The organism is Vibrio hippocampi, from assembly GCF_921292975.1.
GTDB classification, from domain to species: domain Bacteria; phylum Pseudomonadota; class Gammaproteobacteria; order Enterobacterales; family Vibrionaceae; genus Vibrio; species Vibrio hippocampi.
The window spans coordinates 230,686-288,356 of the sequence record NZ_CAKLCM010000003.1 but is presented as its reverse complement, the minus strand read 5'-3'; the positions used below and the strand labels follow the sequence as shown (position 1 = coordinate 288,356).

General features: G+C 43.0%; 48 protein-coding genes and 4 pseudogenes (2 of these 52 only partly in view). 33 read left to right on the top strand and 19 right to left on the bottom strand.

What is annotated here, in order from left to right; genetic code table 11:
• On the top strand, positions 1 to 475 hold the 3' portion of the coding sequence (locus tag L9Q39_RS14335) for a YitT family protein (RefSeq protein WP_237485789.1). Its footprint begins 131 nt before the window's first position; 475 of the gene's 606 nt are visible here — the last part of the coding sequence; the start codon falls outside the window, past its left edge; its stop codon occupies positions 473 to 475.
• A 128-nt stretch (positions 476 to 603) separates the two neighbouring features.
• On the opposite strand, the gene L9Q39_RS14330 is transcribed toward L9Q39_RS14335, so the two are convergent.
• Entirely contained in the window at positions 604 to 945 is a 342-nt protein-coding gene (locus L9Q39_RS14330) for a rhodanese-like domain-containing protein (RefSeq protein WP_237485788.1), read from the bottom strand.
• A 784-nt stretch (positions 946 to 1,729) separates the two neighbouring features.
• Here L9Q39_RS14330 and L9Q39_RS14325 point away from each other — a divergent pair.
• Positions 1,730 to 3,292, top strand: a complete 1,563-nt coding sequence (locus L9Q39_RS14325; RefSeq protein WP_237485787.1) for a polysaccharide lyase family 7 protein — start codon at positions 1,730 to 1,732, stop codon at positions 3,290 to 3,292.
• 72 nt (positions 3,293 to 3,364) lie between these two features.
• On the opposite strand, the gene L9Q39_RS14320 is transcribed toward L9Q39_RS14325, so the two are convergent.
• Positions 3,365 to 3,799: a gamma-glutamylcyclotransferase family protein gene (locus L9Q39_RS14320; RefSeq protein ID WP_237485786.1), complete on the bottom strand. Its 435-nt coding sequence runs from the start codon at positions 3,797 to 3,799 to the stop codon at positions 3,365 to 3,367.
• A gap of 358 nt (positions 3,800 to 4,157) precedes the next feature.
• Here L9Q39_RS14320 and ahpF point away from each other — a divergent pair, with 358 nt between their 5' ends.
• Together ahpF and L9Q39_RS14310 are read left to right on the top strand one after the other, a co-directional pair.
• On the top strand, positions 4,158 to 5,753 hold the full coding sequence (gene ahpF / locus L9Q39_RS14315) for an alkyl hydroperoxide reductase subunit F (RefSeq protein WP_237485785.1): 1,596 nt from the start codon (positions 4,158 to 4,160) through the stop codon (positions 5,751 to 5,753).
• A gap of 149 nt (positions 5,754 to 5,902) precedes the next feature.
• On the top strand, positions 5,903 to 6,238 hold the full coding sequence (locus tag L9Q39_RS14310; protein ID WP_237485784.1) for a zinc ribbon domain-containing protein YjdM: 336 nt from the start codon (positions 5,903 to 5,905) through the stop codon (positions 6,236 to 6,238).
• Between the two features lie 12 nt (positions 6,239 to 6,250).
• Here the strand turns inward: L9Q39_RS14310 and L9Q39_RS14305 are convergent, their stop codons facing one another.
• Positions 6,251 to 7,204: an endonuclease/exonuclease/phosphatase family protein gene (locus L9Q39_RS14305; RefSeq protein WP_237485783.1), complete on the bottom strand. Its 954-nt coding sequence runs from the start codon at positions 7,202 to 7,204 to the stop codon at positions 6,251 to 6,253.
• A gap of 219 nt (positions 7,205 to 7,423) precedes the next feature.
• On the opposite strand from L9Q39_RS14305, the gene L9Q39_RS14300 reads away from it, so the two are divergent.
• Both L9Q39_RS14300 and L9Q39_RS14295 read left to right on the top strand, forming a co-directional pair.
• Complete coding sequence (locus tag L9Q39_RS14300; RefSeq protein ID WP_237485782.1) at positions 7,424 to 7,684, top strand: DUF5062 family protein; 261 nt, start codon at positions 7,424 to 7,426, stop codon at positions 7,682 to 7,684.
• A 155-nt stretch (positions 7,685 to 7,839) separates the two neighbouring features.
• Positions 7,840 to 8,274, top strand: coding sequence for a YccF domain-containing protein (locus L9Q39_RS14295; RefSeq protein ID WP_237485781.1), 435 nt, complete (start codon positions 7,840 to 7,842; stop codon positions 8,272 to 8,274).
• Between the two features lie 90 nt (positions 8,275 to 8,364).
• Here L9Q39_RS14295 and L9Q39_RS14290 read toward each other — a convergent pair whose 3' ends face one another.
• Entirely contained in the window at positions 8,365 to 9,552 is a 1,188-nt protein-coding gene (locus L9Q39_RS14290) for an MFS transporter (RefSeq protein WP_435532842.1), read from the bottom strand.
• A gap of 528 nt (positions 9,553 to 10,080) precedes the next feature.
• On the opposite strand from L9Q39_RS14290, the gene L9Q39_RS14285 reads away from it, so the two are divergent.
• Positions 10,081 to 10,572: a GNAT family N-acetyltransferase gene (locus L9Q39_RS14285; protein ID WP_237485780.1), complete on the top strand. Its 492-nt coding sequence runs from the start codon at positions 10,081 to 10,083 to the stop codon at positions 10,570 to 10,572.
• 304 nt (positions 10,573 to 10,876) lie between these two features.
• Complete coding sequence (locus L9Q39_RS14280; RefSeq protein ID WP_237485779.1) at positions 10,877 to 11,116, top strand: hypothetical protein; 240 nt, start codon at positions 10,877 to 10,879, stop codon at positions 11,114 to 11,116.
• 68 nt (positions 11,117 to 11,184) lie between these two features.
• On the opposite strand, the gene L9Q39_RS14275 is transcribed toward L9Q39_RS14280, so the two are convergent.
• Positions 11,185 to 12,045 carry an SMP-30/gluconolactonase/LRE family protein gene (locus tag L9Q39_RS14275; RefSeq protein ID WP_237485778.1) on the bottom strand — a complete coding sequence of 287 codons (861 nt, stop codon included), beginning with the start codon at positions 12,043 to 12,045 and terminating at the stop codon, positions 11,185 to 11,187.
• Positions 12,046 to 12,418: 373 nt separating this feature from the next.
• On the opposite strand from L9Q39_RS14275, the gene L9Q39_RS14270 reads away from it, so the two are divergent.
• Positions 12,419 to 12,955: an NUDIX domain-containing protein gene (locus L9Q39_RS14270; protein WP_237485777.1), complete on the top strand. Its 537-nt coding sequence runs from the start codon at positions 12,419 to 12,421 to the stop codon at positions 12,953 to 12,955.
• A gap of 49 nt (positions 12,956 to 13,004) precedes the next feature.
• Here L9Q39_RS14270 and L9Q39_RS14265 read toward each other — a convergent pair whose 3' ends face one another.
• Complete coding sequence (locus L9Q39_RS14265; RefSeq protein ID WP_237485776.1) at positions 13,005 to 13,919, bottom strand: LysR family transcriptional regulator; 915 nt, start codon at positions 13,917 to 13,919, stop codon at positions 13,005 to 13,007.
• Between the two features lie 358 nt (positions 13,920 to 14,277).
• On the opposite strand from L9Q39_RS14265, the gene nagB reads away from it, so the two are divergent.
• From nagB to L9Q39_RS14170, 19 genes and pseudogenes are all read left to right on the top strand, one after another.
• Positions 14,278 to 15,078, top strand: a complete 801-nt coding sequence (gene nagB / locus L9Q39_RS14260) for a glucosamine-6-phosphate deaminase (RefSeq protein ID WP_237485775.1) — start codon at positions 14,278 to 14,280, stop codon at positions 15,076 to 15,078.
• Positions 15,079 to 15,650: 572 nt separating this feature from the next.
• Positions 15,651 to 16,652: a 3-dehydro-L-gulonate 2-dehydrogenase gene (gene yiaK, locus L9Q39_RS14255; protein ID WP_237485774.1), complete on the top strand. Its 1,002-nt coding sequence runs from the start codon at positions 15,651 to 15,653 to the stop codon at positions 16,650 to 16,652.
• Between the two features lie 69 nt (positions 16,653 to 16,721).
• Entirely contained in the window at positions 16,722 to 17,168 is a 447-nt protein-coding gene (locus L9Q39_RS14250) for a TRAP transporter small permease (RefSeq protein ID WP_237485773.1), read from the top strand.
• Positions 17,165 to 18,445, top strand: a complete 1,281-nt coding sequence (locus L9Q39_RS14245) for a TRAP transporter large permease subunit (protein ID WP_237485772.1) — start codon at positions 17,165 to 17,167, stop codon at positions 18,443 to 18,445. The genes L9Q39_RS14250 and L9Q39_RS14245 overlap by 4 nt, the downstream gene beginning before the upstream one ends.
• 22 nt (positions 18,446 to 18,467) lie before the next feature.
• Positions 18,468 to 19,442, top strand: coding sequence for a TRAP transporter substrate-binding protein (locus tag L9Q39_RS14240; RefSeq protein ID WP_237485771.1), 975 nt, complete (start codon positions 18,468 to 18,470; stop codon positions 19,440 to 19,442).
• A gap of 85 nt (positions 19,443 to 19,527) precedes the next feature.
• Positions 19,528 to 20,220, top strand: a complete 693-nt coding sequence (locus L9Q39_RS14235) for an L-ribulose-5-phosphate 4-epimerase (RefSeq protein WP_237485770.1) — start codon at positions 19,528 to 19,530, stop codon at positions 20,218 to 20,220.
• Between the two features lie 10 nt (positions 20,221 to 20,230).
• Complete coding sequence (locus L9Q39_RS14230; RefSeq protein WP_237485769.1) at positions 20,231 to 21,052, top strand: Cof-type HAD-IIB family hydrolase; 822 nt, start codon at positions 20,231 to 20,233, stop codon at positions 21,050 to 21,052.
• 17 nt (positions 21,053 to 21,069) lie between these two features.
• On the top strand, positions 21,070 to 21,558 hold the full coding sequence (locus tag L9Q39_RS14225; RefSeq protein WP_237485768.1) for a NanQ anomerase/TabA/YiaL family protein: 489 nt from the start codon (positions 21,070 to 21,072) through the stop codon (positions 21,556 to 21,558).
• On the top strand, positions 21,558 to 23,051 hold the full coding sequence (locus L9Q39_RS14220; RefSeq protein WP_237485767.1) for an FGGY-family carbohydrate kinase: 1,494 nt from the start codon (positions 21,558 to 21,560) through the stop codon (positions 23,049 to 23,051). The genes L9Q39_RS14225 and L9Q39_RS14220 overlap by 1 nt, the downstream gene beginning before the upstream one ends.
• The gene (locus L9Q39_RS14215) at positions 23,044 to 23,688 is read left to right on the top strand and encodes a 3-keto-L-gulonate-6-phosphate decarboxylase UlaD (protein WP_237485766.1); all 645 of its coding nucleotides are present in this window, start codon (positions 23,044 to 23,046) and stop codon (positions 23,686 to 23,688) included. The genes L9Q39_RS14220 and L9Q39_RS14215 overlap by 8 nt, the downstream gene beginning before the upstream one ends.
• Positions 23,689 to 23,695: 7 nt before the next feature.
• Positions 23,696 to 24,454 (top strand): IclR family transcriptional regulator, encoded by a 759-nt coding sequence (locus L9Q39_RS14210; protein WP_237485765.1) that lies wholly within the window; start codon positions 23,696 to 23,698, stop codon positions 24,452 to 24,454.
• A gap of 9 nt (positions 24,455 to 24,463) precedes the next feature.
• On the top strand, positions 24,464 to 25,333 hold the full coding sequence (locus tag L9Q39_RS14205; RefSeq protein ID WP_237485764.1) for an L-ribulose-5-phosphate 3-epimerase: 870 nt from the start codon (positions 24,464 to 24,466) through the stop codon (positions 25,331 to 25,333).
• A gap of 335 nt (positions 25,334 to 25,668) precedes the next feature.
• Positions 25,669 to 25,752 (top strand): annotated as a pseudogene (locus L9Q39_RS14200) (GFA family protein); the annotation flags it as partial.
• A 33-nt stretch (positions 25,753 to 25,785) separates the two neighbouring features.
• The gene (locus L9Q39_RS14195) at positions 25,786 to 26,103 is read left to right on the top strand and encodes an antibiotic biosynthesis monooxygenase family protein (RefSeq protein ID WP_237485763.1); all 318 of its coding nucleotides are present in this window, start codon (positions 25,786 to 25,788) and stop codon (positions 26,101 to 26,103) included.
• A gap of 458 nt (positions 26,104 to 26,561) precedes the next feature.
• A complete protein-coding gene (locus L9Q39_RS14190) occupies positions 26,562 to 28,370 on the top strand; it encodes an ABC-F family ATP-binding cassette domain-containing protein (protein ID WP_237485762.1) in 1,809 nt (602 codons plus the stop codon).
• 422 nt (positions 28,371 to 28,792) lie between these two features.
• Entirely contained in the window at positions 28,793 to 29,758 is a 966-nt protein-coding gene (locus tag L9Q39_RS14185) for an alpha/beta hydrolase (RefSeq protein WP_237485761.1), read from the top strand.
• Positions 29,742 to 29,960, top strand: coding sequence for a dihydroxyacetone kinase subunit DhaK (locus L9Q39_RS14180; protein WP_237485760.1), 219 nt, complete (start codon positions 29,742 to 29,744; stop codon positions 29,958 to 29,960). The genes L9Q39_RS14185 and L9Q39_RS14180 overlap by 17 nt, the downstream gene beginning before the upstream one ends.
• Before the next feature lie 118 nt (positions 29,961 to 30,078).
• The gene (locus L9Q39_RS14175) at positions 30,079 to 30,987 is read left to right on the top strand and encodes a LysR family transcriptional regulator (RefSeq protein ID WP_237485759.1); all 909 of its coding nucleotides are present in this window, start codon (positions 30,079 to 30,081) and stop codon (positions 30,985 to 30,987) included.
• Between the two features lie 128 nt (positions 30,988 to 31,115).
• Positions 31,116 to 32,285, top strand: coding sequence for an MFS transporter (locus tag L9Q39_RS14170; protein WP_237485758.1), 1,170 nt, complete (start codon positions 31,116 to 31,118; stop codon positions 32,283 to 32,285).
• Positions 32,286 to 32,518: 233 nt separating this feature from the next.
• Here L9Q39_RS14170 and L9Q39_RS14165 read toward each other — a convergent pair whose 3' ends face one another.
• Both L9Q39_RS14165 and L9Q39_RS14160 read right to left on the bottom strand, forming a co-directional pair.
• On the bottom strand, positions 32,519 to 33,214 hold the full coding sequence (locus tag L9Q39_RS14165) for a siderophore-interacting protein (RefSeq protein ID WP_237485757.1): 696 nt from the start codon (positions 33,212 to 33,214) through the stop codon (positions 32,519 to 32,521).
• A gap of 234 nt (positions 33,215 to 33,448) precedes the next feature.
• Positions 33,449 to 34,050, bottom strand: a pseudogene (locus L9Q39_RS14160) (IS5 family transposase); the annotation flags it as partial.
• 631 nt (positions 34,051 to 34,681) lie between these two features.
• On the opposite strand from L9Q39_RS14160, the gene L9Q39_RS14155 reads away from it, so the two are divergent.
• From L9Q39_RS14155 to L9Q39_RS14145, 3 genes are all read left to right on the top strand, one after another.
• Positions 34,682 to 35,353 carry an oligogalacturonate-specific porin KdgM family protein gene (locus tag L9Q39_RS14155; protein ID WP_237485756.1) on the top strand — a complete coding sequence of 224 codons (672 nt, stop codon included), beginning with the start codon at positions 34,682 to 34,684 and terminating at the stop codon, positions 35,351 to 35,353.
• 661 nt (positions 35,354 to 36,014) lie between these two features.
• Positions 36,015 to 37,133 (top strand): AraC family transcriptional regulator, encoded by a 1,119-nt coding sequence (locus tag L9Q39_RS14150; RefSeq protein ID WP_237485755.1) that lies wholly within the window; start codon positions 36,015 to 36,017, stop codon positions 37,131 to 37,133.
• A gap of 161 nt (positions 37,134 to 37,294) precedes the next feature.
• Positions 37,295 to 39,520 (top strand): glycoside hydrolase family 3 N-terminal domain-containing protein, encoded by a 2,226-nt coding sequence (locus L9Q39_RS14145; protein WP_237485754.1) that lies wholly within the window; start codon positions 37,295 to 37,297, stop codon positions 39,518 to 39,520.
• Between the two features lie 256 nt (positions 39,521 to 39,776).
• Here the strand turns inward: L9Q39_RS14145 and L9Q39_RS14140 are convergent.
• Positions 39,777 to 40,888, bottom strand: a protein-coding gene (locus L9Q39_RS14140) for an IS3 family transposase (RefSeq protein ID WP_435532841.1) whose coding sequence is annotated in 2 segments (ribosomal slippage) — positions 39,777 to 40,636 and positions 40,636 to 40,888 — 1,113 coding nt in all. Because the reading frame shifts where the segments join, the coding sequence is not laid out codon by codon here.
• A gap of 77 nt (positions 40,889 to 40,965) precedes the next feature.
• Here L9Q39_RS14140 and L9Q39_RS14135 point away from each other — a divergent pair.
• Positions 40,966 to 41,208 (top strand): annotated as a pseudogene (locus L9Q39_RS14135) (IS66 family transposase); the annotation flags it as partial.
• Between the two features lie 306 nt (positions 41,209 to 41,514).
• Here L9Q39_RS14135 and L9Q39_RS14130 read toward each other — a convergent pair.
• The 7 genes and pseudogenes from L9Q39_RS14130 to L9Q39_RS14100 all read right to left on the bottom strand — a co-directional run bounded on the left by L9Q39_RS14130 (position 41,515) and on the right by L9Q39_RS14100 (position 49,963).
• Entirely contained in the window at positions 41,515 to 42,348 is an 834-nt protein-coding gene (locus L9Q39_RS14130) for a carbohydrate ABC transporter permease (RefSeq protein WP_237485752.1), read from the bottom strand.
• On the bottom strand, positions 42,348 to 43,322 hold the full coding sequence (locus tag L9Q39_RS14125; protein ID WP_237485751.1) for a carbohydrate ABC transporter permease: 975 nt from the start codon (positions 43,320 to 43,322) through the stop codon (positions 42,348 to 42,350). Before L9Q39_RS14125 ends, L9Q39_RS14130 begins: the two co-directional genes overlap by 1 nt.
• A gap of 57 nt (positions 43,323 to 43,379) precedes the next feature.
• Positions 43,380 to 44,633 carry an ABC transporter substrate-binding protein gene (locus L9Q39_RS14120; RefSeq protein WP_237485750.1) on the bottom strand — a complete coding sequence of 418 codons (1,254 nt, stop codon included), beginning with the start codon at positions 44,631 to 44,633 and terminating at the stop codon, positions 43,380 to 43,382.
• Between the two features lie 14 nt (positions 44,634 to 44,647).
• On the bottom strand, positions 44,648 to 45,691 hold the full coding sequence (locus tag L9Q39_RS14115; protein WP_237485749.1) for an ABC transporter ATP-binding protein: 1,044 nt from the start codon (positions 45,689 to 45,691) through the stop codon (positions 44,648 to 44,650).
• A 363-nt stretch (positions 45,692 to 46,054) separates the two neighbouring features.
• Entirely contained in the window at positions 46,055 to 47,134 is a 1,080-nt protein-coding gene (locus L9Q39_RS14110) for an ABC transporter ATP-binding protein (RefSeq protein ID WP_237485748.1), read from the bottom strand.
• 301 nt (positions 47,135 to 47,435) lie between these two features.
• Positions 47,436 to 48,355, bottom strand: a pseudogene (locus tag L9Q39_RS14105) (IS5 family transposase).
• Positions 48,356 to 48,688: 333 nt separating this feature from the next.
• Positions 48,689 to 49,963, bottom strand: coding sequence for a family 8 glycosyl hydrolase (locus L9Q39_RS14100; protein WP_237485747.1), 1,275 nt, complete (start codon positions 49,961 to 49,963; stop codon positions 48,689 to 48,691).
• Between the two features lie 518 nt (positions 49,964 to 50,481).
• On the opposite strand from L9Q39_RS14100, the gene L9Q39_RS14095 reads away from it, so the two are divergent.
• Positions 50,482 to 51,504, top strand: a complete 1,023-nt coding sequence (locus tag L9Q39_RS14095) for a LacI family DNA-binding transcriptional regulator (RefSeq protein ID WP_237485746.1) — start codon at positions 50,482 to 50,484, stop codon at positions 51,502 to 51,504.
• An 85-nt stretch (positions 51,505 to 51,589) separates the two neighbouring features.
• Here L9Q39_RS14095 and L9Q39_RS14090 read toward each other — a convergent pair whose 3' ends face one another.
• The 3 genes from L9Q39_RS14090 to L9Q39_RS14080 form a co-directional block, all read right to left on the bottom strand.
• Positions 51,590 to 54,682 carry a GH116 family glycosyl hydrolase gene (locus L9Q39_RS14090; RefSeq protein WP_237485745.1) on the bottom strand — a complete coding sequence of 1,031 codons (3,093 nt, stop codon included), beginning with the start codon at positions 54,680 to 54,682 and terminating at the stop codon, positions 51,590 to 51,592.
• 43 nt (positions 54,683 to 54,725) lie between these two features.
• Positions 54,726 to 57,137, bottom strand: coding sequence for a glycoside hydrolase family 94 protein (locus L9Q39_RS14085; protein WP_237485744.1), 2,412 nt, complete (start codon positions 57,135 to 57,137; stop codon positions 54,726 to 54,728).
• Between the two features lie 69 nt (positions 57,138 to 57,206).
• A protein-coding gene (locus L9Q39_RS14080) for a GH1 family beta-glucosidase (protein WP_237485743.1) crosses the window boundary here: on the bottom strand, positions 57,207 to 57,671 show its end. It continues 891 nt past the right edge of the window; only the last 465 of its 1,356 coding nucleotides appear in the window; the start codon falls outside the window, past its right edge; the stop codon is at positions 57,207 to 57,209.

The following is a 57,671-nucleotide window of genomic DNA, read 5'->3' as shown; positions in this document are numbered from 1 at the left end:
TATCACCAAAGTCACCAGTTTTAGTTTTGGACAGGTCTTCTTTGCCCTCAACCTGCCGTTTTATTTTCTTTCTATCACTCGTATGGGATGGCAATTTACCCTCAACACCTTGATTGCGGTTTCTATTGTTTCTTTCGCCGTCGACCATCTCTACCATGCGATTCAATTTGCTCATTTAGATATTGTTTATGCGGCATTGATTGGCGGGGCTTTGATAGGTATGGGCGTGTTGGTCATCTTCCGCCACAAAATGAGCTTGGGTGGCTTCAATATTTTGGCGCTGTTTATTCAAGAACGCTACGGGATATCCGCAGGAAAAATCCAATTGGCACTGGATTCAAGCATTGTGGTCCTTTCGCTGTTTATTGTTGATATTTCCATTGTCGCCCTGTCGATCTTAGGGGCTATCGCAACCAATATCATCCTAGCCATGAACCACAAGCCAGGACGCTATCAACCGATTCCAAGATCCTAAGATAAGCCATCATAGCCTGTTGACCCGTCTACAAGTGACGGGTTGACAATAGCGCTGCCTCTATTGATTCCATTGATTAAATTAACACGTGACTTAACAACAGCATGGCACAGCAATACGACGTTCCATTACTCTTTGGACACAACAGCACGCATCTTATCAATCCCACCCCCATCATAAACGTTGTTGTATCCCTTGTTCTGCAAAAAATGTAGGGCGGATGAAGAACGTCGGCCACTTCGGCAATACAAAACGACTGGGCGATCACTCGGAATTTGATCCAATGATATTGACAGGCTATTAACAGGAATATTAATAGCCCCTGTAATAAAACCGGCTTGGTATTCTTGTGGCGTGCGCACATCAATAATTAGTGCCTTTTCATCATCAAGCCACTCGCTTATGGAAGACGCCAACACAGGAGTGCTCACTAAAACCGCCATAACCATCAATAATATACGTCGCAACATAAAGTCCTCAATTTAGATTCATTTACAATAAATCGTTCATATTATACCCAAGTTAACTTCTATACCCAAGTTACCTCAAGATGCAGAGTTCAGAGGTCCTAGATGACTTTATATCAAGGAAAAGATGTGAAGGAATGGTGAATCCTTTCAAGCATATTTGACGCCGAGATAAAGTCATCTAGGACCTCCCTTCGGGCGAGTTTGCTTGGCTCGTGGCCGGCGTTAACGACTCTTTATTTAGAACCACCAAATCTTCGAGTCGTTGCCTTGTCCACAAACCAAGCAAATCTCGCTGAACCTCGCATCTTGAGGTAACTTGGGTATATAACAGCGACTTATTCAAGACACCATTTCACCGCATAACCACTCTTGGCTTTGCGTTTCTAACTCCGCGATGGGCGATGTATTGCCCGCAGATTCAACGTGTAAAACGGCTGAACGGTCTCTGCTGGCAATAAATATGTGACCAAGTCGACAAAATCAACCTGTAACAATTAGTGTCAATTTGGATCTAGCCATTAATAGCCTTTTCAATATTAACATCCACCCTGTTGTTGCACAGTCTAAGTTAGAACTAGGTCGCATTTACATAAAAATCGATTCTATTTGTATTACTTTAGTATGTATTCTAATTACCACTATGAGCTGAACAATTTTATTTTAATAAAAAGAGTTAAGGCGCTTTATCACCCTCCTCTTTTTATTCTTAACCTTTAACAAATACATTATTTTTTGTACGGCAACTTAGTCTTGCTAATTTGTCACTCGCAATAGGTAAATAAAAATGAAACATAAGTATCTAAAAAGTGTCATTGCTTCTTCTGTCCTATTGGCTGTTGGTTGTGCTTCAACCACGGAATCCCAATTCAGCAATAACAAAGAGACAGGTGAACCGATTTTGGTTCCTGTGGCGATTACCGCTAGCACTCACGATGGTAATGGTCCAGAGCGTCTGTTTGATCAAGACCTATCCACTCGCTGGTCAGCCAGTGGGTCAGGTGAATGGGCAATGCTGGACTATGGCTCTGTTTACGATTTTGATGCCGTACAAGTTGCGTTTAGTAAGGGTAACGAGCGTCAAACGCGTTTTGATATTCAAGTCAGTGAAGACGGTCAAAACTGGACGACGGTATTAAAAGATCAAATCAGCTCAGGCGAAGTCATTGGCTTGGAGCGCTTCCAGTTTGAGCCAGCGGTTAAGGCGCGTTATGTGCGCTATGTCGGCGATGGCAACACCAAAAACGGTTGGAACAGTGTGACTGAAATGGCAGCGATCAACTGTGATGTAAATGCATGCCCATCAGCACATATTATCACCTCTGACGTGGTTGCCGCTGAGCAAACTCTCATTGCAGAGATGGCAGCAGCAGAGAAAGCACGCAAAGAAGCGCGTAAAGATCTGCGTTCAGGCAACTGGGGCGCACCAGCGGTCTACCCTTGTGATACGACGGTGAAGTGTAACACTCGCACAGCAATGCCAGTCCCAACCGGATTACCGGACACACCACAAGCAGGTAATGCACCAAGCGATAACTTTGACCTGACTCAGTGGTATTTATCGCAGCCATTTGACCACGATAAAAATGGCAAGCCAGACGATGTGTCTGAGTGGAACCTAGCCAACGGTTATCAGCACCCTGACGTTTTCTACACGGCAGACGATGGCGGTATGGTATTTAAGTCATTCGTTAAAGGTGTGCGTACCTCAGCAAACACTAAATATGCGCGAACTGAACTGCGCGAAATGCTGCGTCGTGGTGACCAGTCTATCCGTACTCAGGGTGTTAACAAAAATAACTGGGTATTCAGCTCCGCACCTGTCGCTGATCTGAAAGCCGCGGCGGCGGTTGACGGCGTACTAGAAGCAACGCTAAAAATTGACCACACCACCACCACAGGCGATGCGCATGAAGTGGGTCGTTTCATCATCGGTCAGATCCACGACAAAGATGATGAGCCAATCCGTCTTTACTACCGCAAACTCCCTAACCAACCAACCGGTTCGGTCTATTTTGCGCATGAAAACACCATCACTGGCGGTGAGCAGTACTTCGGTCTAGTGGGTGATATGCAAGCGGAAGTGGGCGATCAAGGTATTGCGCTTGGTGAGAAGTTTAGCTACCGCATCGAGGTTGTCGGTAACACCATGACGGTGACTCTAAGCCGTGAAGGTAAAGACGACGTGACTCAAGTGGTTGATATGAGTGAAAGTGGTTATGACCAAGGCGGTCGCTACATGTACTTCAAAGCGGGTGTCTACAACCAAAACATCAATGGCGAAATGGACGACTACGTTCAAGCGACTTTCTATAAGCTAAAAGCGACACACAGCAAATATGAAGGTTAATTAACCCTCTCGACAGCCGTGTTCTAGTCTAGTATCTATACGCTCTGCTATTTTTTAGTGGAGCGTATTTTTTTATCGCGCATTTGACTTCCGCTTCCTCTCTTCGTGCCTCAGCGGTTTTTGTGCCACTTGCAACGCTTCACTCCAAAAAAGGGGCTGTTGCGATGCAAAGCTAGGGATTTCACCGTCAAAGTCAGCCACCAAGATATACAGCCACGCCGCCACTTTTTCGCCATTGCTGTCTTCGATAGCGACCCATTCTCGACAATAAAAATCCGGATGCTCTTCTAATAAATCCAAGTGGTGAAACGTATTATCATCCACTTGGTACAACTCGCCCACAATAGGATGGCGACCATGCTTGAGTGCCGCGGGGTAAGATCCTAATGAAACCAAATGGTAGTCACTGCTTTGGGTTGTGCCATCGCCTAAATACTTAGCCTCAGCCATCAAGTGGTCGTTAGAAAACCCCTGTTTCAGGGAGCCATAAACAAACACAGTATTCATCGTTACTTCTTCCTTCTGATGTCGCTACTCACAACAAGCTTAGTGACTCTCATATCCTTGTAATCGCAATAGCCCCGTAATCGCAATAACCTTGTAGTAGCAATAACCTTGTAATGACAATATCCCTGATGACAACGGGATAAGTGGCATCAAGCCAAATCAATACAAATTGTAAGTGTATAGGGTCAGCCTATCAAAAGAATAGATATGTTCGATTTTATTTATCAAAGCTGTCGTTGCATTATAGCAACATCAGCTCGGGGGAGCCGGTTAACAACAGAGAGTGGGAAGCCCTTTTTTATTTCCAGTTTTTATTTCCCACGAATTTATTTGACCAGAATTTTATGCAGGTATCGCTATGTTAGACCAAGCAATGAAACAACAGCTAAAAGCTTATTTAGAAAACCTAAAAACCGACATTCAACTTTCACTCAGCCTTGATAATAGTGAAACCGCAGGCAAGCTTGAGGCTCTCGCGAACGATATTGCCGCGTTAAGTAGCAAGATCGCCGTAGTACGCGATGATAACGCCAGCGACCGTAAGCCAATTATGCAGGTTGTGAACCCACAAAAAGGCACAGCGATCGGTTTTGCGGGCTTACCGATGGGTCACGAATTTACCTCACTGGTTTTGGCTTTGTTGCACAGTGGTAACCACCCAATTAAATTAGAAGCCGATACGATTGAACAAATCGCCGCGCTAGACGGTGAGCTGAATGTAGAGATTTTCATCTCACTCTCGTGCCAAAACTGTCCTGAAGTGGTGCAATCATTCAACATGATGTCTGCGATTAACCCGAATATCAAAACCACAATGATTGACGGTGCGAGCTTCCAAGATGAAGTTAAACAGCGCGATATCATGGCAGTACCGAGCGTATTCGTAAACGGTGAGTTGTTTGGTCAAGGTAGAATGTCTCTGGCAGAGATCCTCAACAAAGTCGATACTGGCGCCGCGAAGAAACAGGCTTCTCGTCTGAATGAAAAAGCACCTTTCGACGTACTGGTTGTCGGTGGTGGTCCAGCGGGCTCTTCTGCCGCTATCTACGCTGCACGTAAAGGGATTCGTACCGGTGTTGTTGCGGAACGCTTTGGTGGTCAGGTCATGGACACAATGGCAATCGAGAACTTTATCTCAGTGAAAGCCACCACAGGTCCAAAACTGGTTGCTAGCCTAGAAGAACACGTTAAAGAGTATGGCGTTGACATTATGACCGAACAGCGCGCTGCCAACATCATTGGTGCGGAAGAGACAGAAGACGGTTATATCCATGTTGAACTAGAAAGTGGCGCCGTATTAAAGAGTCGCACTGTTATCACCAGCACTGGTGCGCGTTGGAGAGAAATGAACGTACCGGGTGAGCAAGAGTACCGCAACAAAGGTGTCGCGTACTGCCCACACTGTGATGGTCCACTATTTAAAGGTAAGCGCACAGCGGTTATCGGTGGCGGTAACTCTGGTATCGAAGCTGCGATTGACCTAGCCGGTATTGTAGAGCATGTGACGGTTCTTGAATTTGCTGACACATTGCGTGCCGACCAAGTGCTTATCGACAAAGCCAACAGCACAGCAAACATCGAAATCATCACGATGGCGCAAACCACTGAAGTGTTAGGTGACGGCAACCGTGTTACAGGTCTTGAATACAAAGACCGCAACACAGGTGAGATCAAGCAAGTTGAGCTAGCGGGTATCTTTGTACAGATTGGTCTAATGCCAAACAGTGAGTGGTTAAAAGAGACAAAAGTTAACCTATCACCACGTGGTGAGATTGAAATCGATGCTCACGGTAGCACAAGTCTACCAGGCGTCTTCGCTGCAGGTGATGTGACAACCGTACCTTACAAGCAAATCATCATTGCGATGGGTGAAGGTGCAAAAGCGAGCTTAGGTGCGTTTGATTATCTTATCCGTAACCCGCAACCAACAAAGCAAGCTGAGTCAGTCGCGTAACCATTACTGTTACTGCTATTGAATTGAAAGGTTGAAGTCTAGGCTTCAACCTTTTTTTATATCGGCAATTTGGCTACTCAAGGTAATTTGGTTACTCAAGGTAATCCACGTACAATAACCCTCATTATCTCAGTCACTAAGTAAAAAACATGTCCTTACCTCCATGCCCAAATTGTCAATCTCCCTACATTTATGCCGACCAAGAACAACTTGTTTGCCCGGAATGCGCTTATGAGTGGAATCCTGAATACCAAGCAGAACAAGAGGCAATTATTGTCAATGATGCCAACGGCGCGTTATTGGCTGAGGGTGATAAGGTCACTTTGATTAAAGATTTAAAAGTGAAAGGCAGTTCTTTGGTTCTCAAGATAGGCACCAAAGCGGTAATTCGTCGCCTCAAAGAGGGTAAAGATCATCAACTCGACTGCAAGGTGGATGGCGCGGGCGATATGGTGGTCACCGCCGCATTTGTTAAAAAGGCATAACGGAGCGCTCCCTTAAAGCACAAACTCTACCGTCACTGAGACAAAGGCATGATCACTCGCCTGCCTATCCGTTGCAAATTTCGGATTAATAAGATGCTGGTCCAGCGTCGTGTAAGCCGTCACATCTGCCATGGAATACGGTAAGTCAGGATGAAACTCTGGCGAAAGCAAAATGTAATCCAACACGTTCCCCTGAGCAAAGTGATAATGGGTAGCGGGACGGTTTGAGTCTGCTATCGGCTGTTTAAGCAACTCCCAGCTATCTTTTAAACAAAATCGAGCCCCCTGCTGTTGAACGGCATTGCTGGTAAGCTGCGAGGTAATATCACTAGTCAGTGATTGATTCATATCGCCCAGTAACACCGTTGGCACAGGCTGTTGATCATACTCATTCGCCATAAACTGGTAGAGCATGACCGCCTCCCATCCGCGCTGCTGGCTGGACAGCCAGCGACCAACGAGTGGCATAGAAACCGCGCTATCCCGTCCCTCTGTGGCTCGTTGCGATTTCAAATGACAGACGTAGACCGTTAAATGACCAATATCAGGAACCAGAACAGTGGCGCAAATCGGCGGGCGACTAAAGCTAGGCAAATCCACCTCATACGCCAATTCAATCGCAGACAAAGGCGTCACGGCTTTACATTCACTGATCGGATATTTTGACGCAATCGCTACGACGGGTTTTGAGTAGATATACTCATCCGCCACATGAGGTTCATCGACGGTGGCAAAATAGCGGTAACCTAATGCACACATCATGTCACGAGCCGCATCAATACTAAACACTTCCTGCAAACCCACCACATCGGCATTGAGTTGCGATAACTGATTTTGAGTCCAGTGGCATTTGTGCTGCCAAGCCTCACGCTCATAGATATTCTCAAAATCATAATAAGCGCCAGGCGGCTCTACAAAGTTAAACAAGTTAGCGGTAGCAAAGGTAACGGTCTGTCTGGTCTGCAAAATCGTTCTCTAATGTGTTGTCATACCGCATTAGTGTAACCTAAATCATCCTCAATCACGTATTATCGCTCATAATCAAATAGGGGTTAGAGTTGAATTATTTGGTGCAGCGTCACTGACTCAACCAATCCCTTTGATATACTGAGGAAAAATCATTATCCGTCACTCTCGTGGCTTGTTCAGAAAAAACGACGCGACAGCAATAAGGGGAGCAAGACCATGTCCAAAACGCATAAAGTACAAAATGAAGATAAGCTAGTGAAAAAAGCCGTCGAAATCGGCTTTCAACTGGCTCAGATGCAAGGTATTAAACTTCCAGCCAGTTCTCAACCGGTCAAAATCAAAGCCGTTTATTTATTTTTGGTTGAAGTGAATCAAATCACGCCACTTCCGGAAGGTAAACTGGATGGCGCTAACTTGAAAAAACGCTTAGCGCTGTGGATGCACAGCGCTTTACCTGATGACGATCCCTTAAAATAGCCATTGCCGCAACATATTCAGTTTCTGTTCAGGTAACAGTGCTATTGTGTAGCTCGATGAACGATTGTATATACCCAAGCTCCCTCAATCAGCAACACCGAGTAACTTGGGTATATACTTTGACAAGCGGTAATGGAACAGCAGAGTGATTTAGTATGAGAACATTAGGAAATATTATTTGGTTCGTCTTCGGCGGCGTCGTCATGGGATTGGGATGGTGGTTGGTGAGTCTGATCGCGTTTATCTCAATCATTGGCATCCCTTGGGGTCGAGCCTGCTTTACTATCGGTACATTTTCATTTTTCCCGTTCGGAAAAGAGGTCGTCGCAAGAAACATCGTCAATGGCTCAAGAGATATCGGCACCAGCCCCTTTGGCGTTATTGGTAATGTGTTGTGGTTTATTTTTGCCGGTATCTGGCTAGCCATTGGTCACGTCGCCTGCGCCTTAATGTTTTTTGTCACCATCATCGGCATACCTTTTGGTATTCAGCACTTTAAACTGGCGCTGATCTCGCTCGCGCCCATCGGCAAAACCATTGTCGAGAGACGAGATATTGAAGCTGCTTACGGTAAAAACAACCTTTCCTAAACTGGATGGCTGCTGAGGCTCATTACCACTTGAGCCTCATGATTCCCACGTCGCGTTATTTCCTAAACCAAATACCGAATAACGGCAGCATTAACTCCACTTTAGCACTCTGACCTCGTTACCATCCTCGGGATGCTTGGGAATATTCAGCGACAGCAGCAGTGATACCCCTGCCATCGCAGCGCCAATGTAAAACACTGCCGCAGGTGAAACTAACCAGATAAAGCCGAATGTCACCGGAATAACTACCGCGGCGATATGGTTAATGGTAAAAGAAACCCCTGCCGTCGAAGCCATATCGGCGGGATCAGCGATTTTTTGGAAATAGGTTTTAATCGCCAGCGCTAACGCAAAAAACAGATGATCAACCACGTACAATGCCGCCGCCCATTCCGCCGTCTGAACCATACCGTAGCCAACAAACACCAAGATTAATCCAACGTATTCAAACATCAGCGCTTTTCGCTCACCTACCACACCGATAAAACGACCAATTTTTTTGGCAAACAGGAAATTAAACAGATAGTTGATCAGAAACAGTAAAGTGATATCCGCCACGCTGTAGCCAAATTTTTCGACCATCAGAAAACCTGCGAATACGGTAAAGATCTGTCTACGGGCGCCACTCATAAATGTCAGCGAGTAATAGAGCCAATAGCGCTTTCGCAACACTAGTTTCTTGGTTTGTGGTGTCTCGGATTTAAACTGAGGAAACGCGAGGGCAATCACCAGTACCAACAGTAAGCCCACGCCCCCTGAAATACCGTAGACCCACACATAGTCCAACCGGAGTAATTCAAGCATCACCCAAAGTGCGGCATAAGTCAGCAAAGACGCCAACGCCCCAACAGAGATCAACTTGCCCAACATCTCGGGTGCTTCTTCTTTCGTTAACCACTGCAGTGACAAGGACTGTTTTAAGGTCTCAAAATAATGGAAGCCGGTTGACATGATTAAGGTTGTGACCAATAAGCCAGCAACTGAAGGAAACAACCCTGTGATGGCAGTACCTACCGTCAGTAGTAACAGAGAGACAATCATGAATTTCTGCTCACGAATAAACAGCAGCACAAACACGGTGGTAAACGCGAGAAAACCTGGGATCTCACGGACACTTTGCAGCAAACCAATATCGGAGCCATCAAAGTTTGCTTTTTCAACCACAAAGTTATTTAGCAGCGCCATCCAGCTAGAAAAAGCAATCGGCACAATAATGGAGATAATAATTAAAAAATTTTGTGGAGTGCGCCAATCATTGGCGGCTTTACTAGACAGCATACTTACAATCCTACTAAGCGCTTATCGTTGGGCTTTTGCCCAACCCTTGTTCACATTCGATAATGGAAAAGAAACCAGAAATGAGGAAAATCATAACGAGGACAAACCATTGACCCGAATTCCTGATGCTCGATAGCTAAATGACATCCTTTTTCAACGCATCGGAACCTCGCTGCAAGTATACCGCACTCGAACACGGTTGCCAGTTTGCTTCTATCCCCAAGTTACCTCAAGATGCAAAATTCAGAGGAACTCGACGCCTTTAATAGAAATCAAACAGATGGCGAATGATGCCATAAATATCGGTTTCTGATTGCAATCCTAAACTGACTAGGGAAATAGCCGCTAATAAGTAAATCATTGACCCCAAATATCGCCATTGTTCTAAGTTGTTTTATATACTGACAACCAAGTGAGTTTAATTTATAAAATAATACTTATACCCAAGTCACCTCAAGATACGAGGTCACTTGGGTATATCACTCAAATGCCTTAAATATCCCCACAATTAAGAAGGATAATGCGCTTATGAATATTATTATCAGACCCACGGAAGTCGCCGATGCTAAAGGTATTAGTGAGCTTTACTCACAACCTAAAGCGCAACGAGAAACACTACAATTACCTTTACCATCAACGGCATTGTGGCAGGAACGATTAAGCAACATCCCTCAAGGTCTTTATAGCTACGTCGCCGAATTGGATGGCAAGATCGTCGGCAATATTGGCTTTGAACACTCGCAACGACCACGCACTGCCCACTGCGCTTCGTTTGGCATTGGTGTTCACGATGAGTACCACGGCATGGGGATTGGTAGCCAACTAATTGAAACAATTCTAGAACTTGCTGATAACTGGCTCAATGTCTTAAGGATTCAGATTGAAGTGACGGTAGACAATAAAGCTGCCATCGCGCTTTATTCTAAATACGGTTTTGAGATAGAAGGTGAGGCACAATATTCGGTTTATCGAGATGGTGACTATGTCTCCACCTATTATATGGCTCGAATCAAAAATTAATTAACATACAATATTAACTTTAAATACATTTTATTAACATTAATCCTATCAGCCTGACTGTTTTTATGAGCTGGATTCAAATTTGGATAAATACATTTAATTTTGATTAATTATCTTCGCTCGTTCAAAGTTTCTGTCAAGATCAAGGTGTAATATTAATGTTAATGGTGAGTACCATTTTGTTTCAATAATAATTCTACGTTACAACAATGAGACGTCGCGAAACTTTAACCTAATTGATTTAGATTAACGTCAGACATTAGATGTACTCTAGGTTTAGAGCCAAAATTTAAGGAGTATCGTTATGCAGAAATGTGAAATAAATGTTTATGACATGCGATTAGAGCCCGGTCATATCGTGTTAAATATTGAATTCAGTGATACGACTAAAGCTGACTTTATGTGGGGTTCGATTCCTAGCTCATCTTGCAGAGATTATATCTCTCACCTCGTAGTGTCTGGCAATGTCATCGCCAAAAAGTACATCAACGAAGACGAGTTGGGCGAGATGAACCGAGTACAACCGTTTTCACTGATGAATTAAAATGACCAGCCGATTGGCTGGTCATTTGGTCTCTATCAGTAGCCTAATGTAGCGAATAGTCGCCTAATCTAGCGAGTCCACTTCGAGACCCACTCCTTTTGACCTTTAGCAACCCCTTTTGCAATCAGTAGCTTGCCTCTTTCATCACTGCCATTGGCGGAACTGACCAACAGATCATCGAGCGATTCTCCACCAAACCCAACCATGGTTGGATTCTCCATCTCAACCGGGATCACGGTAAGCACTTCACCCTGTGGAGAAATTTTGACGACCGATTGACCCGCATACATCGCCACCCAATAGTTGCCCTCTTGGTCAACACTTGCACCATCTGGACGCCCGTTATAACTCGTCAGATCACAATGCAGTTGTTGCTCACCATATTCACCGGTTTGCGAGTGGTAGCGATGTTTAAAAATTTTGCTACTTCCGGTGTCTGACCAATACAACCACTCGCCATCCGGTGAGAAAGCCATACCGTTACATGTCCATGCAAACATAGGAAGCGGTTCGACACGACCATCATGATGTAACTGATGAAACTGCCCTTGATCACCTTCTTTAGCGCCATTTCGTGTACCTGCAACAAAACGACCACCCGGTGCAATACGCCCATCGTTGTAACGCATACGTGGGTAATCGGAGACTAACGGCGCAATCAATTCGCGCTCGGACTGCCAATCCGCAAGATAATAAAGACCCGACTTACAGCCAAGAAGGTAACCTTGCTCACCGTGCATGCCAAAACAGCCTAGCAGGTCATCAAATTTACGGCATTCCGCCACGCCATCGCGATGACGCCACAGTTCTCCATCACAAATATTCACCCACATCCACATCTGATTGCGCCAATCCCAACGTGGGCATTCGGCTAAATCAAATTCCAGTTCTACAAATGTTTCAAACTCAATTGATTGCGGTAAGCTCATTACGATTCCATTTTTTATACCAAGCGATTTCCGCAAATTATATACCCAAGTGACCTCAAGATGCGAGGTTCAGCGAGGTTTGCTTGGGTATCAACATAACTGATGTTAAGAAGCAGTATAGATTAACCAAGCCAATCGACTGTAACCCATAAGCATGTGTAAACACGGTGCGACACTACTTGGAACACTTAGTGACTCGTCACCTGTAACATAGCAAAATAATCACCAATCGTATTAATTTACAATGTAAATTATCCACTTCCCCTTTCGTCTAACTTGGATACTTGGTTTACCGCCCAATTAAGTCAGGGTAAAGTAATAACCGTTAATGGACTGACTCGTAGCAAACTATTCAATACAGGGAAACGTCGGCATGGCAATCAAAACGCTCAGCTCAAAAGTCGTATACAAAAATAACTGGATGACCGTAAGAGAAGACCAAATTGAACGTGAAAGTGGCGTGCAAGGCATCTACGGCGTGGTAGACAAGCCTGATTGTGCCGTGATCATTGCAGTCGAAGAGCAGGATGTTTATCTGGTGCAGCAGTATCGCTATTCTGTCGGGGCGAGATTTTGGGAGTTACCGCAGGGTGCATGGGAATCACGACCCGATGCGGATCACCTTGAGCTTGCCAAAGGCGAACTGCAAGAAGAGACGGGACTGATCGCCAACAAAATGACCTATGTTGGTCAACAACTTATCGCTTATGGTTTTCTAAACCAGACCTGCCACATCTATCTCGCCAGAGAATTAACCTTATCTCATCAATCCCTTGATCTGGAAGAAGAAGACCTGATTAGCGCTCGATTCTCAATCGCGGACTTTGAAGCCATGATACTCAATGGTGAAATACAAGATATCGTTACCACCGGTGCTTGGGGGTTAGCGAAAATGAAAGGGTTAGTCTAGCCTACCGTGTGTGTCTGCGACTGACGCTGAGCCAGTCGCGTACGTGTAATCAGTCTCGTGAGCGTAAATAATTCACCAGCCAACTGATGGTATGGGCATTGGTGTTAAATCGGTTCCATACCAAGCTATATGCAAGTTTGTTGCCCGCAAACGGTAAGGTTTTCTGCACCAAACCTTGAGCTTGCAGCGACACATCAGCCCATGCTTTAGAACAGGTCAATACAATATCCGAATGCTGGCATAGGAGCGCCGCACAGCCGTAGTCCGACACCGAGATCTTTGTATTTCGTTCATGCTCATATTGTTTCAGTATCTTCTCGAATAGCGATTCAGATAACTCAGAATCTAAAACATCCACATGGCTGGCTTGCAAATAATCTTGCTGGCTTAATGTCGAGTTCGCTAACGGATGCTCTGGTCTCATCAGACAAACCCGCTCATCCTCAATGATCGGCTCCCAACTTAACTCCTTATTGTGGCTCGGTGTTTGAGTGACATCGTGAGGCAATAGGATAAAATCAATCAGACCACTATGTAGGGCTTGAAAGCCGTATCTCGCCTTGGTGGTCACTTGCAGTTTGGCATTAGGAGCGGCATCAACGGTCAATTTACCTAAAGGTTTGGCAAAAATTTCGAACGTACTCTGGCGCATGGAGAATGCAAATTTGCCATCAAAATGCGCCGGTTGAAACGCTTCTTCTGTGAGCAGTTGATTCATGTTTGCAAGCATCGAATTGACGGTCGGTGCAATTTTCAACGCATAAGACGTTGGCAACAGTTGGCCGCTGTCTCGCAAGAACAGCTCATCGGACAAGCCTTGTTTCAACTGAGACAAGATTTTACTGACACTCGACGGTGTCACAGACAGTATCTGCGCTGTTTTTGTCACACTGTACGTATCCAACATCACGTGAAGCACCGTCAAATGCTTAAAGCTGATGCGCGACAATCGTTCAAAATCCATTTTTATGCCCAATAATGAGTGGTCAATGGCGCATCTTACTTAAGGGAATGGGTTTTAGGCAATAGGTAATGTTGTAGGTTGTAGGTTGTAGGTTGTAGGTTGTAGGTTGTAGGTTGTAGGTTGTAGGTGATGATTCTCAGCCTCGCTGATGTTAGTCAAGCTGAGATACTTTATTTTAAGAGCGAATTTATGTTTTTATGAATCGTATTATGGTCGGTTTAAATGGTGAGCATAATCGTTTAAAAAGTCGATTTTGATCAAACTTAGCTTTAAAAGTGCAAAAATGCGTAGCCGGAGTGATAATCTTATTTTATACTGCGAAATAACTTCCGTATCCAAAAGACTTTAGGGGAAACTCATGAGACTGATTCCATTACAAAACGCTAAGCTCGTCGGTAAATGGGCTGCACGCCACATTGCAGAACGTATCAATGCTTTCCAACCCACTGAAGACAAGCCGTTTGTGCTCGGTCTTCCGACTGGCGGAACGCCACTTTCAACCTACAAGGCGTTGATTGAACTGCATCAGCAAGGTGTCGTGAGTTTCAAGCACGTCGTGACCTTTAATATGGATGAGTACGTCGGTATCGACCCAAATCACCCTGAGTCATACCGTTCATTTATGTACAACACCTTCTTCAACCACGTTGATATTCAAGAAAAAAACATCAACCTACTCGACGGTCAAGCTGAAGATATTGATGCACACTGTGCGGCTTACGAAGACAAGATCCGCGCTTACGGCAAGATCAATCTATTTATGGGCGGCGTGGGTATTGATGGGCATATCGCTTTTAATGAGCCGGGTTCGTCACTTAATTCACGCACGCGCATTAAAACACTGACTGAAGATACTCGTATCGCTAACTCACGTTTCTTCGACAATGACATCAGCCAAGTACCAAAATACGCCCTGACCATCGGTGTCGCGACGTTGTTGGATGCTGAAGAAGTGATGATCCTCACTCTTGGTCATAACAAGGCACTCGCGTTGCAGATGGCAATCGAAGGCTCGGTCAACCATATGTGGACAGTGACGGCACTGCAGATGCACCGCAAAGCCATCATCGTTGCTGATGAGCCAGCTCAGCAAGAGCTCAAAGTAAAAACCGTAAAATATTTCAACGAATTAGAAGTAGAAAACATCAAAGGTCTATAAAATTGCAATATTAGATTCCAGTTTTATGCGATGTTATACTACTTTTGGCTAATTAAGTCTCTCAAATAGAGGCGATAGAATACCCCTCCTACATTAGCAGTGTAGAGATCCATTCTATTTTTTATTGTTGATATTGAGGCTACTCAGCCAGCCTCCACCAATATGGACATTACTATCTTCTCCCTGTTGCCATTTGCAGCAGGGATTTTTTTTGTCTCAATTTTTCGATGCGTTCAGCCTGTTAACATCACTCTCCCTATTTATGCCGAGTATCGATCTCAGCCAGCCAACTTCGGACTGGTTTTCTTTGCTATTTCCATAGACTTGAACTGCACCTTCCCCTGAGTAAATCGTTTATACGACATAAATTCTCACAATATGAGACATATTGCGCAAAATAATTTCCGCAATACGGAACCTTAAGATTTTTTTTCTCCTTTTTTAAATCAGTTAACAGTTATTGACAAAAGGCTTGAAGGCAAAAATTTTCTCAACTCGGCTCACGGTTTTATTTTGGAATTTGCACTATATTATATTCCGTATTATGGAATTTAATATAATGGAGAACTCAAATGCCATTGGTATCAATAGATAAACTACAACAGCAATACGAACGAATTCTTTTGGCTCGTAACATGAAACCTGAGATGGCAGCGAAGCTAGCTGCGGGGTTTGTTGAGATGGCAAACGAAGGGACCTATTCACACGGTATCAACCGTTTTCCAGTATTCATTGACCAAGTAGATAAAGGGCAAATCAAGCTCAATGCAGAGCCAAAATGCATAAACAGAATAGGTGCATTAGAGCAATGGGACTGTAATTTTGGCCCGGGTGTACTCAACGGATTGATTTGCGCAGAGCGTGCAATGGAACTGGCCCGTGACTACGGCATTGGTATGGTCGGTATGCGTAATTCTAACCACTGGATGCGCGGTGGTACGTACGTTCTAAAAATGGCTCGTGAAGGCTTTGCTGGTATCGCTGCAACCAACTCTATTGCCGTTATGCCAGCTTGGGGGGGGAAAGATCATCGTGTTGGTTCTAACCCACTTATTATGGCCATCGCTGGTGATCCGCCGGTTGTTGTTGACTGCTCAATGACGCAATTCTCCTACGGACAATTACAAAATTTCGTATTGGCCGATAAAGAGCTGCCCGTCGTGGGTGGTTTTGACAATAACGGTGAACTAACCAAAGACCCACATGCACTTTGGGAAAACAAACGTCTTCTTCCCATGGGTTTTTGGAAAGGGTCTTCAATGGCCATTGTTTTGGACATGATGCTAACGGCAATTTCTGGGGGTAACTCAGTTCCTGCTCTTACAGAGGATATGGGTGGAGAGTTTGGCGTGTCTCAATTTCTAATCGCTATAGACCTAAGTAAGACCATGGACGAAAACCGTTATAGCAAAGAGATCAAGCGCATTCGCGACTATGTGCTTGCCTCTGAACCCGCGGAAACAGGCTCAGTGATGATTGCTGGTTCTGAAATCCAAGGCTTTATCAAAAAACACGAGATAGAAGGTGGCATCGAAATCAACGATGATATTTGGGATCAAATTATCTCTCTGTAGCTCGTCTAAGGTAGGGAAAGCTTTATGCAAAGTGTATTTAAGGGTATTTGGAGAAGTATCGACTTCATCATGGCTGTCATTCTGACTTGTATGATTGTCCTCGTATTTACCAACGTTGTATTGCGTTACGGCTTTTCTTCTGGTCTTCGACCTTCCGTAGAATTATCTCGTCTTGGTCTTGTATGGATTGTCATGCTCGGTGCTGCCGTTGTGCTGCGCCGAGGTGAACACTTAGCAGTATCAGAATTTTCAGAGCGACTGTTTCCAAAAGCAGTACCTATATTAAGACGCCTTTGTTGGGTCGTCATCTTAGTTTCAGTGAGCATGCTTTACATCGGTTCGTATCGACAAATGATGTCTAACTGGTCAGATATTTCTCAACTTACCGGGCTTCCTTCTGCGTTATTTTACTTAGCTGGCGTCGTATCGGGCATGTTAATGGGAGTGATCGCATTTGTGCGAATCTTCAAACCAGACTGGCAACTAGATGATATAGAAGAGGAGAAAGAAAAATGACACTCGCTATTTTCTTATCAGTACTGCTTATTTCAATCTTACTTGGTCTTCCAGTTGCGTTCGCTCTGCTACTGTCTTCAATAGCACTGATGCTTCATATGGACTTCTTTAGTGCAGACATTCTTGCGCAGTCATTAATTAATGGTGTGGATAGCTTCACGCTACTCGCGATTCCATTCTTCCTCATTGCGGGTGAAGTCATGGCATCAGGTGGTTTGTCGCAACGTATCGTGCGCTTAGCAACTACTTACGTTGGTCATCGTCAAGGCGGTTTAGGTTACGTGGCCATCATGACTTCGGTCCTTCTCGCAGGACTTTCAGGCTCTGCGGTTGCGGATGCTGCTGCCCTAGTCAGCATTCTTTATCCAATGATGAAATCCGCAAAGTATCCCGAGGCACCTTCAATGGGTTTACTCGCTTCTGGTGGCATTATCGCTCCTGTTATTCCGCCTTCTATCCCTCTTATCTTAGTGGGTGTCGCTGGTGGTATCTCAATTAAAAACCTATTCCTCGGCGGTATTGTTCCGGGTCTTTTAATGGGCATGACATTAATGTTTGTTTGGCGCATGACGGTTCGTAAAGAGAACCTAGAGACCTCAGAAAAAGCAACAAAAGCAGAAAAACGTGCAGCGCTTAAAGACGGTGTATGGGCACTACTACTCCCAGTGATCATAATTATCGGCATTCGTTTCGGGATCTTTACCCCAACAGAAGCAGCCGTTGTAGCGGCAGCATACGCCATTTTTATCTCAACCTTTATCTACAAAGAACTAACGCTTAAAAAGTTCTACGATATTGTTATCAATGCGGGTCGTTCAACAGCTATGGTGATGTTCTTGGTGGGGTGTGCCATGGTGGCGGCGTGGCTAATTACCGTTGCACAACTTCCTCAACAATTAGCAGAGCTGCTAGGTCCGCTTATTGATAGCCCTCGTCTTTTAATGGCAGTCATCATGTTGCTCGTACTGTGTGTAGGTATGGTGATGGATTTAAGCCCAACAATTCTCATTCTTGTACCTCTATTGATGCCCGTAATCAAAATGGCTGGCATTGACCCAACTTATTTCGGTCTATTGTTCGTTATTAACTGTTCGATAGGTCTGATTACGCCTCCTGTAGGCACCGTACTAAACGTAGTTTGTGGTGTAGCGAGAGTGCCAATGTCAACCGCTGTGAAAGGTGTATTGCCGTTCATTGGCGCATACATGGTCTTACTGGCATTGTTTGTCATATTCCCAAACATTATCACTGTGCCAATGTCATTTGTCATTGGTTAACCCCTCTACGGAGAAAATCATAATGAAGACCCTACTAAAACTTACATTACTTGCTTCAACTATCGCAATAAGCTCGAACTTACTGGCTGCAACAACTTTGAAATTGGCACATGCAGCCCCTGAATCTGATTTGCAGCAAAATTTATCGCTGTTTTTCAAAAGTGAAGTGGAAGCACGCTCAAACGGCGAGATCAAAGTCAACATCTATCCCCAAGGTCAGCTAGGCAGTGATAAACAGATGATCGACGGTTCTCGTGCTGGAATTGTTGATTTAGCGATGGTTGGTTTAAACAACTACAGCGGCTTAATGCCTGAATCAGCGGCTTTTACTCTGCCTTTTATGTTCCCAAGCCGTGAAACTGCATACAGAGTGCTTGATGGTGAACCAGGTCAAGAAGTATTAGCAAGCTTCGAGAAGTTTGGTCTTAAAGGACTTGGATTTCCAGAAAACGGCTATCGCAACATGACCAACAATGAAAAACCTATCCGTACTCCAGCAGACGTAAAAGGGCTGCAAATGAGAGTCAATAACTCTAAAGCGCTTAACGATATGTTCAATGAGCTTGGTGCCAACCCGCAGCAACTCCCAGTATCGGAACTTTATACTGCACTTGAAACAGGCGTTGTCGACTCTCAAGACCACCCCATTTCTGTAACGCTTTCGTTCAAGTTCAATGAAGTTCAAAAATACCTGAGTCTTACACAACATGCTTACTCTCCTTTAGTTCTTACCATGAACCTACGTAAGTTCAACAGCCTAAGCACTGAAGAGCAAAAGATCATTGAAGAAGTTTCAGCAGAAGCGGTAGCGATGCAGCGTAAGCTTAGTATTGAGAAAGAAGACGAGATGATTGCAGAGCTTGAATCACAAGGTATGCAAGTCAACCGTGATGTCGACGGCGCAGCATTTCAACAAGCTATCCAACCTGTTTGGAATGCCTACATCGAGAAGAATGGCGACGCTATGATCAACAAGATCAAGGTTGCGGCTAAATAGCCTTAGTCAGGATTGCCTAGACAACTCGCCTAGTCAATCCTCTTTTTCATCTTCTTCCTATAATACGAACAACGGCAGTTTACTTATGTACCAAGAATTAAAGCAACGCGTTCTCGCTGCAAACTTACAGCTACCTAAATATGGTCTTGTCACCTTCACATGGGGCAACGTATCAGAAATTGATCGTAAACTTGGTGTGATTGCAATTAAGCCGTCAGGTGTGGAATACGATGTGATGACGGTCGATGATATCGTTGTTATCAATCTTGAGGGTAATCGTCTCGAAGGCAACCTGAATCCTTCAAGTGATACCGCAACGCACATTGAACTCTATAAAGCTTTCCCTACCATCGGCGGTGTTGTCCATACCCATTCACGTAATGCGACAATATGGGCGCAAGCTGGTCGAGATATTCCAGCTTTGGGGACCACACACGCCGATTACTTCTATGGCGATGTTCCTTGCACACGCTTACTGAGCAAGGAAGAGATCGAAACCGATTATGAGAAAAACACCGGACTCGTCATCGTTGAAGAGTTTAATCAGCGAGACATTGATCCTCAAGCCATCCCTGGAGCCATCATCGCTGGTCACGCACCATTTACTTGGGGTACAAATGGCTCAGATGCGGTACACAATGCTGTCGTTATGGAAGAAATTGCCGCAATGGCAACTGCAACACGAGCAATCAGTCCAAAAGTAACCATTCAACCAGAATTACTCGATAAGCACTACAAGCGCAAGCACGGTAAAAACTCATACTACGGGCAGAAGTGAGGGCGTTCAAATGTACAGATTATTGGCGTTAGATCTTGACGGGACAGTACTCAGCTCAGAGCACACCATCAGCCAAGAGTTAATCGAAACCATTCAACAGATCGCAGTTAACATACATGTGGTGATTGTAACGGGTCGCCATCATATCGCAGCGAAACCTTACTACGACCAACTTTGTCTATCAACGCCAATCATATGCTGTAACGGAACTTACACCTTTGACTATCAAAGTGACTCGGTAATCCAAGAAAACGCCATCGACAAAAATAAGGCAGAACAGTTCATCGTGCTCTCACAAGATCACGATTTAAAAATAGTGATGTACGTCCGTGACGCCATGCTCTACTCACGAACACGTCCAATTGGATATATGGAAGCGCTGCTAAAATGGTCACAAACCTTTCCAAAAGTCCAACGCCCTAACATTCAAAAAGTGGACGATTTTCAACTAGAAGCACAGCGCTCTGACTATGTTTGGAAGTTTGTTGTCGAGGGCGAAGTCGATAGTTTCGCCAAACTGCCATTCATAAAAGACAACTTCAACGGCGAGCGTTCGTGGGTTGACCGAGTCGATTTTGCTGCGACAGGCAACAGCAAGGGCAATGCACTAAGTCAGTATATTGCGCCATTAGGCATATCCCTAGATGAATGTATTGCAGTCGGGGACAATCACAACGATATCTCCATGTTGAAAGCTGCCGGTTTGGGTATAGCCATGCAAAATGCAGATGACACAGTAAAAAGCACCGCCGACCTTGTCACCGAAAAATCCAATGATGATAAGCGCGGCTTGGCAAAGTTATTAAGTCAAATTTGTCTCAATACTCATTAATATAAATCGAGAACTCTATGCTAGTCGGAAATACGCAACCTACTTCAATTACCAAGTCGTATCCTGCCGTTATCCAAAGCGTCTTGGAATACTTGAACAGTCTTGATCAAACTTGTCTCGCCTTAGGTCGTCACGAATTGCCAGGCTTTGATTCGGATAAAGTATGGTTTGTCATACTGGAATACGACAAACAACCCTTAGAGAACTTCAAACCTGAAGTTCATAAATACCATTCTGATTTGCAGATCGTGCTTGAAGGCAATGAAACCATGGCATGGTCTATCGACACGAATGAACACACGGACGCAGAACCCTATTTAGAGCAGCGTGACCTGCAGTACTACAACAATGACAGTATTGCGTTGAACTTCATTCACGCGACACCTAACCAGTTTTATTTGTTCACGCCCAATATTGTACACATCACTAATATCCAAAATGATGATAACCAGCCAGTAAGGAAGCTTGTGGTTAAGATTCATAACGACTTACTGGAAGCTAGATAATGAACTACTACATCGGTATTGATTCCGGCGGCACCTTTATGAAAGCAGCATTATTCGATGCTAAAGGTGCACAACTTGGGCTCGCTCGCGTGTCAGCGAGTGTAATCAACGATCAGCAGGGTTGGGTTGAACGTGATTTAGACACGCTTTGGCAAAATGCAGTTGACGTTATTAAACGGTTGTTATCAACGACTGACGTTAACCCCTCCAGTATCAAAGGACTGAGTATTTCCGCGCAAGGAAAAGGCGTTTACCTACTCGACAAGCAAGGCGAAAACCTAGGCTATGGCATAATGTCTTCCGATTCACGTTCTTTACCTATCGTCAAACAATGGTTGCAACAAGGCATTGCCGAGACTATCTATCCAATCACGTTACAGACTTTTTGGGCAGGACACCCAGTTTCCATTCTTCGCTGGCTCAAAGACAATGACACTGAGCGATATAACCGAATCGGTGCGGTACTTATGTCTCATGACTATTTAAGATATCGCCTAACGGGAGAAATAGCAGCCGAACTGACTAATATCTCTGAGAGTAACTTGTTTAATTCCATCACTGGCGAATACGATAAAGCACTACTGAAAACCTTCGGTATCGAAGAGATCTGGGACGCGCTACCTCCAATCATTAAACCGCAACAGCAAGCAGGAAAAATTACCGCGGCAATTGCTTTGCAAACAGGACTTGCAGAGGGTACACCAGTATTCGGCGGTCTATTTGATGTCGTCTCCACTGCCATCTGTGCAGGGATCAATTCTTCCGAAGACACACTCAATTACGTAATGGGCACGTGGGCGGTAACATCTGGTATTTCCAAGCAAGTCACTAAAGAGAACCATAACTTTGTCTATGGTCATTACGTCATTGACGATGAATACATTATTCATGAAGCCAGCCCGACTTCGGCAGGGAATTACGAATGGTTTGCAGATTATCTGGGCGAAAACGGTCAGCTCGACCACGCCCAAAACCAAGCTCTAGTGGCGGCGCTAGAACCAGCATCAAGCTCGGTCTATTTTGTGCCTTTCCTCTACGGCTCTAATCAAGGGTTAGGTCTAAAATCAGGCTTCTATGGTCTCCAATCACACCACACCAAAGGGCATCTAATTCAAGCTATCTGGGAAGGGATTCTTTTCTGTCACAACCTTCACCTTGAACGAATGCGTCAACGTTTTCCAAAGGCAAAAGTACTTAAAGTGACAGGTGGTCCAGCAATGAGTTCTATCTGGATGCAAATGTTGGCTGATTTTACGGGGATGACAGTGGAAATTCCAGCTGTTAGTGAAACAGGCTCATTGGGTGCTGCGATGATAGCCATGGTTGGCTCCGGAGAGTTTAAGTCACTTCATGAATGCACGAACAACATCACCAACTCGGTATCACGCATTGAACCCGACCCAGATAACTATCCAATTTACAAAAAGAAATACAACAACTACCAAAAACTGGTTCAGCTATTTAAACAATTTGAGGATGAAATAGATGCCTAAACCACTACTGCAAATGGCTCTAGATGCAACCGACCTCGAGACAGCTCTTACGTCAATCGAACATGTCGCAGACAAAATCGATGTCATTGAGATCGGTACTATTTTGGCGTTTTCTCATGGCGTGGATAGTGTGAAAGCCCTTCGCGAAAAATACCCAAATCATACTATCGTCTGCGACATGAAAATAACCGATGCAAGCGCCATTTTAGCGCGTCTGGCCATGGAGTCAGGCTGTAACTGGGTCACCGTCAGCGCCGCCGCCCATATTGAAACTATACGTTCAGCGAAAAACGTGACGGATAAGTTCAAGGGCGAGGTGCAAATTGAGCTTTACGGTCACTGGACGATGGAAGATGCCAAAGCTTGGGTCAATATGGGAATTACCCAAGCTATTTACCATCGCTCGCGTGACGCAGAACTCGCTGGCATCCATTGGACCCAAACCGATTTAGACAAAATGCAGGAATTATCGAATTTAGGAATTGAACTATCCATTACTGGTGGTATTGTGCCTGATGATCTGCATTTGTTTAAGAATCTTTCTGTTAAGTCATTTATTGCTGGTCGAGCGTTAGCTGACAGCAATGGACGTGAAGTGGCGGAAAGTTTTCACAATGAAATAGGAAAACATTGGTAGCACGTATATGAGTGAGCAAATTAAATCATTGTCTAAAGCGTTAATTGTACTGGAATTTCTAGGGAAATATCCGAACGGTGTTTCTCTACAAAAAGTGTCCGAAGGCACTGGCTTTATTAAGTCTTCGGTTCATCGCATTTTGGCAACATTTGAAGCCTCCGGATACGTTGCTCAAATGAGTTCTGGTAAAGAATATCGCCTCACTATGAAACTGGTACAACTTGGTCATGCTGCGATCAACTCTGATGTTACTGGAGCGGTCAAACCCTTCCTTTCAGAGTTACTCAACGACGTTAATGAAACCGTGAATTTTCTGTCGTTTGATGCTGACAATATCATTTTTAAAGACAAGTTCGAGCCAGTCAACGCTGCCTTTCGAACTCGTACCTATGTTGGGTTGCATTCACCTATGTACTGCTCAGCAGCAGGGAAATGTTACCTAGCATTCAGCACCGATGCCGTACGAGAAACTTATTGGCAGCGCAATGTCAGTACTATGAGACCGTTAACTGAGAATACCATCCTAGATAAATCTCAGTTTTTTAGCGTTCTCGACCAAATCAAAGCTCGTGGCTACGCACTGGATGATGAAGAGAACGAAGCTGGTATTTCTTGTGTTGCTGTTCCTATTTTTGACAAAAACCACACCCCGGTATACGCAGTCAGCGTTTCTTCACTAACGCCAAAAATGAAAGCACTAGGTTATGAAGAAATAGCCAGTAAAATTCAAGACATCACCGCGCGTATAGAGGGACAACTTTTTTAAGGAAAAAGTATGTTCAACACTCAAAACAAATTCAGATTAGGTATTTACGAAAAAGCAATGCCAGCGTCTCTTTCTTGGGAAGAACGCTTAGTTAAAGCCAAAGAAGCCGGGTTCGATTTTGTCGAAATTTCCATCGATGAAACAGACGAGCGACGTGCTCGGCTTGATTGGTCGGATGAAGATATATACCAACTTCGTCGCTTATGCGAAAAGCACGAAATGCCTTTGCAATCAATGTGCTTAAGTGCGCACCGCAAATTCCCATTTGGTTCCATGGATGAAAGTATTCGAGCTGAGTCCTATATCATTATCGAAAAAGCGACCGCTTTGGCATACAAACTTGGTATTCGTTGTATTCAAATGGCAGGTTATGACGTTTATTATGAACCTCAATCTGAAGAAACTCATCGCCACTTTATAGAGGGGATGAAGCAGGCGACAAAACTTGCAGAAAGAGCAGGTATCATGCTAGGCGTGGAGATCATGGATACGCCTTATCTCAACTCGTTAAGTAAGTTTGAAGTGCTTAAACGAGAAATTCCATCACCCTATTTCATGGCCTATCCCGATGTAGGAAATATCTCCGGTTGGAATTACGATGTATGTACTGAACTCAAATTGAGCCGAGATCATCTTGTTCAAGTTCACTTGAAAGACACCTTACGCGTTTCAGAAACCTGCGATGGTCAGTTCCGAGATTTGGTCATTGGTGAGGGTCAAGTAAACTTTGCTGAAATATTCAAAACCTTAGCCGATATCGACTACCGTGCGCCTCTTGTTATCGAAATGTGGGCACAAAATCGAAACTGGTTTGAGGATATTACTAAGGCTAAAGCAACTCTCAAATCTATCGCTAACCAATCTGGCTTTGAGCTTTAGAAAGCGATTGCCCCTCTGGGTCTAAGTGTTGGGAGTCATTTAGACCCAAGCTGAAGTAACAAGCAGAATGATTGCCCCCATGACAACACTTGCTTTTGCAAAGAAAAGTACCTCATTAAAAAACGACGGTTTGGTTGGAGTTTGACCATTTTCACAGTTAATTACTGTCACATTCATATTTAATTCTCATCGTGGAGTGTTCTGCAGCTATTTATGCATCGATATGTGATTGAAGTCAAATTATTGTTGTTTTTTCACACAACTTTAAGACCATTGTTACCGCGTCCGAAGTTGCGTATGGTGACTGGATCAGAAACTGCCTATCCTAACCAATCCGCCGTCGAGGGGCTATTGTCGCATCAGTAAAACTGGATGGCGTTCGTATCGTAAAAGGTCAGCAATACCTAAAGCTATATCAATGAACTGCTTTAATTACCTCTAAGGAAATGACCATGTCTCAAATCGCCCAAACTCCTAAGCCTCCATACTATGCCGTTATTTTTACTTCTTTTCGCACTGAAGGTGACAATGGCTATGGAGAAATGGCAGCTAAAATGCTTCATTTGGCAGAGCTTGAGGAAGGTTTCCTTGGTATAGAGTCTGCGCGAGATGACGTCGGTATCACCGTCTCATATTGGAAGAATTTGGCTTCCATTAAAAAGTGGAAAGAGAATGCGGAACACTTACAAGCTCAAAAAATTGGGCGTGAATCATGGTATGAGTCATTCAGAGTGCGTATTTCGCGAGTCGAGCGTGATTATGGAATCTAGGCGTTAAAGACAAAGGGGTTAAATTTTCCAATAACCCACATAACAGCTCACTCAAGCGTTTTACTTGGCAGCTCCAAAAACAAAGCACGTTTAACATCCGTGCATAAATTTTGTTTTTATTGATAAAAGCATTAAATAACGAGTCAAACCCCTCACGTCCAAAGCGCTTTACTTTGTTTGGAGCAACGATAGAATACTTGTTATTCAATAATCGAAAATGGATACATTTTCACAATAAATCTAAGGAGGAATTTATGTCTTTGTGGTGTGCAATCAACCCACTCTTCTTTGGTATGAAGGCTCGCTCAAGAGTTAATGATATCGCGTTGCGATAATCTCGACTTGAGCGAATAATTCCCTTTCGACGAAAAACGTCACCTAAAAACTTTCTCTCAAGCTCGAAGGATTATTGTCAACTTTGACAATGGCGCTGTGCGCCCAAGATTCTTGAGACAATTATGAGTACCTATTTAACTGCACAATCTCTAACACTTTCCTACACTTCTAGCGCTCTATTCAAAGCGCTCAATCTCACGGTTAATCGTGGCAATAAGATTGGTCTTATTGGTCATAATGGCTGTGGTAAAAGTTCATTGCTTAAAGTGCTCGATGGGCAATATGAACCCAGCGAAGGACATATCGCAAAGTCCAAACAATGCTTAATAAGCTATGTCGAACAGCATATTCCCTGCGAGTTACAAACCAAGACCATTCTGGATACATTGGCTGAAACGCTAACCGAAGATGATGACTGGCGAGCGAAGTTGCTGTTATCTGAGTTAGGCTTTTCTGAAACCGATTGGCAACTGTCGGTAAATAAGTGCAGTGGTGGTCAGCAAATGCGACTTCTACTTGCGCGAGCGATCATCAATGAGCCCGATTTATTATTGCTCGATGAGCCAAGCAACCACTTAGATCTGCCATCATTGATGTGGCTAGAGCAGTTCTTGTCGCAATGGAGAGGCGCTTTTGTACTCGTTTCCCACGACCAGACCCTGCTTGATTCAGTCACTGACACTACTTGGATTATGCGCGATCAATCGCTGCACCATTTTGCTCTGCCGTGTTCTCAAGCAAGAGATGCGCTCAAGGAAAAAGACGAGCAAGACAAAGCTCGTCACCTTAGTGAACAGAAGGAAATCGATCGTATCGAGAAAAGCGCGAAGCGGTTGGCACTGTGGGGCAAGGTCTATGACAACGAAGACTTGGCGAGAAAAGCCAAAACCATGCTTTCCAGAAAAGAACGTCTAGAACAGGAGCAAACCGAACTCAGTGAAGGTGCACCTTGGTACTTAAAGCTTCAAGGGGAAGCATTGCCTGCGAACCGCTTGGTGGAAATATCGCCTTTTGCTGTCAAGCCTGCACAAAGCCGTTCGACTCTTTTCGATATGGCAGAAATGCGTATCAAAAGTGGCGATAGAATTGCCATTTTAGGGAGTAACGGCTGTGGCAAATCAACCTTGCTGAACTTTTTACATCGACTCTACTTAGGAAAACAAGCCGAAGAAACCAGTCCCTTAGAAAGCAGCAAGTGCCCTGTTACCTTTCATGACCGCTGTCGATTAGGCTATTACGATCAATCACTTGAGCAACTGGATGATCACGATACGTTGGCTGATGCCTTGAGTCAGTTTGCTTCAATCAGCGATGAGCAAAGCAAACGTGCCTTAATCAGTGCTGGGTTCAGCTACATCAGACATGGTCAAAAAGTCCTATCACTGAGCGGTGGAGAGCGAGCCAGACTCTTGTTTGTCGGACTCACCTTAGCAAGATATCACCTACTCTTTCTTGATGAACCGACCAACCATCTAGACATGGAAGGAAAAGAAGAGCTTGTTGAAACCCTCAATGAGTTCGAAGGGGCAACGATTCTGGTCAGTCACGACCGTAGTTTGGTAGAACAGAGCTGTAATAGGTTCTGGCTGATTCAGAATGGTCAACTGACAGAGTATCTGACTGCTGAAGAGGTCTATCTAAACATTACCAAACAACCTGATTGCTTAGCGACCAACCCGTTGCCGACCGTGGAGACGAGTCTCCCGGACTCAAATCAACCACAGTCCCGAGAAGAGCACTTGCTGTCTAGAGAAGAGCAACAACTGTCGGGAGAAGAGCAACTGCTGTCGGGAGAAGAGCAACTGCTGGAGCGTTTAATAGAGTTGGAGTCATTTTTGGAGGATGATCGACAAAGAAAGCCCAAGCATCAAAAACCCAACTTACAAAAGCAATGGCAAGAGGAAATTGACCACATCAGTCGTCAACTTTAAGTCATCACCTTTGGCTATCCATTTGGGTAGCCTTTTTCTGCGTTATCACAATGAGCGTTACGTTAGGTAAAAGCGGGGTCACCCCATAGATTGGCAGGTTATTGAACGAGCTAATACACGCACACTTTATGGTCGAATTCGCATTGTACTAGGAATATATAAAATCCATATCATACTCCAGGTTGACACAGATCAAGTGTTTGGCTTCATTAAATCAATAAATTTGTAGATCCTCAGCTAAACTTAAAATTCATGTTATTTCATAGTCTAGGACGACATTGTTAAATAATAATCCAGTTTAATGAGTAGAGAACTATGTAAATAATATTAATACGATCAGAATTTCTTATGCACCACGACTATAGCCAGTAGCTACTGGCTAGAAAAGTTGAAATTACTGCAAAGACGGAAAGGAAATTGATATGCTTTTTATAACGAATAGAACCCCTAAGCAATCGGCTAGATCTAAAAAAAATCGAAAACTGTCTTTTAACTACGATACTACCGCTGTTTCCCAATATCTATATTTCTGCGAAAGGAATGATAAAAATGACTATACTGAAATCATGAATGTGGAATTTTTCCAGAGATTAAAAACGTTACCTGAAAAAACTCAGCTTCTGTTTTATATTCACGGATTCAATAATAATATGGAACCTGACATTTTTGAAAATGCCAAAAAATTACAGTCCCTAATAAATGAAAAATCACAAGATCTTGTTTATGTTGTTCCTATCATTTGGCCGTGTGATGATGATTCCGCTATCGCTTTTATCGATGATTACTGGGATGATCAGGATGCTGCCGACGCTAGTGGACCAGCATTTGCTCGTTTACTGGGAAAGTTTGATACCTGGCGTCGAGATACGAAACAACAAGAAGTACCATGCTTGAAAAGAATCAACATATTAGCGCATTCAATGGGAAACCGAGTATTAAATAATGCTTTAAACGACTGGGCAAAGAAATATTGCTCAGGAAATATGCCTCAGTTATTTCGAAATGTATTTATGATAGCTGCGGATGTAGAAAATGAAATTCTGGAGAAAAACCAATCGGGAAGGTATATCGTAGACTCGTGCAGAAACCTGGTTGTCTACTACGCAAATGATGATCTAGCTATGCCTGCATCTAAATTGGTAAATTTAAAAAACAAAACTGTATCACGTAGAATGGGAATGACAGGTCCTGAACAACTTTCAATATTACCGAAAAAAGTCTACGAAGTAGATTGTGATGACTTTAATAACGATTATGACTTAAAAGGGCACACTTATTTTTTAAGTGATAAAGATGGAAATGTAAGTCCTATCATTGAACATATGACTGGCGCAATAAAAAGTGGGCGTGTCAGTCCAAAAGAAAGAAGCTATGTGCTCAAGAAATAAGACAAAGGATAATGGTGTCTCAGGGAAAATCGTTGCTCGTGTTACACCTAAAGATCCCAATAACGTGGCTATCGTAACCCTTGGCGGTGCTGGTCATGAACCCGTGCTTAGTGGCTACGTCGGTCAAGGCATGCTCGATTACTCCGTTATCGGCGATATCTTGACCGCACTAGGTGCGCTTAATAGATTGGCAGGTTATTGAACGAGTTTCGTCAACAGCTGCCATTGCGCAACATTGGCAGGTCAGCCTTTTGTATTTGATCATAGAGCTTGCCGGGGTTAACGTCTAAGTTTGTTAATTAAGTTCATCTAGGGACCCTATGGATATTAAAGTACTAAAAAGTTTTGTTGCTGTTGCCACTCACCGTAGTTTTTCGAAAGCCGCGAAACAATTACACACGGTTCAGCCTGCTATTAGTCGCCATATCACAAGCTTGGAAGATGAATTAAGGACAAGTCTATTTTTTCGTACCTCTCGTGAAGTGGTCATTACTGCTGCTGGTGAGCGTTTGCTGCAAGATGCGGTAAAAATTATCGAGCAAACCGAACAAGCGAAGCTAGCGGTGATGCAAACTTCGACGGGTGTCATAGGTAGCTTGAAGATCGGTTACCTTGGGGGCGCGACTCTGAGCTTTTTACCTCAACTGGTTCGGCAGTACATCGCTGACCATCCTAATATTGACGTTGACCTTATCGAGATGACGGCTTCTGAACAGCTGGTCGCATTGGAAAAGCGAGAGATTGATATTAGCTTCTCGCGTCCTCTGCCAAGCAGCCTTTCCGAGGATTACGCTGCTACGAATATTTACACCGACAAATTGGTGGCGGTTGTACCCGTAACACATGAGCTTGCTCAACACACTTGCATTGATATCAAGCAGTTGGCAAACGACTCTTTTATCTTATTTGAACGTGAGCAAGCCATCGGCTTATTCGACACGATCATCATTCAATGCGGCTTATCCGGTTTTTCACCGATGATAAAGCAACAACCGCAGCAGATGCAGACCGTGTTAACTCAAGTTGCTTCTGGGTTGGGCGTATCTATTGCGCCCTATGCGATTCGTGATTTGCGCAGTGAAGGGTGTCGTTTTATTGAACTCAACTCTGTTGACGTTAGCATACCGCTGGTCATGATCTACAGCTCGCATACCCTGCCACCTACGGCGAGTGCCTTTGTAGACTTAGTAAAGACTGAAATTGATACTATCGCATTCGCTATGCAGTGAGCCTTGATTTATACACTTTTCGTATGGAATCTAGATTAAATAACTATTTTAGTTATTTAAGCGTTCACCTTACCATTTGCTTATTCCATTCCACTATCGAAATAAAAAGCCAAATTTAAGGTGTAACTATGTCAAACACGGTCAAAGAAACATTAAGCACCGGACGCTTATTACTGATGTCGAGCGCCGTCTCGGCAACAGCAGCCAACCTGTATTATAACCAGCCGATCTTACCCAAAATTGGGGCGGAACTCGGTCTAACAAGCGAACAATTAGGGACAGTGCCTGCGGCAGGTCAGATTGGCTACGCAGCCGCTTTGCTCTTGCTATCCCCATTGGGAGACACTGTTCCACGCAAACGCTTAATTGCGATTTTATCGATATTATTGGTGCTGTCATCACTGGTGGCGTTTTCTGCATCCAGTCTACTGTTTCTGGTTGCCGCTTGTTTTGCGATTGGCTTGAGTGCCAATATTACACAACAACTGATTCCGTTTGCGGCATCGTTAAGTACGCCGGAAACCAAAGGCAAAGTCATTGGCACTTTGATGACCGGTCTAACCGTGGGTATCTTGCTTTCTCGGACACTCAGTGGCTTTGTTGCTGAGTCGTTTGGATGGCGGGCAGTGTTTGTGATGTCTGCCACCATTGCGGCAATCTTTGGGGTGCTGCTGTATGCGCTTTTACCGATGAACACGCCGACAACAAAAATACCTTACCCAAAGCTTGTGGCAAGCATGGCGACATTGATCAAGCAACATGCCACGCTGCGTACTTCTGCATTAACTGGTGCGCTGTGGTTTGCTTCATTTAATGCGCTTTGGGCAACACTCGCGTTGCATGTCAGTGAATCACCGTTTAATTACAATGCTCAACAAGCTGGAATGTTTGGTGTCATTGCGCTGGCAGGTGTGATCGGGGCGAAAGTATCCGGTTCGCTAGTAAGCAAGTTTGGCTCTCGTAATATGATCAGTATGGCTTTAGTGATTATTGCTGCTGGTTTTGTTGTCTCGGGTCTGTTTGCTGATACATTGGTCGGATTGATTATCGGTATTATCCTTATCGACCTCGGTGTGTTCAGTGCTCAAGTATCAAACCAAGTCCGGGTATTTTCAATCGACCCACAAGCACAAAGTCGTATTAACGGTGTTTATATGCTGGCTTATTACCTTGGCGGCGCCTTTGGTTCATTTGCAGGTATTCAAGCGTTTGAACGCGCTGGCTGGCTTGGTGTCGTTGGCTTTAGTGTTGTCGTCGTGGCATTGGGGTTTATTGTTAACAGAGTGAGTAAACCATAGCCTACAAGTTTTAGGCTTGCTTCTGCCTTAAAGTATGCTGGAATCATTCCCCCCACACCACAGCTTTGACCGAAGGTGAGCTCGAAGCAGAACCATTATGCACAACTTGGGTCTGGTCGCAGAGAGATTCAGGCAACAGTTTTAAAAAGTGACTTGGGTATAACAGCACAACAAACCCACCAAAAAGACCGATAGTGTTTGCTCGAACACCATCGGTTTAGATGCACCGAAACTTAAAGCGGTTGTGCTTTTTTCTGTTGCCCAAAGCGATCGGCATCAACACCTTGCTTCCAGTAACCAACCGCAAAGATATTCAGTCGACTAAAACCGAGTTGTTCTTGAAGTACTGGACGTAAAGCCCGAATCGCCCCAGCTTCCAATCCCATGAATACATGGCTATCTTGAGGCATGCTAGTTGCGGTCTCTGTCACCAACTCAACAAGAGTCTGCTCTGTTTCATCTTCGATATGCCAGTGCGTATTGCTGGATGAATCGTAATCAAGATCAATCACATCACTGCGGGTTGGAACAGAGATGATCGCCTTAACGGTAGTGCCTGATGGAAAACGGGGAACATAGCCATTGATTGCATTCATTGACGTTAGGTCAGCAACTAATAAATAACTATGATGCTGAAAGTTGGTCAATTTTAGTGGTCCCGGTCCAGCAATACCAACCGGGTCACCTACCTTGGCTTGCTTTGCCCAATCTGTCGCGGGCCCTTGGTGACGATTAATTACAAAGTCTAAATGAAGTGAATGGCTCTGTTTATCAAACTGACGGATCGTATAAGAGCGCTTCTTATGCTCGCCACTTTCATCTTGAGGAAGAAACACTTTAACGTAACTGCCTTGTTGATCCTCTGGGAAATCAGCAAGGCTGTCACCCGTCACCACAATCCTGCGCAGGTGAGAGGAAAGCTCAATCACTTCTTTAACAGTGTTGACGGGACATATATGGTCACTTCAATCTTTACTTGATTGGAGTGACCATATATGTCCTGATAACAAACCTTGAGGAATGACACTCCCTACGACGTCTCCCCTTCGAAGGAAGGGGTCTACTTACGGACGGCGCTTGCTGATAGTAGATTCCTTCCTGCGAAGGAATGACGGCTTGGTTGAGGAATGGCTGCAATTAAAGGTGCCTGCCCCAATAGCGTCAGTGTCGTAAACTCCATCACCAGATATAGCTAGGATATTTCGACGTGTTTGTTTGAGTAAGCTAGGCAGTACTTCTGCATCAGTGACCGTTGATAAACTCAATTCCGCAGCAATAATTTCATGAGTGCTCGTATCCACAGCGATATGTAATTTGCGCCACACTCTGCGCTTGCCATCCGTGCCATACTTTTTGACTTTCCACTCGCCCTCACCATAAACCTTGAAACCTTGAAACCTGTAGCATCGATAACGAGGTGTTGAATCGCTCCTTTGGTTTTCGTTTTAAAACTAACATCAACGTCTTTGGCACGACGACTGATACAAGAGTAATGTGAGGAGCGCAGTGAAACCTAAGCAAGTCAAAACACTGAAACAATAAATCCGTTTGAAGCACGCAGTGGCATGGAAAAAATACGCTTTACTATTAAAGCGGTTGTGATGGCTAAATCTCTGAAAACACGAGGTCTCCCACGCTTGTTTTGCTTTTCTTGTTTCCACTCACTTATCGCTTCTTCGTCAATCCAAAAAGTTCGAGAACCGCGGTTGATTAAAGCTTGGTTGTATTGCTTCCAGTTGTTTGTTTCGTAACGTGGCTTTGGTATGAGGCTACAGAGTTGAATGAATGTAGTCGATCAGATCGTAAGCTTCGGATTTAGTTCCAGCGATTTACGCAACAAAGCCGAACATAATCGCAGACATACGCATCCCATCATTAAATACTATTACCTTATAATAATACCAATGCGTTATTTCATTAGTATTATTAACAGCAATCTAACTATCAGCATTTTTTTGATACAGATCGCAAATCGTATAATTTATAGTATCACAAGTTAAAAAACATATGGCGATCACAAAAACGAAACATCGGTTTGAATATATTTTAATGATGTTTTACATTTAGATAAGTTTAATAATTCATGGTTGCAAATATAATTAATTATTACATCACTATAAGAAACCGACTATATGGCTGGTTGGATACAATAATTTTATCTTCAAGACTTGATAGTATGTTTGTGCTAGTGATTATTTAATTTGAAAATCACCTTTCAATTACATGAAATGCTATATCACGATATAAGCACAGAGATTAACGAAAATTAGTACATAGCCATTTTATATACGAGCAACAGCATGAATGTAAAGTATTTACTAATTACTGCACGACTTCAGAAATGAAACTTTTAAAGTTCTAGAACTTTATTTTTAACTAACACTATAAGGGATTTTATGTTGAATATACAAAAAACGACCATTGCTTCATTAATGTTACTGGTAGCATCATCGGTTTCTGCTGCATCACTGGATTTTAGACAAGAGTACAAACATGACACAGAAGATTACTCTAGTCGTGTAAAAGTCGGAGCTGGGGTTGGAAATCACTTTTTTGGCGTAGAAGCAATGCAAAAAGGTAAACCATTTTCAGAGTGGGAATCAAAAGGGAACGAATTTGAATACGGATATAAGTATAAATTGACTAACAAATGGACACTTATTCCTAGTCTGCCAGTAACTTTTTTTGATGGTAGCGCCAGTTACAAACCACAACTTCGTGCTCAGTACAAGTTTGATTCTGGCTTAGTGACTAAAATCCGTTATCGTCACCAATTCAGGGAGTTTTCTGATGATCGAGACATGGAAACACTAAGTTATATTACTGCGAACCTTAACTATAATATAAACGGCTTTCAGCTTGGTCTAGAAGCCAACTACACTAAAGGGCATGATGACCAAGTTTTCTTCGATAAGGGAGATACTAACTGGGACGCCGGCATTTGGATAGGGTATAAAAAAGCAGACTGGAACTGGAGACCTTATGTTCAGTTTACAGATGTGTCTGTATCTTCTCAATCTAACGAACGACAGTTACGAAGCCGAATTGGTATTACATACAGTTTCTAACTTACTGAATAATAACTAGATATTGAAAGGCTACTGATTAAAATCTTGTAGCCTTTTTTAATTGTTCAGGATTTAGCAATCCTATACATGTCAATTACTACTTTTAAATTGTTTTTCCCTACTACATACTTGACAAAATATTGATTTAACCTCGTCAATGGTCATTACCGAAACTAATCATGCCGCAAATTCTTTTTTCGTTGAGCGATTATTGAATCTACCTTCATGCTAATAGGTTCTGCCATTACCTCTAGTGTTCGTCCAACTCAGGCTTGATACGTATCACCAGCCTCGGTAAAACTGCTCCTTGCTCTCGCAACTTCAATGACTGCATTTATTTGCGCCACCTAATTTATTAAGGACATCAACGAACTTACTAAGCCAGTTCTGAGTGGAAGGGTGTACTGAACTAGTCGATACACATGTAAACCGGTATCTCGGAAATGTAGGTGTATGAACACAAAAAAGCGCTCTCAACCTAAGGCATTAGTCAAGATCATCAACGACAGGGTGTGATATTCATCACTTTATTTATCGATGAGTTATTATATTACAAATTACAATATTTAGTAACGCTATTTATATTTTCGTCAATTGTGATGAGAGGCGATAAAATGTTGCAAAACGACTGCTAGTATCCGAGCTTTTAGGGGGGGATACTATGAGTAGAATGTTATTGTTAATTGATACAATGTATCATTACGACAGAGAGGTATTAAAAGGCATTAAAGCAAAGTTAGATGAATGTCGATTAAGAACCACATTGCATATTGATTCTATAAAAAATGTGGATGATATTCTAAAAACACATTGGGATTATGTGATTGCCGATTTTGACAAACCAGACAGACTAGGCGTTATTCCTAAGTTAAACACTCACACTTTGGTTTATTCTGGTTTTAACATTGAATCACCTCCCCCAAATGTTTCTACACTAGTCAACGATAATGAACACATAGCACGCTTAGCATTAGGTCAATTTCTTCACAGTAATATTAAAAATGTTGCCTACTATGTTGATCCAAGTGAAACAGATGCTAAATGGGCATGTGAGCGCGTTGAACACTTCGCCCGGTGTTCAAAAGAACTCGAGTTTGAATATTTCGACAATGTGCTTGAATTGATAAGCAAAAGATCATTTCCGATTGGAGTTTATTGTCCATCAGATCGTTCTGCACGTAAGTTATTAAACTATTGTACAGATAAAAAAATATCGATTCCAAACCAAGTATCTATTATTGGTACCGATTATGATGATGCTGAGCGTATGATCTCTCCTGTTCCCTTAACATCGGTCGACATTTCACCCTATATTTTAGGGCAACGTTGCTTGGATACTTTACTTAAAGCAAAGGCTAGCAAACAGTTAGTCCATGAAAAATATAAACCTTTAAAACTGATGAATGAAAACTCAACGAAGTCAGAGAAAAATCAAGACGATATAGTTAATCAAGCTCTTTATTTTTTACACAATAATTATCATCGTAATATCAAAGTAAAACAAGTGACCGACTATTGTAGAGTTTCCAGAAGAACTTTAGACAACCGTTTTTACTATGCAAAAGGCATGACGGTACACCAGTATCTATCTGACTTACGTATCTCCAAGTCTAAAGAGTTATTGAGAACAAGCAATAATTCCATAGAAAGTATTGCTTTACAGTGTGGCTATCCAAACCAGAGCTATTTGTATCAGGTTTACAGAAAATTATTCGGCTATACTCCATATACTTATCGGCAAGGTTTAGAGCTGGTAGAGAATAGAATTGTTTCTGACTAAATAATGTAATAGAAATGTCAATCTATATAATGATAGCTCGTTAAAAAAATGGCATCCTCGCTATGAATTAATTGAAATTATTGATTATAACTCGTGTGGTATTTCGGTGATGATACAAACTGTATTGACTCAAAGAAGCACGACTTTGCGTGGGAAAAAAGATGTCTGAAATCTATAAAAATGAACAATATTCTATTCAAGAGCGAGTATGTGACCTGCTAAGCCGCATGACCATAGAAGAGAAAGTAGGTCAGCTTATGCAATTGCCCGCCCACTTTGGGGGGTTTACTGACAAGCTAGAAGAGTGGCATGTTGGCAGCTATTTACACTGTACTGGAGATGACGCGACAACTTTACAACAACGTGCTGCCAATACTCGTCTAGGTATCCCCTTGATCTTTGGTATCGATGCCATTCATGGTCATTGCTTTGATAATCACGCAACAGTTTTCCCTACTCAACTTTCGGCGTCTTCAAGCTGGGATAAAGATTTGATGTACCGAATGGCGAGAGTAACGGCAAAAGAAACTCGAGCCACCGGTCAGCATTGGACATTCTCACCAGTACTATGTGTAGCTAGGGACGCACGTTGGGGGCGCATTAATGAGACCTATGGCGAAGACCCATGGTTGATTGGTGAAATGGCAGCAGAAACCATAAAAGGTTATCAGGGCGATGGTCCCAACAGAGAAGACTCGATTTTAGCATGTGCCAAGCACTATGTCGCATACGGTGAAACACTTGGGGGGCGCGATTCTTATGAATGTGATACATCAAGACGAAAGCTGCTTTCACTTTTCATGCCTCCATTCGAGAAAGCCGTAAAAGAAGCAAACGTTGCTTCGCTCATGACAGGGTACCATGCGATTGATGGTGTACCTTGTACTGTGGATAAGTGGCTACTTACTGATGTCGCAAAAACAGATTGGGGGCTTGATGGTTTTATCGTGACAGACTGGGAAAATGTACGTTCACTACACACCAAGCAATATGTGTGCGAAAACGAGAAGGAAGCGTGCTACCGTTCTTTATTGGCAGGCAACGACATGATTATGTCCACACCTGAGTTTTATCCACTGACAATTGAGTTGATCAATGAAGGTCGTATTGATATTTCAGTTGTTGATACCGCAGTTGAGCGAATCCTAACGAAAAAATTCGAGTTAGGATTATTTGACGATATGCGATTTTTCACTGCTGAAAAGTCCTCGGTGATGGGTATAAAGCCACACCTTGACGTTTCTCTTGAGGCCAGCCTTAAGAGTATGGTGCTATTGAAAAATAATGGTCTACTACCGGTCGATTCTGCAGACATTAAGAAAATCTTAGTTGTCGGTCCAAACGCGCATGATGTGATTGCTCAGCTTGGTGACTGGTCCTTTGGTTCTATGCAAGCAGGGGCAACCAACGATACTTATCACCGTGACCAAACAACAACCGTATTTCAAGCACTACAAAAAGCCTCTCAGGTCCATGGTTTTGAACTAGAGTTCATTAAAGGTTCTGATTGCGTGGATGAAAACTTTGATGAGATTTCGCAGATTGAACAAGCATTACCGGGCGTCGATCTAGTCGTCGCATGTGTTGGTGATACCTTATCACAAAATGGTGAATTCCATGATCGTGCTGATCTTAACTTATCAGGTAAGCAGCAAGCTATGCTTGAAGCGGTTAAAGCATCAGGCTCACCATTAGTTGTGGCTCTCATCGCTTCTAAGCCGTTGAGCATTCCTTGGATTGCAGAGAATGCAGACGCGCTGGTATGTGGCTTTAACCCCGGTCCGTATGGAGGTGAAGCCTTCAAACAAGTGTTGTTCGGAGAGCATAACCCATCAGGAAAACTTACGGTATCTTTCCCTGTTCACGTAGGGCAATTACCCGTCTATTATAATAAATATGTTGGCTGGCATGCTCAAAGCAGTGGTCAGTTGAATGGCGAAGAACGCTATATTGATATGCCAAAAGACCCTTTGTTTAGTTTTGGTGAAGGTCTATCTTACAGCCAATACGTTTATTCAACGATTAGAACGTCTCGACAGACTATAGAGCCAAATCAAGATATCAGTGTATCAATGAACGTGACCAATACCTCGCAAGTGGATGGTACTGAGATCGTTCAAGTTTACCTGCGTGATCTGTACTCTAGCTATACTACTCCGGTGAAAAAACTGTGTGGCTTTGCACGTGTTGATATCAAGGCTGGAGAGACTCGCGCTGTGGACATTACCATACCTTTTGAAGAGCTAGCTCTAATAGATTCTAGTTTGAATAAGGTGGTTGAGGCAGGTGACTTTCACATCATGGTTGGGTCATCGTCTAAAGATTGCGATCTAACCGTATTGACAATTAACTTGACCAAAGATTGCGTTGTGATGAAATCCAACTAGCTTAAAGGCTAATTAATACGTCGCCACAATGGAATTAAAACTGTATCAATTTCACGAGTCGTATACCGTGCAAAAGTTCTAGTTCTTTGAGTGGCGATTTTAATTTTCTGTCTTGAAAATACTTTTAGTTATGCCAAATGAGAAAGCGACTTTGTTGCTTAGTTCAGTTAGAAGTGTAAGGCATACCTAACTCTGTATGCTTGTTCAGCGCTTTGTACTTAGCGTTTACCTCGTCAAAACTGTAAACATCCCTTTTTTAGTGGCACTCAAAATTAGAGCTTTCCCTTTGCTGTGATTTAGCCAAATATTCCCATGGAGTTAGATCTCCCAGTGAATCATGCGGCCGTTCATGATTATATTCTTTCAACCATACTTCTGTACGGTCTCGAACTTCATTCAGCGTCTTGAACGCGTACATATTCAGAATGGCATCACGATAAGTTCTGTTAAAACGTTCAATGTATGAGTTCTGGGTAGGCTTTCCTGGCTTGATGAACTCGAGCTCTATCTGATTCAACTCTGCCCATTCAGCTAGTTGTATTGAAATAAATTCTGGCCCATTGTCCATCCGAATTTTTCGTGGGTAGCCACGCCAAGCCACAACCCGTTCAAGAACTCGAAGTACACGTGCTGTCGGTAAACTCAAATCAATTTCTATGGCGAGTGCTTCCCGATTAAAATCGTCTAAAAGATTAAATGTTCGGAAGCGACGTCCACACATTAATGAATCGCTCATGAAGTCCATGGACCAGCACATATTTGCTTGTTCAGGGACGCATAGAGGCATCGGATGACGAGTTGGTAATCGCTTCTTACCTCGTCGTCGCATATTCAAGTTCAGCAAACGATACACACGATGAACACGTTTATGATTCCACTTATAATGCCATCGTTTTAGAGTCTTGAATAACTTACCAAAACCATACGCTGGATAGCGTTCAACTGCTTTTTGAAGTGCATCAATGATCTCATCATCTCGATGGGCATCTGGCTGATATCGATAAACTGAGTCACTAATGCCAACAACTCGGCACGCTCTGCGCAGGCTAACATTGTGCTCTTGTTTCACGTAGTCAACTAGCTCACGGTGTACCGATGGCCTTACAGCTTTTTTTCGATAACATCTTTAAGAATGGAGTGATCCAAACTCAAATCAGCATACATTTGTTTTAATCGGCGGTTTTCCTCTTCAAGCTCTTTCAGTCGCTTAACATCTGAGCTTTCCATTCCGCCGTATTTGGATTTCCAGTTGTAATAGGTTGCATCTGCAATGCCGTATTCCCGACAAACATCAGACACTTTTCTACCTGCCTCAACTTCCTTCAAGATCTTAACGATCTGTGATTCTGTATAGCGTGATTTTTTCATCAGCGTTCTCCGTTTGAATCAGTTTAAACGGAAAAACTCTAAATCGGAATACACCTATTTTAGGGGATGCTTACAGTCACTTATCTATCGACAATAATCGCGCTGAGCGGGCAATTAAACCGCAGGTCATTGGCAGAAAGAATTGGCTGTTCTCTAACACACCAAACGGTGCTGATGCGAGCGCGATGCTTTACAGTATCGTCGAGACAGCGAAAGCCAACGGTCTTATCCTCTACGACTACATGGTCAAGTGCATGAAAGAGTTAGCGAAAGCTGAGCCTGATATCGACGCACTCCTACCTTGGAACTTCAAACACTAGTTATGACGCCCCGTGAGTTCATGGGGCGGATACCGTTAATTTTATCACGTTGTTTATTGGTAAACGTAAACTGTCCCCCTAGCCAGTAGCTCATTGGTAGTGAAGTAAGAAAAACTGGCTGAGTATCTTCGATACTCAGCCAGTGGATTAGGTTAAGAGTGATGCTGGTAAATTACTGTACCTAAACTTAACCGACTATCCGTCTCGGACATTTATGGTGCCACGATTGGGGGACCTTAAGCCCAAAATGACTGAGAGGATTTGCCTGTTCCTGATGCCCAGACCAGTCGCCAGGCACCGACATAACTATCCTTTAACAGCGCCCGCAGTAAGACCATCAATCAGACGACGTGATGCAAGAATAAACAAGAACAACAACGGAAGAACCGCAATCGCTGCACCAATAGAGACCGCCCCCCAAGGTACCTGTCCAGTACCTTGTAACGCACGTAAGGCTAGCGGCACGGTGAACATCTTCATGTCGTTCATTACCACCAATGGTCCCATAAAGTTATTCCAAGAACCGATGAAAGTAATGAGACCAAGAGTACCAAATGCTGGCTTAATCAAAGGGACTATGATCCGATAGTAAATCTTAAACTCACCACAGCCATCCATACGAGCCGCTTCTACCAACTCCTTCGGAATTGAGCTAGCGATAAACTGACGCATCATAAAGATACCCATTGCGCCACATGCTGCAGGGATAATCAGTGCTTTGGTATCATTCATCCAACCTATCGTAGACATGATCATCGCTGTCGGGATCATCCCTAAGAAAGGAGGAATCAGCATGGTCGCCATAATTCCGACAAACATAGCGTTTTTGTATTTGAACTCAAACATTGCGAACGCATAACCTGCCAAAGAGCAAAACAGTAGGTTCAACAAAGTAGTCACGATCGCCACGTATAAGCTAAGCCCCAAGTTGTGCCAGAAATAAGGCAAAAATTCCAATAATGTATTAAAGTTCTCAACTAGATAATCACCAAACAAAATCGGTGGTGGCACTGAAAGAATGCCTGAGTTTGAATGTGATGAGAACACAAACATAAAATAGAATGGAGCTAACATGATTATCGCACCAAGCGCAATAATCATATAAGCAATTAGCTTATCTTTTTCGATTCTTTTTCTCATTAATTATCTCCCCCAAGAAGTTTGTTATTAATCCAGGTTAAAATGGCGATCAGCATAAAGAGAATCCATGAAATTGCTGATGCTGTACCAAAGTCGCTTTCCACGAACGCTGTGATATACATATGCATTGCAGCTGTTTTACCAGCTTGGTCGATACCACCTGTTCCACCGGTTATTATGAATGGTTCTTCAAACATCTGTAAGTTGCCGATGATAGTTAAAGTGACAGCAAAGAATGCCATTGGTTTAAGCAATGGTAAGGTAATGTGCCAGAATTGCTGGTAACGATTTGCGCCATCAATAGTTGCAGCTTCATAGATGTCCTTTGGAATGGTTTGCAAAGCTGACAAATATAGAACCGTGTTCCAACCCACAAATCGCCAAAATACTACGAACGAGATCATGTCTTTGGTGTAGTCAGGCTTACTCCAGTCGATATTCTCTGTAGGGAACAACCAAGATAATACCTTCACATCACCAAGCGTGAAATTGCCAAGTGATGTCAACATTTGGTTGACCATACCAAAATCACGTGAAAACAACGTAGTGAAAATAAGTGAGATAGCTACTGTTGAGGTAATAAATGGTACAAAGTAAATACCCACAACCGTATTACGCATACGACCAAAACTGGTATGAATAAAGTATGCCAGTGGTAGTGCAACTGCATGTTGAGGAATACCCGATTTTAGCGCTAGAACAAAGGTGTTATATACAGACTTCTGAAACCATTCGTCCTCGAGAGCAAAAACATAATTCTCAAACCCAACCCACTCCATCGCAGCGAGCCCAGCTGCAGGTTCCCAATAATGGAACGAAAGATAGAGCGAAAACAATAATGGAAATAAACCAAAAATGCCGAAAATAACAAAAAATGGACTGACAAAAAGGTAAGGGGCTATCTTGCTTCCCTTGCGTAGCCAGAAATTACCTTTCTGAGTAGCCATATGGCCATTAGCGAGCGTAGTACTCATAAATCACTTCCCCAAATTAAACTAGCGAGCCAACATTATGTATAACTCGCCATAATATTAGCGACGACGAGCTCGACGCTTGATCTGTTTCTCTGCCGCAGCAAGTACTTCGTCGATGTCTGCCCCCTTCTCAAGCACTTTTTCCAGCGCGTCGTCAACAACTTGGCGTGCAACTTCATCATAGCGGTCAACTGTCACTGCCGGAATACGACCTGCAGCTTCCAACCACGTTAGACGAGCAGGAGCATCGTTTAGATAAGCAATCTTGTTATTGAAGAATGGATTACTGTGCGTTGACAATAACGTTGGAAATGCGTTGATTTCTGTAAAAGCTAGCATTTGAATTTCTGGCTCGGTAGACATGAATTTAATGAATTTCCATGCTTCTTCTTTGTGCTTAGCTTTTTTAGGTACGGCATAGAAGGAACCTCCCCAGCTTGCATACGCGTTGTTTGGAAGTTGAGAAGTCCGCCATACACCTTTAGCATCTGGTGCAATCCAACTTTCTAAGTGACCACCAAGCCATGCTCCCATTAGCTGTACGGTGATTGAACCTCTGCGCAGCCCTTCCGTCCATTCATTTGACCATGCGCCTACTTCCGCATCGATGCCTGCCTCACGAGCTTTTTTCGCAAGGCGGAACGCTTCTTTAAAGCGCGGCGTGTTAACGAGTACGTTATGGTCTTTATCGAAGTAAATACCATCACCATCTTTTAGGTCTGAGCGGATATAAATGTCTTTGATATCTACCGCATTGGCTAGCATGTAGTTACCAGTCTTCTCTTTGATCTTTACACCAGCTTGAATGAACGAGTCCCAGTTCTCAAGCATCTCTGTTTCCGTTACACCAGCCTGAGCCAAAATATCGTGACGATAGAAAGTTGCTCCTGGACCAATATCAGCAGGAATCGCTGCTAGCACACCTTTCGAACTTGTTGCTTGCGACACTGAGAATTTAGTCAGCTTTTCAGTAAACTCTCGAGCATTATAAGGTTGTTGATTTAGGTCTTCCAAACCGCCTGATTCAACAAAACGACCTACATATGAATACTCAATACCCATAACATCAGGTAGGTTTGCCCCTGTCGCAAGCGCTGTGGTCATTGCATTATGGTGATCACCATAAGCAAGCGAAACCAACTTAACTTTAATATTTGGGTATTTTTTTTCAAACAGCGGGATCGCTTTCTCTGCCGACTGATTAAAATTAGGGAACGAAGCAACTGTAATTTCAACTTGCTCAGCGTAAACATTACCTGCCATCAATACTGCAATAGCGTATGGTAGCAATTTCATTTTCGGGTTTTTCATCTTAAATCCCTTCGTTATAGAGTTGTTATTTCATTAATATCAAAGTAATGTAGCTTCCTGAGATCAAAGTGGAGTGTGATTTCACCTTCCACGTCTTCCTCAATAAACTTCACTTCAGCATTGACCTTTTTGTTTTCTACGTAACACTCTAGGTGCGTCACTGACCCTAGATGTTCAAAGCCATGTACTTTCGCTTGCATTGAACCACGATATTCTGCAGGTATTTCCTCGGATTCAAGAGTGAACCATTGAGGTCTAATACCAATGGTTTTTGTTAAGGTAGGTATATATTGATTAGGTATGTATTGGCACATATCCATTGAATCAACATCAAAAACATTAATTTCTGGACTACCAATAAACTTAGCTACAAATTGAGTTCTAGGAGATTCATAAATCTCTTTTGGTGTTCCTACTTGTTCTATTTTACCATTATTCAAAATCACAATTCGGTCTGCTAATGTCATCGCCTCTACTTGATCATGTGTCACATAAATAACCGTAGTTTTAACTCTCTCATGTAGAGCACGAATTTCCTTTCTCATTTGGCCTCGCAATTTTGCGTCCAAATTTGATAGTGGTTCGTCAAACAGAAATACTTTTGGAGTTCTAACCATTGCGCGCCCCATTGCAACACGCTGTCTTTGACCACCGGAAAGATCTTTAGGTTTACGTTGTAAAAGCGTTGTCAATTCAAGCACATCAGCTACTTGAGCAACCATTTCTTTTCTCTTCTCCTTCGCGACCTTCATATTTTCTAATCCAAATCCGATATTTTCTTCAACGGTCATATGAGGGTAGAGAGCATAGCTTTGGAAAACCATAGCTATATTTCTTTCAATTGGATGCAGTCCGTTCACTAGGAGATTATCGATATAAACCTCACCTCCACTAATGTCTTCTAAACCTGCCAACATCCTTAAAGTTGTAGATTTCCCGCAACCAGATGGGCCTAATAAAACGATGAACTCACCATGTTTAACTTCGAGGTCTATCCCCTTGACCACATGTGTTTCATCATAACTTTTAGTTAAATTCTTAAACGTTACTGATGCCATCTAAACTACCTAATTCAAATAACTCAAAAATTGAAAAGCTCAATTAGAGAGTGTCCCTACTTATCACCTGTAAACATATAATTAGTTTTTAATGCTTACAAACAACGAGGAATAAATATTTAAAACAAAAGACTTTCATTGAAAACATATTTTTTAGCAAATGTTCTTTTCAGTCTCAACGTGTAATCAGCTTAAAACAAACCCCGTGAATCTTCTCTACTATATTTTGCAAATGAGATGCGTTTTTTTTCATCCCTCATACCATCTGTGACCGACCGCAAAATCTAGAAAGCTTGAGCACATGGATGCTATTCTGACCCATATTACAACGATGTATACGCCGTCATCTAATACGACAATAAATCAAAGAATCACTGATCCATGAGAATTAAATATGTGCATCTTATTGCTATCCAAATAAAACTGCACTACCTCACCCACTTTGACATCAGCATCGCCTTCAACTTCGATAACGATTTCATATGCACCTACTTTTCCATTAACCTGAGTCGTGGAACCAAGTAATTCTGTACTATCTATGTAGACATCTAATGCAATAGAATCAACCGACGCATGAAGATGGACATCACAAGGACGAATGCCTAACACACCGGAGCGTGTGGTCATCTCTATTTCTAGCGCGCGCGGCAGGTTAATACTGTGTTCATTAAGTCTAGCAAACCATTCGTCATTTTCAGTTTCAATGACTACAGGCAACATGTTCATTGTCGGACTACCAATGAAGCTAGCAACGAAATGGTTAATTGGGTGGTGATAGATCTCTTTTGGGGTGCCTACTTGCTCTATCACTCCATCGCGCAAAATAACAACCTTGTCTGCAAGCGTCATTGCCTCTACCTGATCATGCGTCACATACACCGTGGTTTTTCGATGTTTCTTATGCAACTCTTTTATTTCTGCACGCATCACATTACGTAATTTAGCGTCTAAGTTTGATAATGGCTCATCAAATAGGAATACTTCTGGTGTTCGAACCAGAGCACGCCCCATAGCAACACGCTGACGCTGACCGCCTGATAATGCCTTGGGTTTGCGGTTCAGTAATGGTGTCAATTGAAGCATGTCTGCAACATGCCTAACCTGCCGGTTGATTTCACTTTTGCTTTCACCTGCCATTTTTAGCGAAAAGCCAATGTTATCAAACACTGTCATGTGCGGGTAAAGTGCGTAGCTTTGGAACACCATTGCGATATTGCGGTCCTTAGGACTAAGATTATTTACCACTTTACCGTCAATTAACACCTCACCATTGGAAATGTATTCCAGACCTGACAGCATTCGTAATGTCGTCGATTTACCACACCCTGAAGGACCCAGAAATACCACAAATTCGCCATCTTCGATGTCGAGGTTGAAGTCTTTCACTACACACTCGTTACCCGAGTAAATTTTATCTACATTCTTGAACTGAATAGTCGCCATACTGGTAATCCTAAAATTCTGACTTAAATAGATTCGTGACCGTTATGCTCATATTAGATTTAGCCACCATCAAAACAATTCGTTTCTTGGTAATCGAATTATCATATTGAACAAAGAAAGGCGGATTGGGCGCTGGTACACATTCTCGTACCGTAATTTTTCTATTAGCATGGATGTTTATAACTAGATACTAAGCTCTACTAATGAGATGAATATTTGTTTTTGTGCCAACATCAAGGTTTGTAACAGGCTTTGTTGCGTAATTAAATTTAGAGATAGAGCCCCCCGTTTCACGTATTTCTTAGTCAATCCGACAAGTTTCAGGCATACCTAAACCAGTAAGCTTGTTCAACGCTTTTATCATCGCGTAAGTTTCACCCACCTGGGCATTGTAATTTATTAAGCTCAGTTGCCCTCCTAGCAACTGTTTAACTCGATACATCGCTGTTTCTGAGAGTGAACGTTTGTGGTATCCATACCGCTCTTTCCAATACTTATTTGAGCCGCATAACTTCTAGCAACCCACGGCGAGATTTTGAGGGTGACCACGCTCCCAGAAGGCTGCCCCTTCTCGTGGGGGAACAAGCGCAATGGCTCCCTTAATCTTTATCGCAGCGTGACACGCTCTCGTGTCGTAAGCGCCATCACCAAACACCTCAAGGATACTTCGGCGTGTTTGTTTCAGTAAGTTCGGGAGGACCTCTCCATCTGTAACTGTTGATAAACTTAGTTCGGCTGCAATGATCTCATGAGTGCTTGTATCGACTGCAATATGCAGCTTTCGCCAGACTCTACGCTTGCCATCCGTCCCGCGTTTTTTGACTTTCCATTCACCTTCGCCATAAACCTTAAGGCCAGTTGCATCAATGGCTAGGTTCTGTATCGCTCCTCTCGTTTTAGTCTTAAATGAGACCTCAACTTGCTTGGCTCTACGACTGATGCAGGTGTAATGCGGGCAACTTAAGGTACATGGGCTAACCTAAATATCGAGTCGATAAATCCTTGCAGCCCTCTCAGGGTCATAGAAAAAACTCGTTTCACCATGAGCGCTGTCATGATAGCTAAATCACTAAACCGACGTGGCCTCCCGCGCTTATTCTGTTTGCTTTGCGCCCACCCGCTTATTGCCTCTTCATCAATCTAAAAGGTCAGAGAGCCACGGTTAATGAGTGATTGGTTGTATTGCTTCCAGTTGGTTGTTTTGTAACGAGGTTTAGGCATAGGGCTACTAGAGAGAGTGGACGTAGCTGATCAGATCATAGGTTCTTGATTTAGTTCCATTGAATTATGCAACAAAGCCTTTGTAACACTACGATTTAGCTCTTTGTTAACGTGGCCTTCGTAACAGCTGAGAGTAAGAATAATATTATGGACTACAATACCTTGCGATTAGAGTCTAAAAACTTGGTATCGTTTCTGTAGTACATTGGCGCAATGTAGTATAAGAGCAGCTTGATTTTTGAGTGGGAAGGAGAACGCCAATCACAACAATTGACCATCTCCCTCTCTACCCCTATTAAGGAGCGCACTTATTATCAAGATTTAATTGAATATTTATTTGTAGAATTTAAACTTCCCAGTCACGTGCAACATAGAAAGCATATACAGTGTCCCATTGTAATAACGATATTTACCGGTTGGCTGCGGAGTATTCCAAAAATCATAAAAAAATTCCTGAGCTTGCTCTACATTGGTCGATGCCAGCAGTGCAACAGCATTAGCTGCCTTTTGACCTTCGCCAGCACAATAGCGACTTTCTGCAACACCATAACCATACTTTTGCTTGTAGCACCCTTCACCATTGACTGCTTTGTTGTAACTTAGTGCACCAAGAATGCCGTTAATAGCATTTTTATGCCAAGCCTCAGCACCCATTATATGGGCATCCATTGCAACGTTCATCGCGACACGCCAAGCGTCCAATTCATACCAATCTCCCGGGTTGTTTTGACCCACAAATATATTGCCATAGACTGGGGTCCCCCAAGGGCGTGCTAAGTAAGTAGGCAAGTTCCAGTGTGGGTCGCCACCGACAATAGCAAAATGGTCTTTAAGGAACTTTCTGCTTCTATCAGCGACAGAAGACCAATAATCTTTATCGGTCTTCTTAGTCACGCGATCCGCAAAATAGTCATAGAATGCTGGAAGATGATAGGAAGGGTCTGTCACGTTATCAACATAAGGTGAAAAAACAATCACTTTGTTTTTCATCAACTTATTCTTAATCGTATTCAACATAGTTAAGGCTTCTTGGTAGTAGTTAATTCGACCATTACTGCCCCAACGAGCATCAGCATTAAGCAATGCAAACGCGAAGTACTCTTCTCCATCCGGAGCTGGACCCTCATCCGCTTTATAGACTTTGCCTTTACTATTAAATTTTAATTGCCATGCATAAACCCCCTGCTTGTAAGGGTCTTGATGATTGGTAGAGTTCTTTTGATACTTTTTGGCAAAGCGCCACAAGTTGTCAAAGTCTGTCTGTTTGTTCATCATCACGGCGATAGTCATGCCCCAAGATTGCCCCTCAGTTCGAATATCATTGGTATCAGTAGTCTTAATATAATGACCTTGATAGTTGCCATCCTCAGAGTAACTGTAGTAAAGCTGTTGAGTGCTATTATTGGAAAACATCTTGTTATAACCATCATGCACTCGTTTCCAAGCATCTTGAATGCTCATCTCACGAGCCAAGTTACGGTATATTCCGGTTTCATAAGCCCCCTTACTTGGTGGCGTATTGTCAAATCTAGCTAGGCACGCGCTACTAAATACCGCAATCAGCGCCCCTGTGAGCCATACATTTACTTTAGTTTGATATTTATTCATTTTTTTCTCTTAATATTAACTGTAGGGTTAGGAAGGGCGTTTTCAATCGTCCTCCTGTAATAGAAAAGTCATATTTATAGGATTTAAATCCACAGAAAAAAGGCATGATATCCATGGGCTAGTATGTTTCATTCCTTAATATCGGTGTAATTTCCAAAGTTCAATGTTATTAAAATCTTATGAACTGACTAAATAATAAACACTTTCATCAAACAATCCTTGTGATATTTAGTATATTGATTTATGTATTTTTCACGATGATGATTTTCTTTGAACTAGCACAAAAAGCCGTCAATCCGATTTGATGTTTAGTTTTTATTATCTTTTTTAGTACAAAAACAAACCACTAGACCCTATAATTCTATTAATTGATTTTCATTAATTGATATTGAAGCGTATAATCTAATTCAAAATCACATTTTATATTGAAATAATCTCTGTTGTTTCATAAGAAAAGTTGATATACATTACCCAATCTTCCATTGGATTGTAAAAAATACTATACCGGCTAATAATTAATGAGATTGAAAAAACGAACTGTCTCTATTCAAAGCGTAGCAAAAATGGCTCGAGTATCACCTGCTACCGTATCGCGCTTTTTAAATCGAACCAGCTTCGTGTCCGATGAAAAGTGCCAAAAAATAGAAGATGCTATTAAGCAACTAAATTATAAAACCACCATTAAAAGCCCTAACTTTGATCAGGGGCGCTCAATGACTATAGGGGTGCTGGTGCAGCATCCCGACAGTCCTTATACCTGCCAGATCATCAACGATATGGAAAGAGCATTGATGCATCATGGCTATCAATTAGCCATCACCTCTGGTTATTGGGATCAGCAGTTAGAGACTCATGCACTTAACTATTTACGACAACTTAACGTCGATGGCATTATCATTATCACAGGTAATTTAACTGAAGAACAAATTGTTGATTTTGCCAAAAGCACGCCAGTGGTCGCTGTTGGTTACAGTATCGAAGCACATCAGATCCGTTGTATAAACATAGATAACGAGTTGGCAGGTTACATGGCAACACTTCACTTGTTGCAAGCTGGTCACATCAGCATCGCTCATATCAAAGGATTAGATAGTCAGCCCGATTCGCACAGCCGATTTGAAGGATACAAAAGAGCATTACGTGAAGCAGGGATACAGCCTAACAATAGGTTAATTAAGGAAGGCAATTTCAGTTCGGCGCGAGCATACCAGCTAACCACAGAATTACTAGATGATAATAAAACCAAAGTCACCGCTATTTTTGCAGCCAATGATTTAACCGCTTATGGTGTGATTAAAGCAATTCATGATTATGGATTGAAAGTGCCAGATGATATCTCAGTGGTAGGTTTTGATGATCTACCGACTTCGCACTATTTTACCCCTGGACTAACGACGCTACGTCAACCAATCGAGGAGCTGGGGAAAATTACAGCTTGTTCAATTTTAAACCTGTTGAGTGGTCAGAGATATGATGAACGGCTCCCCCCGTTTGAACTTATCGTTCGAGAGTCCACTAAGTCCCTTAAAACCAACAAGTGAAAATGATCAGTTTTCACAAATCCACGCTCATCAATAGAAACCTGCCTCTGAATTCAGAGGCAGGTTTAGGTTGTTTCAGTCACCGCTAAACTAGGGCTTCAGGAAGGTAGGAGAAGATCATTCCCGGACGAAAATATCGACCCGCTGTGTATTTTAGACCAGTATTCTTTAACCAAACATACAGAGCTTGTGTTTGCGGTAAGTCAATCTTGTCAGCCAATAAATCTTTAAACGCAGCCACGTCACTCACCATGTTTGGATTAACACGACCGTCAGATAACAAGCATGAAGACTGCTGAAGTGCCTGATACCACATGTGGGCTTGTTCATTTGATAACGCAAACTGCGTAGCCAGTGTCTCGATACTAACTTGTGCCGAACAGTTAAAGCCTTCTGGCGCTGCGAATGGTATCTTAGATTCACGGTAGAGTGCATTGTAAACCGTATTCATTAATTCCACTCCTTGTTTACCCTTACCTGCTAAACGCAGTGCCGTCGCCATACTAAACTGAACACCTACCCAAACATCTTGCGCTTGGAATTCAGGGTGAGGCATACCATCACTGAGAGTCATGTTAGCTACACCAAGTTTAGGGCTGTTCTCTTTGAAGTTAGTTTTGTAGATAAAATCTAGGGTGCGCTCTACTTTACTGTCTGAAAATAATCCCTGCATACCCAATAGCTTGAGATAAGTATTAGCTAGCATGGCATCGCCAAAACTGTTGTCAGAGTCAAGTTCAAGAATCCGCTTATACTCGTCCGTAAAAGCATATGGTGCTAACGCCAACAACTGCTGCTTAGCTAAAAAACGACGTTGACTTGATGGAGTCGCTGATCTGGAACATTCACTATCTAGGTAGCTGTTCAATTCTTCTTTGTCATGAACCTTGTCACCTGTTAGTTTCAGCCCTAAGCTCTCAAGTGCCTCATAACCTTCACCTGTCAAATGTTTGGTTTGAATTGGCGTTATGAAAAAGTGGAAATAGCCTCTATCATCGTCCCAGAGACCGCGTTCAAGCGTCTGTAGTGACTGTTCTCCCGTAGCCATGTACTCTTGCGCTAGTTCAACTTCATTCATCACAGATGCCAATTTAGCCGCAGCATACAAACCCGCAACCCACAAGCTTCCACAATAAATCGATATACCATGTGATGATAAATTGTCAAAGGTATCGTCGGTGCCATGTGTTAGTGGCATAGCATCGCCTTCTTCAATCAGTGTTTTGAGGTAAGCTATACTCTCTTTAATCGCCGGCCAACACTCTTTAACGATGTCAAAGTTACCGACAAGTTGGTAGTGGCGATAAACCATCAAAGCAAACTTCGGCGCTAGGTCTTTCCACTGTTTGACGTTATGCCAAGTATAAGCATCTGGAGCAATGTCAAATGGACTACCTAGATCATGAATAACAGCACCACGAATGCCTCGTACCCCCTCATACTTGCTGTCGACCAACTCAGCGTACGGTTTATCTTCATATTCCCAAAAACGACGTTTGGTATTATCTTGCGATAAAATTGCGTTCGAGAATTCACGCATCACACAACCATCTAATTCAGGCAACAAATAGAGCAGTGAGAACGAACCATAGAAATACACATCTAGTGAATTGAAAAATGGATAGTCAACACACTCTTTCACTAAAAACTTATCACTCGCATCCCAAACCGTTGCTTCTGCCAAAAATGATAAGCTGTTCATCGCCATAGTGGCAAACTGCAATGCGGAGTACTCATCATCGATAGTGTCGCGCGCATGCTCAAAATAATCATTCTGATTTTGAACAATCTGCGCCTCAATAACATCAAGTTGCGATAACGTATCTTCTAGAATCGCCACGGCCTTATTGCCTTTCGGATAAAAATTGGCGTACGCCTTTTCACTAAGCCAATCTTGTAAATGAATCTTGCTATGATCCATAACTTGGATAAAGCGCAGCGACACCGATGAATGAGGCTCGATTTCCACTTGGATCGACACAACAGAAGCCAGCGCCTCACGGCCAGTGTAGATCCCTTTATCAAACGTTTTATTGAGACGACCTGAACGCAGTGCATCTACGATAGCTTGCTCTTCATTCAAGCAATAAACACTAGGTTTACTTGAGATCACCGCTTTCCCGGACTGGATAAGCGATTTATCAATTTCTGCCCCAAATAGCACTTCACCATCAATATCCGAGCCGTAGTCTGACTCACTACGTTGGACGACACCAACATAGTTACGATTATTCTGCTCAAAAGCATAACTAGAGTGAGCTTGCTTGACCGGATTTTGCGTCAGTAGGCATGCTGAATCCTGTACACCCGGACGTTGCTTACGATAGGTCGAACCAATAAGATTTTTTAAGGACTGAACCAGAGTTACAATTTTAGTTTCTGAGCTGCTGTTGGTCAGCTCAAATTCATTCCAGTGAAGAGGTAGTGAACAGAGTTTTTTGTCGCCTTTTACGATCGGAGACACCACCTTACGGGTAATTGCTACATCTTCAAATGTGGAATAGTTAAACTCTGCCATTGGGTAAAGCGCACGAAACTCCACTTCATTCGCTGCAATCGGTGTTACTACATCACTCGAACACGTCACCGTAAGTGACCTAAGTTGCGCCGACTTGTTAACAACTAAACCGTTGAAAAAATCAACCATAACCAATACTTGTGCTGCAACTGAGTAACGATCTTTGGCTAGGGCAAGTAACGTCTTACTGGTAAACTCAATGTTCCATTTAGTAAAATTTTGCTCATTTTGAGCATAAAATTGACCTGAACAGATTGCCTGTTTGATAGCAGCTAATGTCTGATCAGAACTAGAAACTTCAAGCGTTTTATTACTAAATAGGGCAGGATAAAAGCGCAACCAATAAGTAACTTTATCTAAATCAGTAATCTCAAGATGCTCTATAGACAACTCATTGGCAACTGAGACATAAAAATCATTAAAATTGTATTCTTCAGCGTTGTTGTCAACATAGATCCCCGGAATAAAAGCAAAGCTAGGCGTATTACCTAGAGGGGTTAAAGTAAACGTGTTCCCGATGCCACCTACGGCAATACCGGTGTTGCTTGGGGTCGTGGAAATGGGTGTGTACCAGGGTTGAATAAACTCAACAGCGTTGCCTTGCGCGCAAATTTGTTGAGAACTACCACTGAAGCTTGTATAGGGGATTCGGTTTTTCATCTGTGTATCCTTGTCAAAGGGGCTCACGGCCCCTATCTCTCATTTAGCCTAGCGTTACTTCAATTAGGTGCTCACCCGTACTGAAAACAGGGGCTTTATTTCCCGAGATTGGGTCACCATTTACTTTCATTTCAATCACCCCCCTAGACACTTGGTTAGGGTTTAATACGGTAATGTGATAGGTCGCACCACGGAATTTACGTTTCACTTTAAACTCAGGCCATTGTGCCGGAATACATGGGTCTACCACTAAGCCATCAATCTCTGGACGGATACCTAGAATCCACTGGGTACCAGCGACATAAGTCCAAGAAGAAGTACCAGATAACCAAGCATTGCGACCCATACCAAACTGTTTGTGCTCATCACCAAGAATATTTTGAGGATAGCAATACGGTTCAGACTCGAATGTCATTAAGTCGTCATTCTTTGACGCTGGGTTAATCTGCTGATAATACTCAAATGCCCTATCACCGTTGCCCATTTTTGCCTCAGCAATAATGACCCAAGGATTTGAATGCAAGAAGATTCCACCGTTCTCTTTTGCGCCTGGAGGATAAGTCGAAACACCACCCAACCTTGGTTCAAAACCGTTATATCCCGGTGTAGAAAGTTTAATTCCGTTGACTGTATTTAATCTACTGTTAACCGAGTTAAGTGCCTTAGTTGCACGCTCTGGAGTTGCAAACCCAGAGATAACAGACCAACTTTGCCCGTTAGTGTAAATCTGACCTTGTTTATTGACATGCGAGCCTACTGGCGTGCCAGTCTCATCAAAGTAACGGACGTACCATTCACCGTCCCAACCATTTAAGTTAACTACTTCCTTCATATGCTCGTACTGAGCGACAAACTCTTGCTTCAATTGAGGCTCTTCTAACAAATCACACAGATCCGACATATCCAATAGAGCCTTACCATACATATTGGCAACCATTAAAGATTCCGCACCTGTCGGTAGGTTAACCGTATCGTTCCAGTCTGCAAAACCGAGTAATGGCAATTCATGTTTCCCTGTGTTCAAACGAGTAAACTCTATTGCGCGACATAGGTGATCCCAAACTGAGCCAAAACTGATAGGCTCACCTCGCTTGTTCTTTTCATAAAAAGGAATGACTTTATCTAAGAATTCACGATTACCGGTCTCTTTGACGTATTGGGTTACTGCATAGATAATCCATAGGTGGTCATCACCATAGTAGTTTGGACGATCTTCCTCTTCTCGAGAATCACCTTCGTTTGCTTCCATCGTCGATGGGAAAAACTGGTGCATCGCAGAACCATCATTTTTCTGAACCGATAGAAGACGTTCGATAAACTCTCGAGACTCTTCAGGCATATGAGCAATAACACCTAAAGTATCTTGTGAAGAGTCACGAAACCCAATACCACGCGCTCCGTAGCCAAGCTGATACAAAGACAGATAACGAGACCAGTTCTTAGTGGTATGACATTGACGTGGATTGTGTATATTGAGCATAGAGTTCATTGATGCATCAGGTGTCTCCACTTGCAGCGTGTCTAAATACTGATCCCAACCACTGATCAGCTCGACGAATGCCGCATCAACCGCGGTGTGATCACGAAATTTAGCCATCAATGGACGAGCAGCTTGCACACTTTCAGCTTGAGTCAATTGCACTACTGTTCTCTCTGTTTGCCCCGTCGATAGCCAGCCAAGTCTCAAGTTCAATGCGCCGATATTATCACCGCGAATACATTCGCTGTTGGTTAGCTCTTCCGCTTCTAAAGCAGAAGGAGCAGCCCAACTACCATAGCCAAATTGTCCTAAGAACTGCTGACGATCACCATCAAAAGACGTCGCAACGCGATCTGCCGTCATCAAGTTAACTGCGAAGTCACGTTTCATAAATGCGTACTGCTCTAGCACGGTATGACCTGTTTGTTCTTGGTGAGCATTCAGCGTCATCGTTTGTGGAACCCAGTCGGCATTAAGTAACTGTTTTAAAGCGTCAAAGTGAGTAAATTCATACACGGGTACTACATCAACATGCAGATCGTCGTCACATATATTTGTGATCTTAATATCCTGAAGTAATACGGCATCATGCTTTGGTACGAAGAAGGTCACCTCACAGCGCACTCCAAATGCTTCTGAAACGATCTTGGTGTAAGAAAGACCTGTATGGTTCTCAAACTTATCTAATGGTTTTAAAGTTGGAGTGAAAAATGGCGAAAAGACTTCAACATCACCATTTTTGTTACGAACCTTAAGATAAACAGTCGAACCTTTAAAATCTGAATTGGGCATTTGTGCAATGTATTTGGTAATACGGTTAAGTGCGGGGTCCCCCTTGCACAGCAGTACACCTCCATTACTATCTACTAAGCCACCAAATTCTAATGTACCGACATAGTTACACCATTTAATCGGCGTCACTGGCGTGGTCGCCACATATTCTTTCTTGTTATCGTCAAAATATCCAAATTTCATATCAATTCCTCATCTTCGGGTCGTAGAGTCCCTAAAATCTTTACTGTAATTCTATCGTTGAACCTAAACTCACTGGCTAGACGATATTGTTTTTTTGCGCTGCTTTAACATGCCGCGAAAAGCTAACGCACTGTTTTTCAGCGTCCTTTCTTGAGTTTGGTAGTCTACATGCACTATGCCAAAACGTTGGCTATAGCCAAATGCCCACTCGAAATTATCCATAAGACTCCAAGCAAAATAACCACGAATATCGACACCTTGACGAATCGCTTCATCAAGGGCAGTAAGATGGGTTTGGTAATAGGCTATACGTTGGTCATCGTGAATCACGCCACCCTCTTGCTCATCGTCACAAGCCGCGCCATTTTCAGTGATATACATTGGTGGTAAATTTGCATAGCGCTGCTTTAGCAACACCAATACATCCGTCAACCCCCGAGGGTAGACTTCCCAACCTATAAAAGTATGCTCAGCTTCAGTTTGTGGTGCAATTTCAGGCTGACCATCTGGATTAGTACCAATCACCTCACGCGA

Bases quoted from the DNA above. Each gene is read 5' to 3' on its own strand.
- yiaK (WP_237485774.1), top strand. From the start codon at position 15,651: ATGCCATTGGTATCAATAGATAAACTACAACAGCAATACGAACGAATT.
- L9Q39_RS14270 (WP_237485777.1), top strand. From the start codon at position 12,419: ATGGCAATCAAAACGCTCAGCTCAAAAGTCGTATACAAAAATAACTGG.
- L9Q39_RS14150 (WP_237485755.1), top strand. From the start codon at position 36,015: ATGAGTAGAATGTTATTGTTAATTGATACAATGTATCATTACGACAGA.
- L9Q39_RS14100 (WP_237485747.1), bottom strand. From the start codon at position 49,963: ATGAATAAATATCAAACTAAAGTAAATGTATGGCTCACAGGGGCGCTG.
- L9Q39_RS14290 (WP_435532842.1), bottom strand. From the start codon at position 9,552: ATGCTGTCTAGTAAAGCCGCCAATGATTGGCGCACTCCACAAAATTTT.
- L9Q39_RS14215 (WP_237485766.1), top strand. From the start codon at position 23,044: ATGCCTAAACCACTACTGCAAATGGCTCTAGATGCAACCGACCTCGAG.
- L9Q39_RS14125 (WP_237485751.1), bottom strand. From the start codon at position 43,322: ATGAGTACTACGCTCGCTAATGGCCATATGGCTACTCAGAAAGGTAAT.
- L9Q39_RS14120 (WP_237485750.1), bottom strand. From the start codon at position 44,633: ATGAAAAACCCGAAAATGAAATTGCTACCATACGCTATTGCAGTATTG.
- L9Q39_RS14220 (WP_237485767.1), top strand. From the start codon at position 21,558: ATGAACTACTACATCGGTATTGATTCCGGCGGCACCTTTATGAAAGCA.
- L9Q39_RS14115 (WP_237485749.1), bottom strand. From the start codon at position 45,691: ATGGCATCAGTAACGTTTAAGAATTTAACTAAAAGTTATGATGAAACA.
- L9Q39_RS14195 (WP_237485763.1), top strand. From the start codon at position 25,786: ATGTCTCAAATCGCCCAAACTCCTAAGCCTCCATACTATGCCGTTATT.
- L9Q39_RS14240 (WP_237485771.1), top strand. From the start codon at position 18,468: ATGAAGACCCTACTAAAACTTACATTACTTGCTTCAACTATCGCAATA.
- L9Q39_RS14310 (WP_237485784.1), top strand. From the start codon at position 5,903: ATGTCCTTACCTCCATGCCCAAATTGTCAATCTCCCTACATTTATGCC.
- L9Q39_RS14170 (WP_237485758.1), top strand. From the start codon at position 31,116: ATGTCAAACACGGTCAAAGAAACATTAAGCACCGGACGCTTATTACTG.
- nagB (WP_237485775.1), top strand. From the start codon at position 14,278: ATGAGACTGATTCCATTACAAAACGCTAAGCTCGTCGGTAAATGGGCT.
- L9Q39_RS14225 (WP_237485768.1), top strand. From the start codon at position 21,070: ATGCTAGTCGGAAATACGCAACCTACTTCAATTACCAAGTCGTATCCT.
- L9Q39_RS14245 (WP_237485772.1), top strand. From the start codon at position 17,165: ATGACACTCGCTATTTTCTTATCAGTACTGCTTATTTCAATCTTACTT.
- L9Q39_RS14085 (WP_237485744.1), bottom strand. From the start codon at position 57,137: ATGAAATTTGGATATTTTGACGATAACAAGAAAGAATATGTGGCGACC.
- L9Q39_RS14235 (WP_237485770.1), top strand. From the start codon at position 19,528: ATGTACCAAGAATTAAAGCAACGCGTTCTCGCTGCAAACTTACAGCTA.
- L9Q39_RS14095 (WP_237485746.1), top strand. From the start codon at position 50,482: ATGAGATTGAAAAAACGAACTGTCTCTATTCAAAGCGTAGCAAAAATG.
- L9Q39_RS14300 (WP_237485782.1), top strand. From the start codon at position 7,424: ATGTCCAAAACGCATAAAGTACAAAATGAAGATAAGCTAGTGAAAAAA.
- L9Q39_RS14110 (WP_237485748.1), bottom strand. From the start codon at position 47,134: ATGGCGACTATTCAGTTCAAGAATGTAGATAAAATTTACTCGGGTAAC.
- L9Q39_RS14250 (WP_237485773.1), top strand. From the start codon at position 16,722: ATGGCTGTCATTCTGACTTGTATGATTGTCCTCGTATTTACCAACGTT.
- L9Q39_RS14155 (WP_237485756.1), top strand. From the start codon at position 34,682: ATGTTGAATATACAAAAAACGACCATTGCTTCATTAATGTTACTGGTA.
- L9Q39_RS14205 (WP_237485764.1), top strand. From the start codon at position 24,464: ATGTTCAACACTCAAAACAAATTCAGATTAGGTATTTACGAAAAAGCA.
- L9Q39_RS14210 (WP_237485765.1), top strand. From the start codon at position 23,696: ATGAGTGAGCAAATTAAATCATTGTCTAAAGCGTTAATTGTACTGGAA.
- L9Q39_RS14285 (WP_237485780.1), top strand. From the start codon at position 10,081: ATGAATATTATTATCAGACCCACGGAAGTCGCCGATGCTAAAGGTATT.
- L9Q39_RS14130 (WP_237485752.1), bottom strand. From the start codon at position 42,348: ATGAGAAAAAGAATCGAAAAAGATAAGCTAATTGCTTATATGATTATT.
- ahpF (WP_237485785.1), top strand. From the start codon at position 4,158: ATGTTAGACCAAGCAATGAAACAACAGCTAAAAGCTTATTTAGAAAAC.
- L9Q39_RS14275 (WP_237485778.1), bottom strand. From the start codon at position 12,045: ATGAGCTTACCGCAATCAATTGAGTTTGAAACATTTGTAGAACTGGAA.
- L9Q39_RS14320 (WP_237485786.1), bottom strand. From the start codon at position 3,799: ATGAATACTGTGTTTGTTTATGGCTCCCTGAAACAGGGGTTTTCTAAC.
- L9Q39_RS14090 (WP_237485745.1), bottom strand. From the start codon at position 54,682: ATGAAAAACCGAATCCCCTATACAAGCTTCAGTGGTAGTTCTCAACAA.
- L9Q39_RS14180 (WP_237485760.1), top strand. From the start codon at position 29,742: ATGTGCTCAAGAAATAAGACAAAGGATAATGGTGTCTCAGGGAAAATC.
- L9Q39_RS14265 (WP_237485776.1), bottom strand. From the start codon at position 13,919: ATGGATTTTGAACGATTGTCGCGCATCAGCTTTAAGCATTTGACGGTG.
- L9Q39_RS14295 (WP_237485781.1), top strand. From the start codon at position 7,840: ATGAGAACATTAGGAAATATTATTTGGTTCGTCTTCGGCGGCGTCGTC.
- L9Q39_RS14145 (WP_237485754.1), top strand. From the start codon at position 37,295: ATGTCTGAAATCTATAAAAATGAACAATATTCTATTCAAGAGCGAGTA.
- L9Q39_RS14190 (WP_237485762.1), top strand. From the start codon at position 26,562: ATGAGTACCTATTTAACTGCACAATCTCTAACACTTTCCTACACTTCT.
- L9Q39_RS14280 (WP_237485779.1), top strand. From the start codon at position 10,877: ATGCAGAAATGTGAAATAAATGTTTATGACATGCGATTAGAGCCCGGT.
- L9Q39_RS14175 (WP_237485759.1), top strand. From the start codon at position 30,079: ATGGATATTAAAGTACTAAAAAGTTTTGTTGCTGTTGCCACTCACCGT.
- L9Q39_RS14325 (WP_237485787.1), top strand. From the start codon at position 1,730: ATGAAACATAAGTATCTAAAAAGTGTCATTGCTTCTTCTGTCCTATTG.
- L9Q39_RS14330 (WP_237485788.1), bottom strand. From the start codon at position 945: ATGTTGCGACGTATATTATTGATGGTTATGGCGGTTTTAGTGAGCACT.
- L9Q39_RS14185 (WP_237485761.1), top strand. From the start codon at position 28,793: ATGCTTTTTATAACGAATAGAACCCCTAAGCAATCGGCTAGATCTAAA.
- L9Q39_RS14230 (WP_237485769.1), top strand. From the start codon at position 20,231: ATGTACAGATTATTGGCGTTAGATCTTGACGGGACAGTACTCAGCTCA.